The 57,671-nt window shown below is 38.7% G+C and carries 55 protein-coding genes and 1 pseudogene (2 of these 56 only partly in view); 29 read left to right on the forward strand and 27 right to left on the reverse strand.

The genetic code is table 11. The features are described 5' to 3' along the window. Both I5349_RS08830 and lnu(I) read left to right on the forward strand, forming a co-directional pair. Window positions 1-48, forward strand: partial view of a tyrosine-type recombinase/integrase gene (locus I5349_RS08830; RefSeq protein ID WP_226390396.1) — the 3' portion only. The gene continues 1,068 nt to the left of window position 1, outside the view; 48 of the gene's 1,116 nt are visible here — the last part of the coding sequence; its start codon lies off the left edge, out of view; the stop codon is at window positions 46-48. A gap of 191 nt (window positions 49-239) precedes the next feature. Next, on the forward strand, window positions 240-1,010 hold the full coding sequence (gene lnu(I), locus I5349_RS08835; RefSeq protein WP_008992950.1) for a lincosamide nucleotidyltransferase Lnu(I): 771 nt from the start codon (window positions 240-242) through the stop codon (window positions 1,008-1,010). 254 nt (window positions 1,011-1,264) lie between these two features. On the opposite strand, the gene mph is transcribed toward lnu(I), so the two are convergent. Both mph and I5349_RS08845 read right to left on the reverse strand, forming a co-directional pair. Next, window positions 1,265-2,152: an Mph(E)/Mph(G) family macrolide 2'-phosphotransferase gene (gene mph, locus I5349_RS08840; protein WP_226390397.1), complete on the reverse strand. Its 888-nt coding sequence runs from the start codon at window positions 2,150-2,152 to the stop codon at window positions 1,265-1,267. Between the two features lie 5 nt (window positions 2,153-2,157). After that, the gene (locus tag I5349_RS08845; protein WP_226390398.1) at window positions 2,158-3,381 is read right to left on the reverse strand and encodes an MFS transporter; all 1,224 of its coding nucleotides are present in this window, start codon (window positions 3,379-3,381) and stop codon (window positions 2,158-2,160) included. Between the two features lie 355 nt (window positions 3,382-3,736). Between I5349_RS08845 and I5349_RS08850 the strand changes: the two genes are divergently transcribed. Beyond that, on the forward strand, window positions 3,737-4,513 hold the full coding sequence (locus I5349_RS08850) for a hypothetical protein (RefSeq protein ID WP_226390399.1): 777 nt from the start codon (window positions 3,737-3,739) through the stop codon (window positions 4,511-4,513). Between the two features lie 157 nt (window positions 4,514-4,670). Here the strand turns inward: I5349_RS08850 and I5349_RS08855 are convergent, their stop codons facing one another. The 10 genes and pseudogenes from I5349_RS08855 to I5349_RS08900 form a co-directional block, all read right to left on the reverse strand. After that, the gene (locus I5349_RS08855) at window positions 4,671-5,534 is read right to left on the reverse strand and encodes a helix-turn-helix domain-containing protein (protein ID WP_226390400.1); all 864 of its coding nucleotides are present in this window, start codon (window positions 5,532-5,534) and stop codon (window positions 4,671-4,673) included. A gap of 76 nt (window positions 5,535-5,610) precedes the next feature. Beyond that, window positions 5,611-6,348 (reverse strand): putative quinol monooxygenase, encoded by a 738-nt coding sequence (locus I5349_RS08860; protein WP_226390401.1) that lies wholly within the window; start codon window positions 6,346-6,348, stop codon window positions 5,611-5,613. Window positions 6,349-6,747: 399 nt separating this feature from the next. After that, window positions 6,748-7,152 (reverse strand): annotated as a pseudogene (locus I5349_RS08865) (XRE family transcriptional regulator). An 816-nt stretch (window positions 7,153-7,968) separates the two neighbouring features. After that, on the reverse strand, window positions 7,969-8,883 hold the full coding sequence (locus tag I5349_RS08870) for a helix-turn-helix domain-containing protein (protein WP_226390402.1): 915 nt from the start codon (window positions 8,881-8,883) through the stop codon (window positions 7,969-7,971). Window positions 8,884-8,886: 3 nt separating this feature from the next. Continuing rightward, window positions 8,887-9,723: an SDR family NAD(P)-dependent oxidoreductase gene (locus I5349_RS08875; RefSeq protein WP_226390403.1), complete on the reverse strand. Its 837-nt coding sequence runs from the start codon at window positions 9,721-9,723 to the stop codon at window positions 8,887-8,889. A 133-nt stretch (window positions 9,724-9,856) separates the two neighbouring features. Further along, the gene (locus I5349_RS08880) at window positions 9,857-10,426 is read right to left on the reverse strand and encodes an NAD(P)H-dependent oxidoreductase (protein ID WP_226390404.1); all 570 of its coding nucleotides are present in this window, start codon (window positions 10,424-10,426) and stop codon (window positions 9,857-9,859) included. Window positions 10,427-10,600: 174 nt separating this feature from the next. Continuing rightward, complete coding sequence (locus tag I5349_RS08885) at window positions 10,601-11,002, reverse strand: hypothetical protein (protein WP_226390405.1); 402 nt, start codon at window positions 11,000-11,002, stop codon at window positions 10,601-10,603. Window positions 11,003-11,132: 130 nt separating this feature from the next. Continuing rightward, window positions 11,133-11,876: a LytR/AlgR family response regulator transcription factor gene (locus I5349_RS08890; protein ID WP_262895379.1), complete on the reverse strand. Its 744-nt coding sequence runs from the start codon at window positions 11,874-11,876 to the stop codon at window positions 11,133-11,135. A gap of 17 nt (window positions 11,877-11,893) precedes the next feature. After that, window positions 11,894-12,985 carry a sensor histidine kinase gene (locus tag I5349_RS08895; protein ID WP_226390407.1) on the reverse strand — a complete coding sequence of 364 codons (1,092 nt, stop codon included), beginning with the start codon at window positions 12,983-12,985 and terminating at the stop codon, window positions 11,894-11,896. A 44-nt stretch (window positions 12,986-13,029) separates the two neighbouring features. Continuing rightward, window positions 13,030-13,590, reverse strand: coding sequence for a porin family protein (locus I5349_RS08900; protein ID WP_226390408.1), 561 nt, complete (start codon window positions 13,588-13,590; stop codon window positions 13,030-13,032). Window positions 13,591-14,074: 484 nt separating this feature from the next. Here I5349_RS08900 and I5349_RS08905 point away from each other — a divergent pair, with 484 nt between their 5' ends. From I5349_RS08905 to I5349_RS08915, 3 genes are all read left to right on the forward strand, one after another. Beyond that, window positions 14,075-14,593, forward strand: a complete 519-nt coding sequence (locus I5349_RS08905) for a hypothetical protein (protein ID WP_226390409.1) — start codon at window positions 14,075-14,077, stop codon at window positions 14,591-14,593. A gap of 1,012 nt (window positions 14,594-15,605) precedes the next feature. Beyond that, complete coding sequence (locus I5349_RS08910; protein WP_226390410.1) at window positions 15,606-16,226, forward strand: hypothetical protein; 621 nt, start codon at window positions 15,606-15,608, stop codon at window positions 16,224-16,226. Between the two features lie 64 nt (window positions 16,227-16,290). Further along, a complete protein-coding gene (locus I5349_RS08915) occupies window positions 16,291-16,479 on the forward strand; it encodes a hypothetical protein (protein WP_226390411.1) in 189 nt (62 codons plus the stop codon). Between the two features lie 15 nt (window positions 16,480-16,494). Here the strand turns inward: I5349_RS08915 and I5349_RS08920 are convergent, their stop codons facing one another. Further along, window positions 16,495-17,577, reverse strand: a complete 1,083-nt coding sequence (locus tag I5349_RS08920; RefSeq protein ID WP_226390412.1) for a BamA/TamA family outer membrane protein — start codon at window positions 17,575-17,577, stop codon at window positions 16,495-16,497. Between the two features lie 101 nt (window positions 17,578-17,678). Then, window positions 17,679-19,556 carry a CocE/NonD family hydrolase gene (locus tag I5349_RS08925; protein ID WP_226390769.1) on the reverse strand — a complete coding sequence of 626 codons (1,878 nt, stop codon included), beginning with the start codon at window positions 19,554-19,556 and terminating at the stop codon, window positions 17,679-17,681. Window positions 19,557-19,839: 283 nt separating this feature from the next. Between I5349_RS08925 and I5349_RS08930 the strand changes: the two genes are divergently transcribed. After that, a complete protein-coding gene (locus tag I5349_RS08930) occupies window positions 19,840-20,988 on the forward strand; it encodes a BamA/TamA family outer membrane protein (protein WP_226390413.1) in 1,149 nt (382 codons plus the stop codon). Window positions 20,989-21,023: 35 nt separating this feature from the next. On the opposite strand, the gene I5349_RS08935 is transcribed toward I5349_RS08930, so the two are convergent. The 6 genes from I5349_RS08935 to I5349_RS08960 all read right to left on the reverse strand — a co-directional run bounded on the left by I5349_RS08935 (window position 21,024) and on the right by I5349_RS08960 (window position 26,843). Continuing rightward, window positions 21,024-21,719: a DUF2490 domain-containing protein gene (locus I5349_RS08935; protein ID WP_226390414.1), complete on the reverse strand. Its 696-nt coding sequence runs from the start codon at window positions 21,717-21,719 to the stop codon at window positions 21,024-21,026. A 49-nt stretch (window positions 21,720-21,768) separates the two neighbouring features. After that, window positions 21,769-22,542: a carbonic anhydrase gene (locus I5349_RS08940; RefSeq protein WP_226390415.1), complete on the reverse strand. Its 774-nt coding sequence runs from the start codon at window positions 22,540-22,542 to the stop codon at window positions 21,769-21,771. 90 nt (window positions 22,543-22,632) lie between these two features. Continuing rightward, window positions 22,633-22,923, reverse strand: a complete 291-nt coding sequence (locus tag I5349_RS08945; RefSeq protein ID WP_226390416.1) for a hypothetical protein — start codon at window positions 22,921-22,923, stop codon at window positions 22,633-22,635. Between the two features lie 93 nt (window positions 22,924-23,016). Continuing rightward, window positions 23,017-23,751 carry an MIP/aquaporin family protein gene (locus I5349_RS08950; protein WP_226390417.1) on the reverse strand — a complete coding sequence of 245 codons (735 nt, stop codon included), beginning with the start codon at window positions 23,749-23,751 and terminating at the stop codon, window positions 23,017-23,019. Between the two features lie 8 nt (window positions 23,752-23,759). Then, window positions 23,760-25,262 (reverse strand): glycerol kinase GlpK, encoded by a 1,503-nt coding sequence (gene glpK, locus I5349_RS08955; protein ID WP_226390418.1) that lies wholly within the window; start codon window positions 25,260-25,262, stop codon window positions 23,760-23,762. Between the two features lie 18 nt (window positions 25,263-25,280). Next, window positions 25,281-26,843, reverse strand: a complete 1,563-nt coding sequence (locus tag I5349_RS08960) for a glycerol-3-phosphate dehydrogenase/oxidase (protein WP_226390419.1) — start codon at window positions 26,841-26,843, stop codon at window positions 25,281-25,283. A 277-nt stretch (window positions 26,844-27,120) separates the two neighbouring features. On the opposite strand from I5349_RS08960, the gene rluF reads away from it, so the two are divergent. Continuing rightward, entirely contained in the window at window positions 27,121-27,855 is a 735-nt protein-coding gene (gene rluF, locus I5349_RS08965) for a 23S rRNA pseudouridine(2604) synthase RluF (RefSeq protein ID WP_226390420.1), read from the forward strand. Window positions 27,856-27,927: 72 nt separating this feature from the next. Then, window positions 27,928-28,392, forward strand: coding sequence for a cold-shock protein (locus I5349_RS08970; protein ID WP_226390421.1), 465 nt, complete (start codon window positions 27,928-27,930; stop codon window positions 28,390-28,392). 69 nt (window positions 28,393-28,461) lie between these two features. Here I5349_RS08970 and I5349_RS08975 read toward each other — a convergent pair whose 3' ends face one another. The 5 genes from I5349_RS08975 to I5349_RS08995 form a co-directional block, all read right to left on the reverse strand. Next, window positions 28,462-29,349, reverse strand: coding sequence for a CRISPR-associated endoribonuclease Cas6 (locus I5349_RS08975; RefSeq protein ID WP_226390422.1), 888 nt, complete (start codon window positions 29,347-29,349; stop codon window positions 28,462-28,464). 110 nt (window positions 29,350-29,459) lie between these two features. Next, on the reverse strand, window positions 29,460-30,557 hold the full coding sequence (gene ychF, locus I5349_RS08980; RefSeq protein ID WP_226390423.1) for a redox-regulated ATPase YchF: 1,098 nt from the start codon (window positions 30,555-30,557) through the stop codon (window positions 29,460-29,462). A gap of 7 nt (window positions 30,558-30,564) precedes the next feature. Next, window positions 30,565-31,647, reverse strand: a complete 1,083-nt coding sequence (locus I5349_RS08985; protein WP_226390424.1) for an AI-2E family transporter — start codon at window positions 31,645-31,647, stop codon at window positions 30,565-30,567. 69 nt (window positions 31,648-31,716) lie between these two features. Further along, complete coding sequence (locus I5349_RS08990; RefSeq protein WP_226390425.1) at window positions 31,717-32,049, reverse strand: DUF3276 family protein; 333 nt, start codon at window positions 32,047-32,049, stop codon at window positions 31,717-31,719. Between the two features lie 172 nt (window positions 32,050-32,221). Beyond that, window positions 32,222-32,569, reverse strand: coding sequence for a 4Fe-4S dicluster domain-containing protein (locus tag I5349_RS08995; RefSeq protein ID WP_226390426.1), 348 nt, complete (start codon window positions 32,567-32,569; stop codon window positions 32,222-32,224). Window positions 32,570-32,765: 196 nt separating this feature from the next. On the opposite strand from I5349_RS08995, the gene I5349_RS09000 reads away from it, so the two are divergent. From I5349_RS09000 to I5349_RS09025, 6 genes are all read left to right on the forward strand, one after another. After that, on the forward strand, window positions 32,766-33,776 hold the full coding sequence (locus tag I5349_RS09000) for an acyl-CoA reductase (protein WP_226390427.1): 1,011 nt from the start codon (window positions 32,766-32,768) through the stop codon (window positions 33,774-33,776). A gap of 1 nt (window position 33,777) precedes the next feature. Continuing rightward, window positions 33,778-35,094, forward strand: a complete 1,317-nt coding sequence (locus I5349_RS09005) for a short-chain fatty acid transporter (protein WP_226390428.1) — start codon at window positions 33,778-33,780, stop codon at window positions 35,092-35,094. Window positions 35,095-35,221: 127 nt separating this feature from the next. Next, on the forward strand, window positions 35,222-37,480 hold the full coding sequence (locus I5349_RS09010) for an aconitate hydratase (protein ID WP_226390429.1): 2,259 nt from the start codon (window positions 35,222-35,224) through the stop codon (window positions 37,478-37,480). Between the two features lie 107 nt (window positions 37,481-37,587). Then, window positions 37,588-38,187, forward strand: a complete 600-nt coding sequence (locus I5349_RS09015) for a hypothetical protein (protein ID WP_226390430.1) — start codon at window positions 37,588-37,590, stop codon at window positions 38,185-38,187. Window position 38,188: 1 nt separating this feature from the next. Then, window positions 38,189-38,869 (forward strand): DUF2490 domain-containing protein, encoded by a 681-nt coding sequence (locus I5349_RS09020; RefSeq protein ID WP_226390431.1) that lies wholly within the window; start codon window positions 38,189-38,191, stop codon window positions 38,867-38,869. Between the two features lie 161 nt (window positions 38,870-39,030). Then, a complete protein-coding gene (locus I5349_RS09025) occupies window positions 39,031-41,682 on the forward strand; it encodes a PAS domain-containing hybrid sensor histidine kinase/response regulator (RefSeq protein WP_226390432.1) in 2,652 nt (883 codons plus the stop codon). Here I5349_RS09025 and I5349_RS09030 read toward each other — a convergent pair whose 3' ends face one another. Next, window positions 41,683-42,702 (reverse strand): tetratricopeptide repeat protein, encoded by a 1,020-nt coding sequence (locus I5349_RS09030; RefSeq protein WP_226390433.1) that lies wholly within the window; start codon window positions 42,700-42,702, stop codon window positions 41,683-41,685. A 140-nt stretch (window positions 42,703-42,842) separates the two neighbouring features. On the opposite strand from I5349_RS09030, the gene I5349_RS09035 reads away from it, so the two are divergent. The 5 genes from I5349_RS09035 (at window position 42,843) to trpS (ending at window position 47,921) form a co-directional block, all read left to right on the forward strand. Continuing rightward, on the forward strand, window positions 42,843-43,736 hold the full coding sequence (locus I5349_RS09035) for a DUF6588 family protein (RefSeq protein ID WP_226390434.1): 894 nt from the start codon (window positions 42,843-42,845) through the stop codon (window positions 43,734-43,736). Between the two features lie 19 nt (window positions 43,737-43,755). Next, window positions 43,756-44,316 carry a hypothetical protein gene (locus tag I5349_RS09040; protein WP_226390435.1) on the forward strand — a complete coding sequence of 187 codons (561 nt, stop codon included), beginning with the start codon at window positions 43,756-43,758 and terminating at the stop codon, window positions 44,314-44,316. A gap of 344 nt (window positions 44,317-44,660) precedes the next feature. Then, window positions 44,661-46,496 (forward strand): tetratricopeptide repeat-containing sensor histidine kinase, encoded by a 1,836-nt coding sequence (locus I5349_RS09045; protein ID WP_226390436.1) that lies wholly within the window; start codon window positions 44,661-44,663, stop codon window positions 46,494-46,496. 19 nt (window positions 46,497-46,515) lie between these two features. Further along, a complete protein-coding gene (locus I5349_RS09050; RefSeq protein WP_226390437.1) occupies window positions 46,516-46,833 on the forward strand; it encodes a YbjQ family protein in 318 nt (105 codons plus the stop codon). Window positions 46,834-46,952: 119 nt separating this feature from the next. Continuing rightward, window positions 46,953-47,921, forward strand: a complete 969-nt coding sequence (trpS, locus tag I5349_RS09055; RefSeq protein WP_226390438.1) for a tryptophan--tRNA ligase — start codon at window positions 46,953-46,955, stop codon at window positions 47,919-47,921. Between the two features lie 73 nt (window positions 47,922-47,994). Here trpS and I5349_RS09060 read toward each other — a convergent pair whose 3' ends face one another. After that, complete coding sequence (locus I5349_RS09060) at window positions 47,995-48,417, reverse strand: hypothetical protein (protein ID WP_226390439.1); 423 nt, start codon at window positions 48,415-48,417, stop codon at window positions 47,995-47,997. 144 nt (window positions 48,418-48,561) lie between these two features. Between I5349_RS09060 and hppD the strand changes: the two genes are divergently transcribed. From hppD to I5349_RS09105, 9 genes are all read left to right on the forward strand, one after another. Continuing rightward, window positions 48,562-49,656, forward strand: a complete 1,095-nt coding sequence (gene hppD / locus I5349_RS09065; protein WP_226390440.1) for a 4-hydroxyphenylpyruvate dioxygenase — start codon at window positions 48,562-48,564, stop codon at window positions 49,654-49,656. A 139-nt stretch (window positions 49,657-49,795) separates the two neighbouring features. Next, on the forward strand, window positions 49,796-51,526 hold the full coding sequence (locus I5349_RS09070) for a phospho-sugar mutase (RefSeq protein ID WP_226390441.1): 1,731 nt from the start codon (window positions 49,796-49,798) through the stop codon (window positions 51,524-51,526). Between the two features lie 84 nt (window positions 51,527-51,610). Then, entirely contained in the window at window positions 51,611-52,936 is a 1,326-nt protein-coding gene (locus I5349_RS09075; protein WP_226390442.1) for a toxin-antitoxin system YwqK family antitoxin, read from the forward strand. 58 nt (window positions 52,937-52,994) lie between these two features. Continuing rightward, the gene (locus I5349_RS09080; RefSeq protein ID WP_226390443.1) at window positions 52,995-53,930 is read left to right on the forward strand and encodes a phosphoribosylaminoimidazolesuccinocarboxamide synthase; all 936 of its coding nucleotides are present in this window, start codon (window positions 52,995-52,997) and stop codon (window positions 53,928-53,930) included. A 51-nt stretch (window positions 53,931-53,981) separates the two neighbouring features. Beyond that, window positions 53,982-54,365, forward strand: a complete 384-nt coding sequence (locus I5349_RS09085) for an STAS domain-containing protein (RefSeq protein ID WP_226390444.1) — start codon at window positions 53,982-53,984, stop codon at window positions 54,363-54,365. 2 nt (window positions 54,366-54,367) lie between these two features. Next, window positions 54,368-55,282: a ribonuclease Z gene (locus tag I5349_RS09090; RefSeq protein ID WP_226390445.1), complete on the forward strand. Its 915-nt coding sequence runs from the start codon at window positions 54,368-54,370 to the stop codon at window positions 55,280-55,282. Between the two features lie 10 nt (window positions 55,283-55,292). Beyond that, window positions 55,293-56,090 (forward strand): queuosine precursor transporter, encoded by a 798-nt coding sequence (locus I5349_RS09095; RefSeq protein WP_226390446.1) that lies wholly within the window; start codon window positions 55,293-55,295, stop codon window positions 56,088-56,090. A gap of 202 nt (window positions 56,091-56,292) precedes the next feature. Further along, a complete protein-coding gene (locus I5349_RS09100) occupies window positions 56,293-57,270 on the forward strand; it encodes an acyl-ACP desaturase (protein WP_226390447.1) in 978 nt (325 codons plus the stop codon). Window positions 57,271-57,396: 126 nt separating this feature from the next. Continuing rightward, window positions 57,397-57,671, forward strand: the start of a protein-coding gene (locus tag I5349_RS09105; RefSeq protein WP_226390448.1) for a diacylglycerol/lipid kinase family protein. The gene runs 598 nt beyond the window's last position; the window shows 275 of its 873 coding nt (coding positions 1-275); it begins with the start codon at window positions 57,397-57,399; the stop codon falls past the right edge of the window.

The raw sequence follows: 57,671 nt of genomic DNA on the forward strand, positions 1-57,671 counted from the left end.
GTGGCCACTAATACTTTTAAAACAATTAAAAATCCGTTAGATTGCTAAAAATATAATGTAGCTAAATGCACCTTATGGTGTATTTAGCGAATTGTTGGCGGTAATTTGAAGAAACAATTAACAACGAAAAACATTCAAGAAAATGAAGCTATAAGTAACTGTAAGATAGAATAAGAATTGAAATATCCTTTAATACGCAAAGTATAAAGGGCGATTGTTAATATTAAAAAAATTAGAAAATGACACAGTTACAAATGATTGACAAAACAAAGTCAATAGCTCAAAATGATAAAAATATTTCTGCCGTATTTATGTACGGGTCATTTACCAAAAATGAAGGGGACAAATATTCAGATATTGAATTCTACATCTTCTTGAAGGATAAAGAAAATTTTTCCGCTGAAAATTGGGTAAGCCAAATTCATCCTTTGGCATTATATTTTACCAACGAGTATGGAAGTGAAGTTGCCATTTTTGAAAATATGATAAGGGGGGAGTTTCATTTTTTGACAAACGACCAAATGGAAGTTATCAAATCGTGGGACGGTTTGGTAGAGTTTAGCGACTTTGACAAGATGATTTTAGTAGATAAAGAAGATTTATTGACTAACACGCTCAAAGAAATAAAAACTAAAGTACCTGATCGAACAACAAATGAAAATATCCTGTGGTTGAGCCAATCATTGTTGAATGTTTTACTTACAACAAGCAACTTAATTAAACGACAGGAATTTGCTCACGCTTACCAAAGCTTATCAAATGTTCAAAAATATTTACTTTGGTTAATAAGAATTGAAACATACCAAACCAAACATTGGGAAAGTCCAACAAAAAGCTTGGAAAAAGACATAGACCCAGATTGGTATTCGTTATTTCAGGAGACAACATCAGAATTAGATCCGACAGATATTAAAACAGCTTTCAAGAAGACATTAACATTGACTGAAAAACTTTTTGATAATCTTGGAGTTGAAGCAAAATTAAAGGGGGTATTAAGGAGAATTGAATAAAAAAAACTACCGCCAACATTGTATAAGCGTAATGCGGGCGAAGTGGCTAAAATTTAGTATTTTGGCATCTATCAAAGTTCGTGCTAGCGGACAGTGTATTGCTCCGAAAACCCGCACTACGCTTATACTTGACCGTTGGCAACAAGGCTAATAGCTACACACATCAACCCCAGGAAAAAAGATTAAGTTTCGATTAATAAATGGACTGGTCAAAAAAATAAGACCAGCCCTAAATAATAAAAAGTTAATCACGATTAATACTGAACACCTAACTGGACTTTTGCACCGTTTATATGGACTTCATCCTGTGTTTCAACAGCAAAATAACCATAAGCCAAGGGTGCAGCCGCAGCTCGCTCAGCGGCCTGCTCAAAAATCTTATTCCATATTTTGCCACCTTGTTTTTCATACTCTGAAATTAAAGACTTGAGACTTTCTTCTCCGAAAACAGTGAGATGTCCCGAAAAATCTTGGGAAATATCACTGATTCGGGCTGTTGACCAGTCAATAATTCCACATACATTACCATCGGCATATGTTATAATATGTCCTGCATACAAATCACCATGAATGAATTTTGTGAAGTTCGGCCACAGTGTATCATTATCCAACCACTTTTTGTAACGATTTTCTAAATCATTACTTATGCCAAGTTCGGATTTTACCAAGCGTAATCGTTCGGAAATCTCGCTTCTCAGACTTTCAGGTGTAGTAACTTCCAATCCATTCAGAACAACTTCTTCTTTCGGAATAGCATGGAGTTGCACCAAAATTTTAGCCAATGACTGAATGTAGTTTGGACTATCTTTATCCATATTCCAAGAAACCTCATAAGTTTCAGCATCATAAGTCAATGCTGGTTTTCCATCCAATAAAGGATACGCTACCAGTTCTTCGTTCGCAATTTTCCAATCTGGAACTTGCACAGTGAGATGTTTGCAAACTAACTGTAGAATTAGTTTTTCCTTTGCAATCTGCTTACCCAAATCGGGTCTTCTGGGAATACGCAACAGCCATTGATTTTCATCTTTGTCTGTTGCAAAACCAACCTTGAAATCTATTCCCATTTCGTTGAATTTCATCTTGTCTGAAAGCATTAAACCATGTCTTTCTGCAAGTTTCTGAATGTCTGTATTTTTCATTTGTTTTATTTTTTTAAATTATTACCTAACTGCATAAGTTTCTCAGAGCCATACGAAAGCAACCCGATAACGATAGCCAAACATCCACTTATGATAAAAGTGATGTTTATACCTATATTTTCTGCAATCACGCCTGTGAACAATAAACCGATTATACTTGGCAATACCGCCAAACTGTAATAAAGAGAAAAGACTCGTCCCAGCATTTCAGGTTTTACTGTTATCTGGACAATAGCAGTAAAACATGCATAAAAAACAGATAAACCAATACCTCCAATTGCTGTTACCAGAACAAATCCAATGAACCATTCTTTTGGGAAAACTCCGCTAAGAAGGAATGTTAACCCCAATATGATATACATTGAATTAACCAATACAATCTTTGACATCGCAATTTTGAACAAGCCTAAAACAGCTCCACCAATCAGCATGCCTCCCCCCCAAACTATCTCAACAAGGCCCATTTCCCATTTTCCTCCTCCATAATGTCCTGTTGTCAGTAGTGGGAACATAATTGCAGCAGGCATGATGACAAAGGTGATAGCCATGGCATAAAGAAAAAGGTAAGTTAAACCTCTATTTTTAGATACGATATGTAACCCATCTATAAATTCGGTTGATATTGTATGAACAGAAAATTTAGAACCTTTTATTGTCTGTGGTATTCTTACCATCATAAGCGAAGAAATTGCCAGTAATGCTCCAATCAAATCAAGATACAAAACATTTGAAATAGGCAATATGGCAATTGCCACTGTACCAAGTGCAGGACCACCAATACTACAAATCGAATGTAACATTTGATTAATACCAGCAACTCTTAGCAATTCTTTTTTAGGCACAATTAGCGGAGCCAAAGCTTGTAGAGCCGGTGAATGAAAGGCATTGCCAACCGAACGTAAACCTAACATGATATAAATCCATACAAGATTTACCGTTTCCTTGTTAAGGATAAATATCAAAACAATAGCACATACAGCAATGAAAGTATCAGAAAGAATCATGATACGTTTTCGATTAGTACGGTCTATATATACCCCTGCTAACGGGCCAATAATAGCTTGTGGCAATATTCCAGCTATACCTGCATATGCTAAAACCTCGGCGGATTGATACTCTAGACTAAGCCATATGACAATAGCAAATTGGACTGCATAACTTGTCAACATTGAAACAAATTGCCCAGCCCATATAAATATATAGGTGTTAAACCATTTTTGGTTCTCCATGAAATAAACTTGATTAAATTATACAACAATAAATGGATAGCACTGAGAAGAGCTATCTAAAAAAAATGTGGGTATTTTGAGAATTACCCTATTATTTTATCCAAGGCTTTGCCATTTGTAGTATAATTTATTGGAAATAACCGCACAAAGGTAGGAAATATTTTTTTTAATTTGAAGAAATAAATAGTCTGAATTTGGATGTAAAAAAGCCCAGTTGCCAACAGCGTATATAATTAAGTGCGGTTTCGGTGCTGATAATTAGCATTATCTCCCGCATCAGCCTCGGTGCTTTTCGACAGGGAAGCAACCCGCAATCCGCACCTAATCATATACGCGGACCGTTAGTGCCAATGCTATGACGACAGACACGAAAGACATAGAACTTGAAGCAGCTTGTAGTTTGACAGAACGACAAGCAAGAGAGATTTTGGCTCGTGACAAATCTTGGTTCGACAAAATTATTGGTGGGAATAATGACATAAAATTCAGTTTCAATCAATTCGACCTACTTTCCTACCTTAGACAAAGACCCGAACTATGTGGCAAAATCTTGCAGTTTTCTTATGACAAGAGATGTTCACCAGCGACATTTATAGAAGAACACGAAAACACATATAGAGTTGGTTGGTTTGACAAAGACCGTGAGCAAATAAAGACTTTTGACAAATTGTATGAAGCGGCAACGGACTTTGTGCTGTTCTCGTGGAATTTAGGAAGACTTGAACGACAAGAATACAGACTTCCAAAACAAATAAGAGAAAGAGCCATAGAAAGCGGAAACGAATTTGGTTGGAAACAACAAGACTTCAAAAAAGTAGTTGAAGCAGCTCGACAAGTTCCAATGGCAATTGTAGGTGGACAGGTTCAGTATGTTTTTGATGACGGTATTTGTGAACTTTATTGGCTCTCTTACGACCCTGACGAAAGACAGGAAAATGAAGAATGGGTTACTTACTGCAACAGGACAGCAAACCAAGTTAATCAAAAGTTCGACAAACTAATTAACGAAACAGACTTTGATAAAGAAACACAGACTTTTGAGTTTCTGAAGGAAAAGAAAAACGAAGGCGTTGACATTGACGAACACAAGATTTTTATAATTTACTTCAATGACAATGAACCTGACCTTTGAACGAAATAAAAGAAGCACAGGCACTAACAGCACCTACCCAAAAGTGGCGGTTCAGTGGTTAAATCAAGCTTTTTGCTACTATCTAAGTTTGTGCTTGGTTGACAGTGAAGTGCTCCGGAATCGCCACCTTCGGGTAGCTGCCAACCGTTATGAGCAATTAATTTGACTCTAGTTTAGCAAAACCAACTGTCTTACGATAAATATCAGGCGATACTCCTACCTTCTTTTTAAAAAAACGACTAAAATAGAATTCATCGTCAAAACCTAAAAAAGCAGCAACTTGTTTCACTGGTTTAGAAGTTAGATAAAGTTCTCGTTTCGCCTCAATAATGATTCTATTTGAAATTAAGGATGAAGTCGTTTGATTGAGATATTTCTTGACGATACTGGCTAAAATTTTAGGACTTACACATAGTTCATCTGCGTATTCTTGGGGAGAATGGAATTTGCAATAATTACTCTCAATTGCATCGACTAAATTTTGTAAAATTTCTGTATTTGAATCTGATAATCTGGGAGTTAATTGTTGATCAAATTGTTTCTTATGTCTGACCGCTTCTATTAAAAACACTTTTAAATATGCCACAAGAACTTCATGCTGAGCGATTGAGTCTTTGTCCATCTCTTTCGAAATTTGATCAATCAAACTAAGAAATAGGCTTTGCTCGTTTACAGTAAAATAGGGTAAACCATGGAAATTATTAAAAAGGAATCCCTCGGTCTCTATTTCGTTTTGATGTCTATATGTACAAAAAAAATCGGGATGAAAATTCAATAAGTAACCCTGACACTTTTCTTCAGAACGTATCATAAAAGGTTGATACGGAGCCAAACAAATCATTTGATTTCCTTGCAATTCAAAATTCTGAAAATCAACGCTTAGTTCATAGCTAATTCCACATAACAAAACGATAGAATAATAATTTCTTCTTTGTAAATGATCAAACTGGCTTAGGTCGTTGAGCTCTTCTAATCTAAACGCAAGTTCTCCGTTTTGTTTGTCTATAATTATTTTTGCCATACTAAATTTATTTTTTAGCTCATTCAAATTTTAAAAAAAAGGAGTACCTAAAGCACTCCTTTCTTAAATCAAATATTTATTTTGAAGCTAGAATGTTAATTTTTTGAATTGCTGAAGCATCAAAGCCTTCCAAAATTACAGGCGCATTCTCCATCAACGCTGCTGCTACTTTCCCTGTCAAATGAGCATCTCTGCCAGCGTCATCTGCAAACGTATCGAAAATGGCATATGTTTCTTCATTGATTTTAAAAGCATACCATGATAAAGTTGCAGGCTCAGAACTTACCAATGACTTGCCCGCTTGTAAGAAATCCTCCACTGCAGATGTCTTTCCTTCTTTGGCTTTCATAATCACCAACAATCCCTTATTCTGATTACCCACTTTATGATTACTTGCTTGAACATCAACAGCCTTAATGTCTCTGCTAACATCAAAACCTTCTAAAAGATCTCCAGCATTGGCCAATAAGGCTTTTGCCACTTCTCCTTTTAAGTGTGCCTGTCTGCCTTCTTCAGCTTCAAATGTGTCATAAATTCCGAAAGTTTGTTCATCTATTTGAAATGCAAACCAAGATGCAGTTTTTGGTTCTGCATTTACCAATGATAAACCACCTAGAAGAAACTCTTTCACTTCTTGCTCCTTACCTTCTTTCGCTTTCATGATTACTAATAATCCGATTTTTTCATTTTTTGTATTGACCATAATATTACTTTTTTTAGATTGAGAAAATGTTTGAATTATTATCCCTAGAATTAGAACTAAGCTACTTAATTTGATTAAACTTTTAAATTTGATTAAACTTTTAAAGTTCATTTTAACTTATTTTTGTTACACTGCAAATGTGGAACTAAATAAGGGGCCTTGGAATGGAGATAAGAGACTTAAGCATGGACAATTTTCAGTGACAATGAAGAATGTAAAAAAGCTCATAACACTGTATATGAAATCATAGATCCATTCGGGCGCTACGCTTCATATACTAAACGTTAGCGGGCATTGTAAAAGACATTTTATTTAGGTCTGAGTAGAAGAAAGATTGGGTCGAAATAACTTTTGATGACTTAATTAAGAAGCTTAAAAAGGAAGAATGAAAAGAACGGCTGCTTATAACAGCACTTACCCAAAAGTGACCATTCATTGATTAAATAAAAGTTTTACTACGGCAAAACAAACTTTTCCTAAACCACATTCACCACTATCCTCAAATCACTTTCACCCCTTTATCAAGCTCTCCAATCTCGCCATCATCTCATCCTTTTCCTTAAGCATACGCTCATAAAGGGCAATTTTTTCTTCGTGTAGCTGTACTATCTTTTCAATTGGATTATAATTAAGATTTTCTACCCTGTTATTAAACACGGCATTATCAGAAAAATTACATGAAATTAAGTTCACTGCCTGTTCCTCATCAAAATTCTGAATAGCTTCTACAGGGATTTTGAGGATATCAGATACTTGACGGAGGATATCATCTTAGATGGTTTCTCTTTGTTCGAGGAGGGAAATTTTCTTTTGCGACCACTCTTCACCGAGTTCTAGCGTCAGGACTTCTTGCTTGATACCCAGCATCTCTCTGAAGCGTTTGACATTGCGACCTTGGTGTATTTTCTGTTGCATAGCGATCCGTAATTTTTGAGACAGATTAAAAATATAGACAATATAGCAAAATCATCCTAATTGACCAGCATATTTTATTCATCCAAAGGGGGCGTTTGTCAGGTATTGCTAAGCGAGGGTAAAGCGCGGATGATCTGCACGCATCGGTGGCTAGCAAATCACCAAAATTGTCTTTCAAAAGTAGAACTTCGAGTGTCAATTTGTGACAATCACATAAATCTATAATTTATAAATTTTTAATTTATAATATAATTATTTTTATATTTTGAGTCATTTTCAAAAGGAGTTATCCTCGACTCTTCCTCGACTTATCCTCGACTCTTCCCCGACTCTTCCTTTACTTCCCCTTATATCAGGCGAATAAAACGAATAATACGAACAGAACGAATAAAGCGAACAAAACGAATAATACGCATAATGCGTACAAAACGAACATTCGTTTGTGAATTCAAATTCCCCTCCCCATCTTGCTCACCATACGGCCAAGATCCGTTCTTTGACATGTTGAGTAAGCACATCGTCCTACGTTTGCAACGAGGACGGCCGAGATAGGCGTTTTTAACGCCTTTTGGACAGAAGCTCTTAGCATTCACTCACCCTAAAAACCACCCCTCTCCTGCAAAATTCATGTTCGCTATTCCTTTTCAATCATGATTTCTGTTGAAATTGATACTTCAATCGATAAGAGCCATTTAATACGGTTTGAGGTCTACACTGTAATCAACTCAAATCATCGACAGACTACACTATCTAAATTATCAAATCTAGCAGATTTACTATAGTTACTAGATTCATTATGAAACTAGGATAAATTTTTCAATTAAATGATGCCCTGAATTGCACAGGTGTCTGTTGTGTGTGCTTCTTAAATACTGTACTGAATGACTGAGAATATCCAAATCCCAAATCATAAGCGATTTCCTTTATGCTTAAATTAGTAGTAGAAAGTAGTTCTTTCGCTCTTTCGACTATCGCTTCTTGGATATGTATTTGCGCACTTCTGCCAGTAGCACTTTTCAATAAATCACTGAAATAATTTGGCGAGACATTAAATTTTTCGGCAAAATAGCTGACCGTTGGAACGCCTAAGTGTGCAGCATCAATTCTTAGGTACGCATCCATTAATTTTTCCATTTTTACTACTATGTCACTATTCACAGAACTTCGCGTCAGAAACTGTCTATTGTAAAAACGCTTTGCATAATTTAAAAGCAGGTCGATATGCGAAACGATTAAATCCTGACTGTAATGATCAATGTTATTTTTTAGTTCATCCTGCATTTGATGCATCAGAGACATGATGACATTATCTTCCTTTTCAGAAAGGTGAAGCGCTTCTGAGGTAGAATATGAGAAGAATCCATAATTACCTATCACCTTCCCTAATTCATGATGCCGTATAAGATCAGGTTTAAAAACCATCATATATCCTGATACGGGGTCATCTGGGATATTTGTGACAGAAAAGATTTGACCTGGCTTAGTAAAGCTCATTACCCCTTCATCAAAATCATAATAACCCTGCCCGTACCGAAACTTGCCTGAAGCACCTTTTTTAATCGCTACGCAATAGAAATCATAATAAAAACTGCTCCAAATTTGATTAGAATCAAATTTTAATTGCTCAAAATCAATCACACTTATCAAAGGATGAATTGGTTTTGACAAATTAAATAATCTATGAAGTTCAGATATTGACTCAATTTTATATGGAGCAGCTTTTTTCATCATATTTTATTCAAAATCTGTAGATAAAGATAAGCTTTTCCATTGTTCCATTTCCTGCTTCTCGTGTTTACGAACTTCCAAAATGGCATGGTAGCTATCTGAACCTAGTGGAAGATGCAAGGGAGGATTAGGCATGTCTGTAATCTGAAGTACGACCTCAGCCAATTTTTTAGGATCTCCTAGTTGCTTACCATCGAATCCTGTAAACTGCTCAATCTGATTATTTAATTCATAGACGTCAATTTGATGCTGTGCAACCGTGAGAGTTTCCTGATTCATAAAATTTGTCCGGAAGGTTCCTGGAGCCAAAATAGTCACCTTAATGCCAAAAGGAGCAACTTCTTGAGCCAGTGCTTCCGACAATCCTATGACTGCGTATTTCGAAGCACTATAGCTTCCATTGCCAGGATAGCTCATGTACCCCATCATAGATGCCGTATTGATGATATGTCCTGATCGTTGCTTGCGCAAATGCGGAAGAACATTTCTAATGATATGAGTCATAGCAAAAAAATTGACTTCCATTGTTTTTCTAAATTCTTCATCACTGATTTCTTCGATACTCCCTAATAGGTTGTAGCCCGCATTATTGACCACAATGTCTATCCGTCCAAACTTAGCTATACCATTTGAAATAGCACTTTGAACATCCTTTTCGTTGGTGATGTCTAGTTTTATTGGAAGCAAATGACCTCCATGCAGTTTAGATAGTTCTACAAGCTCATCTATATTTCGAGATGTTGCTATGACTTTATCGCCATTATTCAAACCTGCTTTTGTGATTTCAAGCCCCATTCCTTTGGAGGCTCCTGTGATAAACCAAACTTTCTGTATACTTTTCATATTTGTTTTTTTACAAATCTACAGGATACAAATAGTGCTAAAGTTTGTAAATCAAGGATAAACGTATTAGAATTCACGAATTTTGTTCAAAAAAAGAAAGCTAACAAAACAGCATTCAATCTTGATTAAAAAATCAATAAATATCACGGATCTGTCTTTCCCAATCTAAAAGCTCTTGAGAACTCACACTATCAGCCTTTTCGAAAAAAATATGTCTTTTGACACTTATACCACTGTAAGAATAAATGCCAATGTCAGAAGTAAGTAGAAGTGCTTTATGCATGCCACTTTGATGATATTCCGCATGTGATTTACCATGGGAATTAATGATTATAGCCTGCTTATCAGTTAACAAACTTTCATGAACTCCTTCGTTATATCGATAAGCAAAACCATAAGTGAAGACTCTATCAATATATCCCTTCATGATGGCTGGAAAACCAGTCCACCAGATGGGATAAATAAACGTAAGGCAATCCGCCCATTTTATAAACTCCTGCTCAACCCTCACATCACTTTTTACTTTCCCTTGTCGTTGACCGGCTATGTCTTCAGCTGATAATATCGGATTGAAATTTAATTTGTACAGATCACGAATTTCTAATTCATCACCTTTTCTCTTGACGCTATCTTCAACCACTTGTTTGAAGAATCCATTTAAACTATGTAGTGAGGGATGAGCATAAACAATTAAATGCCTCATAGATTACTAAAAATGAATAATTTTGTAATACATAATAAAAGGTAAAAGCAACTTGGTAAAAAATTTTACTAAACGTTATCAAAAAAAGAAGTTGTTACTATATTACGATAACTAAACAAATACCAAGTGTGCCTTTACCAGTACTTTTAAGAAATATGAATTGTTAAAAACTAATCAATCATATTTAATAAATGTGGCTAATATTTTCTTTTTGGTTAATTCAACAGTAGATGAACTACCTGTCGCAGTAGTCTTATTTTTCTTCTTAGTATTCACATTTGCACCACTAGAAGTAGACGATCCATAATTTTCTTCAACTACAGTGAAAATGATTCCATCAGCTCCTTTCTTCTTAGCTAAATCAACAATTTTTTGCTGACACTTTTCTAAAGATCTAAAGCCTTGATCCATTTCAGCCTTTCCCATGATTGAATGAGAGATCTTGACATCAGAGGCATCATAATACTCATCAACCTCTACTGTAGATTGAAAACTCTTTCCAAAATACTTTTGAGCATAGCCTGTATTCATAAAAGAATAGCTCAAGAGCAGAAACATTACCATTTTTTTCATCATATATATCATTTGTTTAACAATGATGTAAAGGTAGTAATGAGGATGCCCGGGAAAGGAAATAAATGATCGAAGTGATGATCTTAGGTGATGAAATGATGTGAAGCGCGATCGAAATCGATAGCCACTCAAACTATGAATCAAGCCATTCTTTAAAGAGCGTTGCTTTCAACCTACTGATAAACACGCCCTCTTTACATTGTTTGATATCAAGTTTAAGCTTAGAGTTAAAATAGTTATGAACTTGAGTTATTGATTTTACATTGACGATGTACTGTCTATTTGCTCTAAAAAATTCTTTTGGATCCAACTGTTCTTCAAGTGACTCCAAAGTATGAGATACGAGATGTTTCTCCCCATCAAAAGTAACGCTAAACGTAGACCCGTACTCTGACATAAAATAGGATATATTAGAAACACTTACTTGTTTGAACCCATCTTTATAGGTGACTAGAAACCTTACCCGGTATTCCTTTTGGAGCATCATGTCAAGAATTTCACGAGGAAAGTCAAATTTATTTGATATTTTTTGTTGCTGATTTTCGAATTTTTCCAAAGCAAATTTAAGCTCGTCTTCTTCTATAGGTTTTAAGAGATAGTCTATGCTGTTATGCTTAAATGCTCTTAATGCAAATTCATCATACGCTGTAGTAAAAATGACAGGGCACTTAATATCAATCAAATTAAAAATTTCAAAACTTACCCCATCAGATAATCTAATGTCCATAAACAATAAATCTGGATGCTCATTATTAGAAAGCCAATCAACAGATTTTTCGATACTTGAAAGAACCTCTAGTATCAGATAGTTACTTCTCAAGCCTGTGACCATCCTTTTCAGTCTATTGGCATTTGCTTCCTCATCTTCGATTATCAATACGCTTGTACTTAAAGTCATTTCAGTAAGGGGAGTTGTACGATAAATGAATTATTGTCTTGACTTATGATTGGGGTCTTATCTGAAATCAGGGAATATCTTTTTACTATATTCTCTAAACCTATACCTGAAGATATGGGGTTTTTCAATAAGGGCTTAAGTTCATTATATACTACTAAATAATCCGTACTTAGAGAGTATATCTTTACTTGCAAGGGAGAATCCTTGTCTACTTTATTATGCTTGACAGCATTTTCTATTAGGATTTGTAATGATATAGGAGGAAGTTTTAGACTCATCTGCTCTTCAGACACTGAAATTAAAAAATCGACTCCCTCCCCCATTCTATTCTTGAGTAAAAAAAGATAAGATTCAATAAACTTCATCTCTTCCTTTAATGTAATTAACTCCTTCTTGGAGTTAACTAACAGATAACGATAAAGCCTAGCAAAATTTTCACTGTATTGATACCCCAAACTTTGATCCTTTAGGATCAGTTCAGACAATACACTTAAATTATTAAACACAAAATGAGAGTCAAGTTGTAAACGTAAAGCAAGTAGCTCAGTTTGGGCAACCAACTGTTTACTCTCAGCAGCCTTGGTTTTATATTCTGCCGCTGTAATGATCTCTCTCCGCCAGTTAGAAGATAAGAAAACTACCGTATTGACCATACTCACTATCAACGACAAGAATATAACTGATAAAAAATAGTATGCATAAACCTTATCCTCCCTCTTAGGAGCTTGATCATCAACTTGAATATTAAAAAGTATCATTAAAAGATAGGTGACGAAACCATAGATAAAAAGTAAAAGTATAGTGGTAAATATTTGTATGATCGTTTGAATTATCCAACGCTGAATAGGTTGAAGATGCCATGGCATTACATTATTCATTCTACGATCTATCCATTGAAACAGCTCAATAATTAAGACACATAGGATTAAGGAAGTAATTATATCAAATACAGCATTAACAGGATATTGATCAAAATAATGCTTATTGTATACTTCTGGGAAGTTTAAAAAACCTATAAATAAAAGACCAAAAAAAGTAAGCAAAATCAAAAGAATCTTGCTTACTTTCTTCTTGATGAATTGAATCATTTTAAATGTCATATGACTATTCGCATACTAAGTACCTAATTACACTAAAATCTTAGACCTGCGGAAAGCTGAAAGACTCTATTGCTTACATCTGCATCAGACTTAATATCATTCAGACCATGATTATATCTCCCCTGTATAAATAAAGGCCCAAGTACTCGAAATGTTATCCCACCAGCTACAGAAATATCATAATTACTAGAATTGTCAAGAGTAGGCTCATTCTCTTCATCCCACAAATAAGATAACTGAGGGCCTAAATCTATTGATAACCTATTAGGAATCAGGTAGAATTTCGCCATTACTGGTACAGAAATATAACCTAATTTATTTTTAAAATTTCTTGTAGCATCTTCAAATGATATATTTGCTCCCGTTGTGGAATATAAAATCTCAGGTTGTATTGAAAACTTTTCAGTAAACCCAAGTTCTACAAAAAGTCCTGCATGATAGCTAGTAATACTTTCGGAGTCAAAAACAGCACTTGATCCATTAAATCCTGCAAAGTTTACTCCTCCTTTTATCCCAAAGTTGAGTCCTTGAGAACAACTTTGCAAAACTACAACCACTGTCAGTAACAATGTCAAATAAATTGATTTTCTCATTTTTTTTGATTTTTGATTGAGTTGCAAACCTATTCTCTCTTATAGGGTGTCTCAATGAAAAACCTATTGAAATGATAAAAATGATCACTGAAGTGCTAATTCCTTAAATCGGATATCTATCACTGATATACCAAGTTACCGCCTATAAAGACCATAATTTCAAGAGTCCTTCTATTGTACTTGTATTTGAACATCTATATTTTATCCATACTGAGTTAGCTAAACTTAGTACAAAGACTACTGTATATTGATCATAGGATACCTACAAGATTGACTACGTATAATCATTGACACATCGAGACATGGCCAATGTCAAGAGCAAATTCTAAATATCTATCTCCGGAGAAACCTAAAGCAGCTCACTGTGTCATTTAAGTCACTTCACTAACAATTTTCATCATATCAGTAAGATCTGAGCTTTCCTTGAAAACTTAGAAAGTTAGGTTTGTAAACTTTAAATACTCAATAAGAAAACCTATCAATAATGAAATCCTACATCAAACCTATTTTGAAAATCAATATTTTGATTCTCTTATTTTTGGCATTGAGCGTTCACTCATATGCTCAGTCAAGTAAAAAAAACTCACCTATAACAGTTGACTATGGCTTATTCAAAACCAAATACTTATATGAGAACCATGTATTTGAAAGTCCATATGCATTGCAGATCCCATTATTGGAAATTAAGGATGAAAACATTACAAGAAATTTCAACAGATTTAAAAAGAATGCAAGAACTACTAAAATATTAAAGTTTGTAGCCTCCGCGATCTCACTTTACGGAATTTCAAATCAAGACAATCTTCCAAGCGAAGTCTATTGGTCAGCCCTTGGTGCATCAACTGTCGCTTCAATATTTTTTGACATTAGGGCTTCGAGATTTTTAGACAAAGCCATAAGGCGATACAACAATCAAATAGTAGCGCCAGAAATCGGCTTTCAATTTGAAAACTTTCCGAATGGCAATGGAATGTTGAAATTTGGAATCACTCAAAGATTTTAAAGATTAGATATCAGAAGCTATTTCACTATTCTACCTCATAATTACCCAAAACATTATTTGGAATTTCTCTCATAACTAATTCCTTCTTACAAAAGACCCCTCCGAAATTCGCTGTTTTTCAAACATTCTGATTTGTCTATTTCTCATATTTCATGGTACTTTTCACCATGATTCTGGGTAGATACTTGGGGGATGGTTGGGGGGATACTTGGGAGATACTTGGGGGATACTTGGTACATAGTTGGGCATTAAGGCTTTGACCAGGCGCATAAAGCGCATAAAACGCATAAAGTGCAGAAAAGCGCAAAATACGCATAAAGCGCAAAAAGTGTCGAAATGCGCATAAAACGAATAAAGCGCACAGAACGCATAATCCGCATAAAACGCAAAAAGTGTATAAATGTGCAAAAAGCGCATAAAACGCACGTTCAGTTGGAGGATTGGGTGTCATTCCCCATCTTGCTCACCATACGGCCAAGATCCGTTCTTTGACATGTTGAGTAAGCACATCGTCCTTCGTTTGCAACGAGGACGGCCGAGACAGGCGTTTGTAAGGCCTTTTGAACAGGAGCAGGATAGGGTGCGTCATCCTCTCGTTTGTTTAGAAACATCTAGCGACCAGCTAGCGCTATCCGTTCAGAAGCGAGCTACTCCGAGATCCCTCGTTCCTCGGGATGACAATGCAAGCATGCTACATTTCAATACAGATACTTCATACTGTTAACAATTATTGAAATGCTGGTTTGATGTAAAATGCCCTTTTTGTCACCCTCCCTACAGGAGGCAGGCCATCCCTGCGGGAGGTAAATGCGATTAGCTGATTATAAAAGAGACGCCATGAATGGACGTCTCTACGATTATTCCTGCATTCCTGGCATTCCTGTTTCGCGCCTGCCAACAGGCATTCAACGCTTTTCTCACACAAACGTACTACTCTGAAATTCCCAACAGAACACTTCCTCTCCCATTACGTAAACACAGAAAGCTTCAGTCGGCTACCTAAAATCAGCTTATGAAACCATACATCTTAGCAATACTCCTCTTGAATGGCATCCTTTTTTCAACGAAAGCCATCGCCCAGTCCAACTATGCCCCTGGCTATGTCGTTACTCACCAAGGAGATACCCTAAGAGGGGAAGTGCGAGACCGCAAATCTCAAGTCTTCAATACCACCCCCTACCAAAAAATAAGGCTAAAAGGCCATGGCCTCTTTCCAAAGAAATTCTCAGCCAAAGACATCAAAGCCTACAAGCGAGGAGATGACCTGTACCATAGCATCTGGATCAAACTGAGAACCGAACGCCTGAAAGCTAACTATGATAGCCGCCCAGGTCTAGGTAAGCCCCAGTTTATGAAAGTTATCCTATCCGACTACCTAAGCCTCTACGAATGGGAACAGCCCAGTGGGGATAATTCAGATCCAATCTATGTTCCATTTTTCAAGCGGGAAGGTGAAGACTACCTCGTGAGAGCCACTCAAGGATTATTCGGTTTGAAGCGACAAAACTTGGAAGCTTATTTCCAAGACTGTCCCCCACTCCAAGCCCAGATAAAAGCCAAAGAAATCAATACAGCTTTTGACGTAGCGGTTTATTATAATGAGTATATCAAAGACCGTAGGGCTAAAAATTAAGAAGCATTTTGGCTAACATTCCTATTTTTCTTTGAGTTATGAGGGAAGTTAAACCGATCCCATCATGCCTAAAAGAACTTCTGTCAATGATGTCAAGCAACTAGAAGACTTGGACAACCTCCACGAGATTGTGAAGGACAAGCGAAATGATAAACGCGCCTCTGCCAAAAAAGAACGTAGAAATAGGCACTATGTCAAGCTGCTCATCAAGCAACAAATCAAAGGATTGGAAGACGAGGATTATGATAGCTGATAGCAGCCTCAATAGTTAAAAAGCTTCCCCAAAAGTCAAGTAAAATCTAAAATCTTCCCCAGGCGAGTGCGCCAAATCCAATCGGATATTCAGTAAAGAAGTCTTGCTCAATTGGTACCTAAAGCCTAGCCCATATGTTAGCTTAGTCACTGAATCAGACATATCCCCCAGCGATTCTGTGACCGTTCCCACCCCTGTAAAGAGCACATAGCCCCAGCGCTCCCAAACTTTTTGGCGATAGTCCACTTGTCCTGCATAGACTTGGTTATCTCGGTATTTACCCTCAAACAAGCCTCGCAGGAGGCGATTACCTCCCAGCTGTGGCAAGGCATAAAAGGGTACATCTCCACGACTGCCTTCTGCATAAAACTGCCCCACAAGCGTTCGAGATTTTCCCAAGCCATATACGCGCCTGGCATCTAACATCCAGCGATCATACGTATAATCACTCCCTAAAAAATCAGTATAAAATTGCCAGCTTGCAGCCAAATAGCTGCCCTTGGTAGGATAAAGTTGGCTATCCCGATCATCATAGGTGATCAATGGCCCTAGTCCACTAATGACACCTCCTGTCACACCTAAGACGCCCTGTACCAACTGACCTGAAGGATCTGGCCTTAGATCTTGAAAATCATCCATCCAATAGCGAAGCCCACCGTACCAGTTGCCTATCAACTTATGCAAATAATCTAAGCGCAGCCTCGGATAAGTGACTTCATAGACTTCTCGTTCCTCCTCCGGCACGACTTGGTTTCCTTGTCCATAATAGTAGTAGACGTAGCGATACCAACCCAGTTCACCTGCGAGCACATGCTTATTTTCATTGGTAAATATCCGCCAACTGGCATAAGTCAAGAACTGATCTTCCAAGGTATAGGCACCTCCTACAGTTGCTTGACTCTCATAAGTACTCGTGTCCGCCCCTAGTCTAGCGCTAGCTACTGCCCCAATACCAAATGCCCAACTCGTCTCTGGCGTGCTATAAACGATAGGCAGCACAGCCCAAGAAAATGGCTTCGCTTGACGCGTAGTATCTTGTTGAGCAAATAATGAGAAACTATAGCCTAAGAGATATAGTATGAGGTAAATTTTCCGCATAGCGAAATATACGTAGGAATGCAGAGATATAGTCCGCATCCACAAAAAAGCCTCCAAAACAATTGCTTTGGAGGCCTCCTGATCAGATCACATAATGACCATTATTTTTTTATAATCATCGGCAGGCTGATGCTGCTAGGATGCTTTGCAGAATGGTGAATCGTATTGGTCGCCACCACACCCGTAGTCTCATCATAGGTATTGCCACCCGTATTCATATTACGATCAAATCTTGGGAAGTTTGAGCTAGAAACTTCTATACGGATACGGTGCCCCTTTTCGAAATAATTGGAAGTAGACATAGGCGTCATATTGACTTCATAGACTTTGCCTTTTTCCATCCATACTTCTTTCTCATAGCCTTCTCTATAGCGAACACGCTGTATGGTTTCATCTAGATTATAAGCTGTGCCATCAGGATACACATCGATGATCTTGATCGTCAAGTCTGTGTCCTTCACATCCGAGGAAAGAAAGAGTTTAGCCTCGATAAATCCACTCACCTCCACACCTGCTTCCAGTGGCGCTGAAGTATAGACAAGGATATCGTCTCTGAGTTCCATTTCCTGCTGATCAAAGGCACCCCCTTGGATCGCATTGCCTGTACAGCAGACATTGCCTCCATTAGAAGTTACTGGATCCATTGGGTCGTATTGAAAAGTATCAGGATTGTCTTTAGATGGTCGCTTCGTGCTAAGTGTACCATCACCCAACCTGCTATTGGCTTTACCTTTACTATCTAGGTAGTAAGTCACCATCTGCGTTTCCGCAGGAGGCCATGTATCGGCACTCTGCCACTTATTAGCTCCCATGGTATAGTAGCGCACTTTAGGCATTTCATTTTTGGTCGCATTTTCTTCTCCTTTGAGCCAAAAGTCAAACCATGCATAAGTCAGCTCCTCATAGTTAAGCCGAGCATCTCCTACTGAGCGCTCTCCTACGATCGTATTTTCAGTAGCTCGAGTATAAGCACAATGCAGCGTAGGAGCGATCACCAAATACTGATTGTCTCTTACTTTAGGATCTTTCGCATTGGCTCTGATATGATTGTACATGGCGAGGTTTGGGCTAGTCGATACATCATACCATGACACAAACCAAAAGCTTGGTTTCTCAAACTCCATATCATCATGGAAAAGACCACCCTCATACCACTTAGGATCATTAGGCTTTCTAGTGATCATTTCCTCATAGATTCCTTGAGGACCATTGACATTTTTGATGATATCTTGAATAGGCAAATGACTCAAACCTTCTTTCCAGTCTACCCTAGGGTATCTAGGAGCCATGTCATAAAACCTTTGAAGTCTTTGTAGATCTTCTTGCGCGATACCTTCTGGCAAACGGGGCGCCATTGGATCATGCTGCGTACTGTATAACCAAGTGGTAAAGAGCATCTGGCCAGCACCTCCACGGTACCAGTTGCCTTGCTCATAGTAATTACCTATACGACCTACTCCTGCGCCAAATGCCTGTGGAATCAAGGCAGCATGTGCTGGATGATCCATCGCTGCGACAGCCATCTGCCACTCTGCGGTCGAGCTACAACCGATAGTACCGATCTTGCCATTGCTCCAAGGCTGCTCTGCCATCCAAGTGAAGGCATCATAACCATCCGTCAGTGGCGTACCGAGGATATCCCACTCTCCCTCAGAAAAGAAGCGTCCTCTTTCATTTTGCACCACATAGGCATAGCCTCTCTTCACTGCCTCCAGGGCGGTCTGCATGGTACGCGTGACCAGCTCTCCATCACGGTAGCTGTTGAAATTATAGGGAGTACGGGAGAAAATGATCGGAACTGGCTTGTCACCCTTAGGTCTGTAGATATCTGTAGCCAACCTGACACCATCTCTCATCGGCATCATCACCTTTTGATCGACTATCGCGATCTCTTCGAGCTGCGCTAAGATACTTTTCTCTTGAGCACTCACTGTCACCCAACAAACAGCGAGCAACAGCAGTAAAGTTACTTTTTTCATCATAAGCTTAGTTTTGGAATTTCCTTTCACAAAATATCATATTAATCTGAATAAACTAAGGCAAATTTTATGAACGATACTTATAAGCTTTCAAATCTTGATAATGATGCATAAACCTTGTCCGTTAGTGCTATGCTAAGATGTTTAATGGAGTGATAAAGTGAAAATCTTATTCAAAGCCATGATTTAATGTGTAGCCATTAAAAATATTTGAAATAATATGCCCCACGATCGCAACTATCTCCTATCAAAAAGCATTAATATAGCTGAAATTTATACCTAGATGTCTACACTTCGTCAATGTGCCTTACTTTTTGCAGTATTGATCCTCAGCAGTTTGCACCATCATGCCTCTGCACAAAGCTTTGCCAAGCGCTATATCAATAGCATCATCAATGACACCAGTGATATCTCTAAACCTCAATTTCTGATTTATCCTACCCTAGCTTATGCTCCAGAAACTAGCTGGGAGATTGGTCTTTCCTCGCTTTATGTCTACTATCAAAATAGAGACACGACCAATCGACTTTCTGAGATCAGTGGTTTTAGCTTTTTTACGCTAGAAAATCAATATGGCTTTTGGTTTGAGCATGCGCTCTACAGTGACCAAGACAAGTGGTTTTTCTTAGGGGATATCAAGATTCAGAGCTTTCCTATCTACTATCATGGCATAGGCTATGATACACCATCCGACTACCTAGCTTTGGTAGATGCCAATCAGATTTTGATCAAAGAGCGTGTGCTGAGAAAGATCAAAAAAGACTTCTTCATCGGCTTAGAACTAGACTACCAAAGGATGCGTCAGGTGAACTTTGAAAACAGTGCGTCTGCCCCCTCAGATTTCCCCCTTCCACTAGGTGCTCAGGGTTCTACTAATTTCGGTGTAGGCTTAGGCATAGTCTATGACAACAGACACAATGTACTCAATGTCAGAGATGGCTTTTTTGCGGAGTTAGGCTTTTTGAGATATAGCGATGCACTGGGCAGTACATTCAACTTTAGCAATGTATTCTTCGATACGAGATACTTCAAACCCGTCAGCAAACGGAATGTCTTTGCTGCGCAGATGATCGGTCAGTTCAACTCCTCTGGCACGCCTTTCAACCAACTTGCGCTCTTGGGCGGAGAAAGTATGATGCGTGGCTACTACCTCGGCAGGTACAGAGATTTCAATCAAATAGCTGCTCAAGCGGAGTTTAGAATGCTTCCTCTTCCCCTAGGCTTTACCAATAGAATTGGAGCAGCGGTATTTGCTAGTACGGGCAATGTATTTCCTTCTTTTGACCAAGCCTCGTTCAATAAGATGCTTTATTCAGGTGGAGCAGGCTTGCGCTTTTTACTATTTCCAAAAAAGGACATCTGGACGCGATTGGACTATGCACTCACCTCAGAAGGTTCTGGCTTTTACCTCTTCATAGGCGAATCATTCTAAAAAAGACCGCCCGATACGCTCAGGCGGTCTTTTGATTAAAACGTATGATGTAAACTAACTTGTGCTTGACCTTTACTGATGTCATCAGTAGTTTGATTCATCCAGCCCAGTTGCATGCGTAGATTATTCTTTAACCCATAACCTAGTCCTCCATAGGCTCGGTTTCTATCAAATATTTCTACAGATCTACCATCTCCTATGCCTCTCTGACCATTGATAAAGAGCTCATTGTATAAAGCGATATAGACTGTCTTCTTTTTCAGATCAGTAGCATTCAGAGGGATATTTAGGAAGAGATTGTATCGATACCTTGTCCTGAAATCTTGCCCATCTACCCAGCGCTGCTCATATCTAAACCTATGTGTAAGTAAAAACCGACTTCCGATACGCTGTGGTATTAAGGCTTCTTGGTAAATACGATTTTCGATGACATTTTCAGTACTTTCCCCAAACGCTCCAGAGGATATAAATCCATAGCCTAGGGTAAAAAGAATATCTGCCTTTTTCGGCTTATAGGTAATTCCAGTTCTCAATAAAATCTGTTCCTTATCAGACCCAAAATCCCAATATCGAAACTGATAATCTCCCTGAATCCCAAACCTACTTTTCTCAAATTTCTTGGTAAAGAAATACATGTACCAAGCACCCGGTTGCTCTTCATCTATGGCTGTCTGTGCTTGACTAGTAAACACCAACGAGCCTAAAATCAATAGTAGCACTAACTTCTTCATAAATCATAAAGGGAGAAAGCCATTTGATGACTTTCTCTCATTTAGTGAATTACCTCTTACTTTGAAATTTAGCCAAGCTAGTGATCGTCTCTTCGATGAAGTTGACATAACCAGTCTCGATATCATACACAGCACCTACGATGAGTACTTCACCACTTTCTGACCTTCTGCTGAGCACAGGCTCTAAACCTCTCAAGAGATTGACTTGCTCTATCACATTTTCTTTGATCGCATAATCAAGCGCATCAGTCCCTACCAGATTTGTTTGCTTAGCTCTGAGAGAAGCTGGTTTAATAGCATTGATCAAAGTGACCACATGGCCTGGAGGATTGGCAGGTAGCTTCATAGCAGCATCTACCGCGCCACATGATTTATGGCCCAAAACCACGATGAGTTTTGTATTAAGTACTTCTGTAGCATACTCTATCGTACCATAGGATGCCTCCGCCATCACTTGCCCTGCAGTCCTAGTGATAAATAAATCACCTACTCCTTGGTCAAATATGATTTCATTAGGAACGCGACTATCCGCACAGCCTATAATGGTTGCAAATGGTGTTTGACCCTGCCCAGCATTCTTGAGATCATTGTCTGTTTGACGCGGACGTACACTCTTGTCTTCTGCAAATCGTAAATTACCAATGATCAGCTTTTTCAATCCATAATAAGGATCTAAATAAGCACTATCTCTGTTTGCATCATATTGCTTATCCTTTACATTTAAAAGGTTCTTGATAGTAGAAGAATTTTGTGCTGTCGATTGTCCTACAGCTATTATTAAGAGCATAGCTACGCTAGCTAGAAATTTAGATATGAATTTCATGATTGGTTTATTTTAAATATAGAATTCCAATCTCATCCCTTAGAGACGAGTTTTTTTAATCAAATAAATAAAAGGAAGTACTCCTAAAGATTAAACTTCGGGCGGGATATCTATGAGTGAAGGCAATAGCTCAGGCTTAAGAATTAAGTGAAATGCCTCAAGTGATTTATCACTATTGAAAAAGTAAGAAGTATCTGCTTTTCTAGGATAGATTTTAAGTGGATCATCTACCTTATCCTTTTTCTCTTCGTCTTGCTCAGCTTCTAAGATTTCGAAAAGTGTTATTCCTATTTTTTCACTAATACCATCTATGTCCACACTTTGAAGGGTAAGTGTGAAACACATAGAAGCGAAAAGCACGAATGATATAAAACGATACATTGGGAGAAGAACATCCCCAAATGAAAAAGGTTTTATAAACTTTATTGAAAAAATCTATTAGTAAAATTCCGACAAACCTTCAAGTAAAAAGCATCACTTACCAATCAATAAAAAAGCCAAACCAGCCAATAATCCTCCTATCAAAGGTCCTAAAACAGGCACCCAAGCATACCCCCAGTCATTAGAGCCTTTCCCTTTAATAGGTAGTAAAGCGTGCGCTATCCTTGGGCCTAAGTCTCTGGCAGGATTGATGGCATAGCCTGTAGTCCCTCCTAGAGAAAGGCCGATCACCCACACCAAAAACGCCACTGGAATAGCCCCAAGGGAGCCTAGTCCGACAGGAGTTTGCACTGCGTCTTCCAGAGCCGCTGGAGCAAAGTAGAGCACTACAAATACTAAAACAAAAGTTCCTATTACTTCACTAAGTAAATTGCTTTTATAGTTTCTAATGGCAGGTGTGTTTGAAAAAACCCCAAGCTTGATTCCCTGATCCTCTGTGATATCAAAATGATCCTTGTACATCAGCCAAGTAAGAGAAGCTCCGACTATAGCCCCCAGCATTTGCATCAATGAATACGGCAAAACTTCTGACCATTCAAATTGTCCAGCCATAGCTAGGCCAACACTGACCGCAGGATTGAGATGTGCTCCACTGTAGGGAGCGGATATAGAGACCCCTACAAAAACTGCCAATGCCCAAGCAGTAGTGATCACCATCCAGCCACTATTATTCCCTTTGGTGTCCTTTAAGATCACATTGGCGACTACGCCTACTCCCAAAAGGATCAAAAATCCAGTTCCAATGAACTCTGCTAAATATGGATGCATATCTTTTATTAATTTTCTAACCAGCCTTTGGTTCTTTCGATGGCTTTGTGCCAAAAGTGTAAGTTATGTTTTACTTTTTCTTTATCCATTTTAGGTGTAAAGATTTTATCTTCTTTCCAAAGATTTTTAAGCTCCTCTTGATCTTTCCAGTATCCCACTGCAAGACCTGCCAAATATGCCGCTCCTAGAGCTGTAGTCTCTAGAATCTCTGGTCGCTGCACTTTACAATCTAAAATATCAGTCTGAAACTGCATCAAAAACTCATTAGCACTCGCTCCTCCATCTACTTTGAGTATTTTAGTAGGCAGCTTACTATCTTTTTCCATGGCCTTGAGTACATCATATACTTGATAAGCGATAGCCTCTAGTGCTGCTCTGGCAAAGTGCGCCTCTGTAGTCCCTCTTGTGATTCCAAAAAAAGTACCTCTTGCTTCTTGATCCCAATAGGGCGCTCCCAATCCCGTCAAAGCCGGCACGAAATAAACTCCATCATTGTCTGCTAGGCCTTTGGCTAAAGCCTCCGTCTTATTAGCTTTATTGATGATCTTGATCCCGTCTCTGAGCCATTGGATAGCTGCACCACCGATAAAAACACTACCTTCTAAGGCATAAGTCACTTCACCTCCTATTTGCCATGCAATAGTCGTCAGCAGTTTATTATCTGATTTTACGGGCTTAGTTCCTGTATTCATCACTAAAAAACAGCCCGTTCCATAGGTCGTTTTGACCATCCCTTTTTGAGTACAAAGCTGACCAAATAGTGCTGCTTGCTGATCTCCTGCAATACCCGCTATAGGGATTTTGGCTGAAAAGATCTTACCTGATGTGGTACAAACTACTTCACTACTAGCTTTGACCTCTGGCAGTATAGCTCTGGGTATATCAAACAAATCCAAGAGATCTTCATCCCACTGATGCTCATGGATATTATAGAGCATCGTACGGCTAGCATTGGTGATGTCTGTGAAATGTTTAGCGCCATTGGATAGCTTCCATATGAGCCAGCTATCGACAGTACCAAAGCAGATCTCTCCTGCTTCTGCACGCTTTCTAGCCCCTGGTACTTCGTCTAGTATCCATTTGATCTTAGTAGCGGAAAAGTACGCGTCTAAAATAAGCCCAGTCTTCTTATTAATCAAATCCGCTTTTCCCGAAGCTTTGAGTTCATTACAGTAAGCAGCTGTGCGTCTATCCTGCCATACGATGGCTTTGTAGATCGGCTTACCTGTTTTTCGATCCCAGAGAATAGTGGTTTCTCGCTGATTTGTAATGCCTATACCTGCTATCTGATCAGCTGAGATATTTGCTCGCGTGATGGCTTCTGTGGCTACTGCGGCTTGACTAGTCCATATCTCTAACGGATCATGTTCCACCCAACCTGCCTTAGGAAAAAACTGCTCAAAGTCTTTTTGTGCGACAGCTTCAATTTCACCTTTATGATTAAAAATGATAGCTCTAGAACTCGTAGTCCCTTGATCTAAAGCCATGATAAATTGTTCGTTAGTACTCATCTCTTAAAAATTTCATCCTTAAGGTATTAAATATTTGGCAGCTAACTGCTGAAAAGCTTCCAGCTCTTTTGCCTTCCATGTATCACTTTGATCAAGCGCCTCCTGCATCAATTCCGCTACTCGCATGGACATCTCTGTAGCAGCTTTAGCATCGATAAATAATATCCGCAGACGCCTAGCCAATACATCTTCTATATGACAAGCCATCTCTTCGCGAACCATCCAGATGACTTCAGCAGCAGTATAAGGATAATCTGGATGCAGTTTCTCAGCTAAAGCTGGTTTTTCTTTGATAAGCGCTTGAATCTCCAAAGCATCTTGACCATAGTTGGCTAAGTGATTATCCAAAATCTGTTGCTCGGGGAAACCATGAATCTTGATAGTGGCTGAAGTACTTGGCTTGGAAGATATTTTTTTAAGCTTGATCAATGCTCCTACAGTATCTTCCCCCATTTTTCTAAAGGTAGTCCACTTTCCTCCAATGATAGATACCAAGCCACTTTTGGAGATCACTACTTTATGACTTCTTGAAATTTCCTTCGTCTTTGAGCTTCCTTCCTTTGGTGCAGCTAAGGGTCTCAGTCCCGCATACACAGCCAAAACATCTCCTCTTTCAGGCTTTTGAGTTAGGTATTCACGAGCAGTATTTAAGATAAAATCTATTTCCTTTTCTAATGCTTTTGGCTCTAGCTTAGGCACTTTCCTGACGGTATCTGTTGTTCCTAGCACTAATTTTCCTTGCCAAGGAATGCCAAAAAGCACTCGCCCATCAGAAGTCTTAGGGATCATCAGTGCATGCTCTCCTCCCAGAAATCGGAGATCTAATACGAGATGAATACCCTGACTAGGCATAATAGATGTCGCAGCCTTTGGGTTATCCATTTGCAAAATTTTATCAGCAAAAACTCCCGTTGCATTGACTACTGATTGGCCTTTGACTTTGTAAGTGAGTTTAGTCAGCTGATCTTTCAGCTTTACGCCTATTACTTGTCCTTGATCATCTTTGAGCAGGGCAGTTACTTTCATATAGTTTAGCATGGTTCCCCCTAAGGACTCGCAAGTCTGCGCTAGATTGATAGCCAGTCGTGCATCATCAAACTGACCATCATAGTAAATCACTCCGCCCCTTAGACCTTCTGAGTTGATAGTAGGCAAATGCGCTAAAGTCTGTGTTTTAGATAGCCAAGTAGACTTACCAATGCGAAGACTGCCTGCCATCAGGTCATATAGCTTGAGGCCGATCAAATATTTGATTTGATCAAAAAAAGTATAGATGGGAATCACGAAGGATTGTCGATGAGAAACGTGTGGCGCATTTTTCATAATGATTCCTCGTTCCTTAAGTGCTTCCAAAACAAGAGCTACGTTTCCTTGAGCCAAGTATCTGACACCTCCATGCAGAAGTTTGGTACTTCGGCTGGATGTTCCCTTAGCAAAGTCCGTTTTGTCCACTAGCAACACCTTCAATCCTCTACTACAAGCATCTAAGGCTACTCCTAACCCAGAAGCTCCTCCACCAATGACGATGACGTCCCATGTTTGATTTTTTCGAAGGTGATGAATATTCTGCTCTCTATTCATGTGCTATGGCTTATTCTTTTCTAATATAGGTAAATTCACCCAAGGAGTTTAATCGCTATTGAAAATTCAGCGCTATGAATCCCATGCAGCCTATCAAGTATATGCAGGATCTAATGATAATCTCGTTTGCATTAGCTACATTTGTGCTACAGTATGACGATGACCTATTGATTTAGAATTCCATTTTCTTCTAGTTCAATATCCTCCTTTTCATCTCTACGGATCCTATGCTAGCAATTTAGCAAGGTATCTGAATCGTAAATCTTAAACATACTCGATGAGCCAAGATCAATCAACTAGAATCAATAAATACTTAAGTGAAGTAGGTTATTGCTCTCGCAGAGCAGCAGATAAGTTGATAGAAGAAGGGCGCGTCACCATCAATGGAAAAGTCCCAGAAATGGGCACAAAGATCACAGCAGGCGATGAAGTAAGGGTCAATGGTACTCTCATCTCTCCTCCCAAAGAGAAATTTGTATATATCGCTTTTAACAAGCCTGTAGGCATCGTCTGCACCACAGACACCAAAGCCGAAAAGCACAATATCATAGACTATATCAATCACGAAAAACGTATTTTCCCTATCGGTCGCTTAGACAAACCTAGTGAGGGACTCATACTCCTGACTAGTGATGGAGATATCGTGAATAAGATCCTACGGGCTAAAAACAATCACGAAAAAGAGTACATCGTGTCTGTGAATAAACCTATCACCACTGATTTCGTAGAAAAAATGAGTAGTGGTATTCCTATTTTAGATACGGTCACACAGCCTTGCTATGTGGAAAAAATCAGTGCTTTTAAGTTTAAGATCATCCTCACGCAAGGTCTCAATCGACAAATCCGCAGAATGTGCCAGTACTTGGACTATGAAGTTACAAAGCTGAAGCGTGTGCGTATCATGAATATACATTTGGATATTCCAGTAGGTCAGTGGAGAGATCTCAGTGAAAGCGAAATCCAAGAAATCAATACCTTAGTCGCTCACTCTTCCAAGACCTTTGACGACTAAAAATAATTTAATCAAAGCTGATGTTTTCGAGAGATCCTGTTGGCTTTTAAACCAAAAACACAAATTGACACAATGAGTAAATCGCAAGAAACATTTAGCAAAAAAGAAAAAGAGAAGAAAAAGCTCAAGAAAAGACAAGATAAAGAGCAAAAGAAAGAAGAGCGTAAAGCTAATTCGGACAAAGGCAAAGGTATAGATGAGATGCTAGCCTATGTGGATGCTGATGGTAACATTACAGATACACCGCCAGATCCTACCAAAAAGAAGCCTGTCATCAAGACAGAAGATATCCAGATCGGAGTTGCCAAGCAAGAACCTATTGATCCAGCAGATTTGATCAGAAAAGGTACAGTAACCTTCTTCAATGACTCTAAAGGATACGGCTTCATCAAAGATCATGAATCTCAAGAAAGCATCTTCGTACACATCAATGCACTAGAGAGTCCAATCAAAGAAAATGACAAGGTAACTTTCGAAACAGAGAAAGGTCCTAAAGGACTCAATGCAGTCAATGTAAAGTTGATTACTAAAGAGTAAAAGACCGTTTTGGCTATAAAGACATAAAAAAACCGCAGCTTTCACTGCGGTTTCTGTATTTATAAAGGTTTATTCTTCTGTAGCAGGTGTGTCTGGCACAAACTTTTCTCTCTCAGGACGCTCTTGCTCTGGACGTTCTACTTTCTCTCTTTCCACTCGCTGACGCTTAAATTTATAAGGAGTCGTTCTATTTGTTGGGTTAGAGTTGGCAATGTCTAGCATACCAAAGCCTTTATGTGCAAAAGTCCCCAGACCACATCTAAAGACGAAGTCTTGCACTTCTTTAGCCGCATATAAAGTGAATGGGAAAGTATATCCACGCACTTCATACTTCACATCCATATCAAACACAGAGTAGATTCTAGCAAATTTCTTTTGCTGCTCTTTCAGTCTATTGATATAGACCATATCAGGCACCAATTGGAATTTAAAGAAAGAAGTCAGCTGCTCTGGTGTGTACCATCCCGACTTCTCCATACGGCTAAGCGTAGACTCGTATAGAAGGTCTGAAAACTCATCTGAATCAGGGCTTATAAATCGTTTACCAGACTCATCATTGAACGATGGCTGTATGATCACCAAAGGAGAAATACAAAGATATTTAGGTGCCTCGTCTAATTCAGGCTCTTCTTCTAGCTCTGTAAACTCAGGTACAATGATCAAATTACCCAATTCGATTTTAGGTAGCTCAAAGACTTGTTTGAGTAGATAATCAATAAATTCTTCCTCTGGACATGATAATACTAAAGTCACGTAGCTGGAGTAATAATGAAGTCCACTTCTACTGACTTTTGTTTGTCCTTTGAGACCAGAAAAACTATAATAATTATAATTATAGAACTTCTCTTCGCCACCTTTTACGATCAAGCCCTTGATAAACTGGGCCAGAATATACTGGTGATGGAAGGGTAAAAATGACCCTTTGTTTTTTAATGAAAATATTATTCTAACTCTCACGTCTTTAAAAAAAATTAATACAAAATCACTTTTTTAAGCCTTAATCGAAAAACGAGTATATACATGAAATTGTTTAAAGTTACTCATAATCAGACTAAGTAGTCAAGAAATTAGACATTAAACCTAAAGTGCATAATGTCTCCGTCCTTTACGATATATTCTTTGCCTTCAATGGCTATTTTTCCCGCTTCTCTACAAGCAGCTTCTGTTTTATACTTTTCATAATCTGGCAGTTTGATCACCTCTGCTTTGATAAAACCTCTTTCAAAGTCAGTATGGATCACGCCTGCCGCTTGAGGTGCTTTCCACCCCTTGCGTATAGTCCAAGCTCTCACTTCTTGTACTCCAGCAGTGAAGTAAGTGATCAAGTTAAGTAAAGAATAAGAGGCTCTGATCAGCTTATTGAGACCTGACTCTGTCAGCCCATATTCACCTAAGAACATCTCCTTCTCCTCTGCGTCTTCAAACTCCGCTATCTGCGCTTCGATCGCAGCACATAACATGACTACCTCTGCATGCTCATTTTTCACTTCTTCTTTGAGCGCGTCTACAAACTTATTGCCTGTCTGCAGAGACTTTTCATCTACATTGGCTACATAGATCACTGGTTTGATCGTCAGCAAGTGTATATCGGCCAATACTTCTAGATCCTCAGGCGCTACCTCTACAGAGCGAGCATTTTTACCTGCGACCAAAGCGTTTTTAAATAGCATCAAGATTTCCAAGTCTTTTCTTGCCTTGGCATCACCTGACTTAGCGATCTTTTCGATCTTCGCTATTTTCTTATCTACAGATTCCAGATCCTTCAGTTGGAGTTCTGTATCTATGACTTCTTTATCAAATATCGGGTCTACAGAACCAGCCACATGTACAATGTTTTCATCTTCAAAGCATCTGATCACATGTACGATAGCATCTACTTCACGGATGTTTGCTAGAAATTTATTTCCAAGACCCTCTCCTTTACTAGCTCCTTTGACCAATCCTGCAATATCTACAAACTCAATCACCGTAGGTACTACACGATTTGGATTGACAAGTGACTCTAACACTTTCAGTCTTTCGTCTGGTACTGTGACAACGCCCACATTTGGTTCTATTGTACAAAAAGGAAAATTAGCTGCTTCAGCTTTGGCACTTGATAATGCATTAAAAAGGGTCGATTTACCAACATTTGGCAAGCCAACAATCCCACACTGTAAACCCATTTTTATTTTAACTTTTAAATATTCTATAAGAGCGATAGCCTTGGAAAAGTTCAATTATTGAAACTCTGAAAATAGTATAAACTGGAATCGCTAATATCATTCCTAGAACACCTGCTATCTTTGCTCCCACAAATATAATCACAAATATTTCTAACGGATGTGCTTTCACTGATTTTGAGAAAATTAATGGTTGTAGCAACACATTATCCAGTAATTGTACAAAAGAGAAGACCGATACAATTTTGATCATCAACCAATAATACTCAGGTGTAGTCTCAAAACTAGCTGTAGATATCCCTACCAAGATACCAAACGTAGCCCCCAAAAGAGGTCCTGCATACGGGATCAAATTAGCCACAGCAGCAAAAACAGCGATCGTCAATGCATACTCTACATTGAAGATCGTCAGCCCTAGACTAGCTACTGTAAAGATGGAGGACATCTGTATCAATAGTCCTACTAGGTAGTTGCTCAAAAGACGCTCTACCTTGTGAAAGGTAGCCACGGACAACTCAAAATACGCATTAGGGACTAGGTTAATGATATTTCTGCGTAAAAGACCGTTTTCATATAAAAGAAAAAAAGTAATGAACAATATCGCCATCAGCGCAATCAAAAAGCTACTCGTAGTGTCTATGAGACTATTGATGAAGCCTTGAACACTCACCGTGCTTAGATTATTCACGAGCGTTTGTTTGAGACTATTGATCAAAAATCCTTTAGAATTATCCGTAAGCTGATTGTATATAAGGAAATCTTCTAAGCGCTCTACAGGCCCCATGATCACCCCGTAGACATAGTCAGGATTGATCTCAGAGATCGTCTGTATCTGACTTCTAATCAGCGGGATGAAGAGCAACACTAAGAGAGATATCACACCAGAAATGAGAAGAAAAGCGCATAAAATGGCAAGACCTCTAGGGATGTTCAATCCAAAAATCTGGAAATCATGGATCTTATTAGCTACAGGTCTTAGTATCGCTGCTAATACCAAAGAAAAAATGAAATAGAGCAGGATATTAGAAAAGTACCAGCTTAAGAAAATAAATACTGCTAAAAAGAGTAGCGTGTACAAAACAGCTTTTTTCATACCTAAAAGTATGAAAATAACCGCGCGAAAAAAAAGCTTTTGATCAGATCAAAAGCTTTGGTCATTTCTCTATTCCCACTTCAAGTCATCTCCAAATGCTGAAGAGTCTTCATCTATTCTATCAAATTGTGAAAAATCTACATCCGCCATCAAGTCATTTTTGACATGATCTATAGCCCCTTGTAGTGCTTCCAAAAACTTGTTAAAATCTTCCTTATATAAGAATATTTTATGCTTTTCGTACACAAAACTATCATCTCTCATCTTTCTCTTACTCTCAGTGATGGTGAGATAATAGTCATTTGATCTTGTAGATTTCACATCAAAAAAATACGTTCTCTTCCCCGCTTTAATTCTTTGTGAATAAATTTCTAGTTTGTCTTGGTCTTTGTTGTCTTCCACCGCCCTAATACTTGTTGATTGAAAATTCGTTTGGTTTAAATTATGAAACAAGTTAAACTATTTCTTAAAAAGAAAACAAGTAGACTAAGGCAAATTTTATGAAAAAAGGATCATCAAGGACTTCCTAAGTATAAACTACAAAAAAAGCCTAGTGAAAACCAGGCTTGATATTTTATTCAGCGTGCATCCAGTCCTTTTTGGCTAGTAGCTCTTCTTCCGTCTCTCTAGCATCAGGGTCATCCACACAGCAGTCTACAGGGCAGACAGCCGCACACTGTGGCTCTTCGTGAAATCCCATACACTCAGTACACTTACCCGTTACGATGTAGTAAAACTCATCAGAATATGGCTCCTGAGGCTCATTGCCAGATACTACAGTACCATCTTCCATTTCCACTTCTTTCAAGTCTGTACCACCAGCCCAAGTCCATTCTATGCCACCTTCATAGATAGCGGTATTGGGACATTCTGGTTCGCATGCACCACAGTTGATGCATTCATCAGTAATCATTATAGCCATGATCGTATCGTTTCTAGTTATTAATTCAAAAGTAGCAATGAGATAACATAAAACCAATGATAATGTTGTTATACTAACTATTTTAGAATCAGTCTAAAGTTTTTAAAGCATGTAAACTCCAGCAATAATCAACTTAGCACATAGTCGAGATTTAGATTTATCGGCAGGCTATCTTATCTTTGTCAAAAAACAAATCATGACGCTTCAAGATCGCATCGCTGCCTTTGCTTCATTAGGAAAAAGACTTTCTCACATGGATGAGGAATCATTCGAAGAACTAGCTTGGCGTGTGCAAAACAATAATAATTGGTTTAGAAAAAGTGAATTGAAAGAGGCTATCAATGGCTTAATCTTCATGCTACAAGAAGATAAGCTTCAAAAATGGGTCTCAAACTATACATTAGCTATAAAATCACCCAAAGTAGTAGGTCTCATGATGGCTGGCAACATCCCTGCTGTAGGCTTCCATGATATGCTCTCTATACTCATCGCTGGCCATCGACTCAAAGCCAAATTAAGCTCCACTGACACCATTCTTCCAGTTTACTTAATGGATGAATTGGTGAAAATAGAACCTCGATTTGCTGCTCAATACCAATTTGCCGATATGCTCAAAGAGGTAGATGCTATCATTGCAACTGGAAGCGATAATTCTGCGAGGTACTTCGAATACTATTTCAATAAATACCCTCACATCATCAGAAAAAACAGAAGTTCTGTAGCCATATTGACTGGCGCAGAAAGTACTGAGGAGCTAACAGCTTTAGGCAAAGATATCTTTTTGTATTATGGACTTGGCTGTCGCAACGTATCAAAACTTTATCTAGCGAAGGATTTTCCTTTGCCTAGACTTTTAGATGCGCTAGCCTCTTATGAACACATAGCTAATAACCATAAGTATAATAATAACTACGACTACAATAAATCCATCTATCTAGTCAATGGAGTCCCTCATCTGGACAACGGCTTCCTTTTACTCAAAGAAGATGAACATCTCGTCTCTCCTATTTCGGTAGTTTTCTACGAGTACTATGATGATCAAAATGACCTAGCTAATAAACTAGCCCTTCAAAAAGAAAAAATCCAATGTATCGTGGCTCAAAAGCCTAGTCCATTTACACAAACAGGCTTTGGTGAAGCACAAACACCCGAACTTTGGGATTATGCTGATGGTGTAGACACTTTGGTTTTTCTAGAAAATCTGTAAAATGATGTCACTAAAGAAAATAAAACTAAGCTTCCCTGATCCATTTCAGATTGCGATAAGCCTTTCTTTAGTCACTTTTTTGCTCACCATTCTAATTACACGCCCAGTTGAAGTATCAACTATTGATTATAGCTATCAAGTCTTAAAATACTGGCAAAAAGGCTTCTGGGAATTGCTAGAGTTTACCATGCAGATGGTACTAATCCTGGTATTGGGACACGCGCTTGCGCTTTCACCAGTGATAGATCGTACACTTACCATCATCGCCAAAAGAATCCACTCCAATACCTCTGCTATACTCATTGTCGGCCTCTCAGCCTTGATTGCTGGCCTGCTCAATTGGGGTTTGGGATTAATCTTCGGTGCGATTTTCACTAGAAAGATTGGTGAACAAGCAGTACGAAATAACTTCAAACTCAACTATCCCTTATTAGGTGCAGTAGCCTATACTTGCATGCTCGTCTGGCATGGCGGATTTTCGGGATCTGCTCCACTCACAGTAGCTGCGCCAGATCACTTCTTAGCGTCAGAGATTGGAGTTATCAGTATAGACAAAACTTTGCTCAGTCCACTGAACATTACAGCTACTTTACTAATCCTAAGTATCTTACCAATAAGTATGTGGATATTGTCGAAAAGAAAGATCTCTTATGAAGATGAACCCACACATTATCTAGGTTCTGTCAATATCAAAGAGGAGACAAGTCCTTCAAAAGCCTTTGGCGGAGTTATCTTGGGTACTATCATGCTGAGTTTAGCACTTTCAGATTTATTTGTCCAAGGTGGTGGACTCGCCACGATCAATCTAAACTACGTTAACTTCATCCTGTTTGCAGTAGGTTTGATACTCCATCGGTCATTCAAAGACTATATCCAAGCTGTACAAGAGGCCATCAGTGGTGCTACTGGAATTATTATCCAGTTCCCAATTTATGCAGGGATTATGGGGATCATGAAGTATTCTGGTTTACTAGCCATGATTGCAGGCTTTTTCATTGCTCACTCTACTGCGGAGAGTTTTCCGATACTAACTTTCTTTAGCGCTGCCTTGATCAATGTCTTTGTACCTTCTGGTGGTGGACAATGGGCTATTCAAGGACCTATAGTGATCGATGCTGCTAAGCAACTTGGTGTCAACTATGAGCGTGTGATCATGGCATTATCCTATGGTGATCAAGTGACTAATATGCTCCAACCCTTTTGGGCGCTACCATTACTAGCACTGACAAAAATCCCCGCAAAGAAACTTTTAACCTATACGATCCCGTTGATGATAGTGGGGATTTTAATATTTGTTTTAGTCCTTTGGCTGGCTTAAAATCAGCTAATTAAATTCATTATAAATAAAGTTTTAAGACGCATCAAAACTTCCCTTGTTAAGCCTAAAAGACTATATTTGCGGCAGTTTCAATGTAGGTACACACAAACTAAAATTTTTCAATAAAATGGCATTTGACATAGAAATGATAAAAGCTGTTTATGCGCGCTTCCCAGAGCGTATCGAAGCAGCTAGAAAAGCAGTTGGTCGTCCTTTGACCCTGACAGAAAAAATCCTTTATGCACACTTAGATGGCGGAGCCGCTACAAAAGCGCACGAAAGAGGCAAGTCCTATGTGGATTTCAGACCTGATAGAGTTGCCATGCAAGATGCTACCGCTCAGATGGCACTACTTCAGTTTATGCAAGCTGGTAGAAGCCAAGTAGCCGTACCTTCTACAGTTCACTGTGATCACTTGATCCAAGCTGAAGTAGGCGCCAGTGCAGATTTGACTAAAGCTAAAGATAAGAACAAAGAAGTATATGACTTCCTCTCTTCTGTTTCAAATAAATATGGAATAGGCTTCTGGAAACCAGGAGCGGGTATCATCCACCAAGTAGTGCTTGAAAATTATGCATTCCCAGGCGGTATGATGATCGGTACAGACTCACACACTCCAAACGCTGGTGGTCTAGGAATGATCGCAATCGGTGTTGGTGGTGCTGACGCTTGTGACGTGATGGCAGGCCTTCCATGGGAGCTAAAATTCCCTAAACTAATCGGTGTAAAACTTACAGGTAAGCTATCTGGATGGACATCTGCCAAAGACGTGATCCTAAAAGTAGCTGGTATTCTCACTGTAAAAGGTGGTACTGGAGCTATCGTAGAGTACTTCGGTGAGGGCGCTCAGTCACTATCTGCTACTGGCAAAGGCACTATCTGTAACATGGGTGCTGAAATCGGAGCTACTACCTCTATCTTTGGATATGATGAAAAATCTGCTGCTTACCTCAGAGGTACTGACAGATCAGACATCGCAGATCTAGCTAATACTATTAAAGAACATTTGACTGGAGATGCTGAAGTCTATGCGCAGCCTGAGAAGTATTTTGATCAAGTGATCGAGATCAACTTGTCAGAGCTTGAGCCACACATCAATGGTCCATTTACGCCAGACTTGGCTTGGCCTCTATCTAAATTTGCAGCTGCTGTCAAAGAGAATAACTGGCCTGCAAAACTTGATGTGGGATTGATCGGATCATGCACTAACTCTTCTTATGAAGACATCTCTAGAGCAGCTTCACTAGCACAGCAAGCTGTAGACAAAAATCTAGTAGCTAAGTCTGAATATACTATTACTCCTGGATCTGAGCAAGTACGCTTCACCGTGGACAGAGATGGCTACTTAGATACATTCGGTCAGATGGGTGGTGTGGTTCTGGCCAATGCTTGTGGACCATGTATCGGCCAGTGGGCAAGACACGGTGCTGATAAGCAGGAGAAAAACTCTATCATCACTTCTTTCAACAGAAACTTTGCTAAAAGAGCAGATGGTAATCCAAATACACATGCTTTCGTAGCATCTCCTGAGATTGTGACTGCATTGGCTATCGCTGGTGACTTGACGTTCAATCCGATCACTGATACCCTTACCAATGAAAAAGGTGAGCAAGTAAAACTAGATGAGCCAGCTGGACTAGAGCTTCCTACCAAAGGTTTTGCGGTGGAGGATGCTGGCTATCAAGCTCCAGCAGAAGATGGTTCTAAAGTTAACGTTATCGTAAGTCCAACTTCAGACAGATTGCAATTATTAGATCCATTTAAGCCATGGGAAGGCACAGATCTGAAAGGTTTGAAACTCCTCATCAAAGCTAAGGGAAAATGTACGACTGACCATATTTCTATGGCTGGTCCATGGTTGAGATTTAGAGGTCACCTAGACAATATCTCTAATAACATGCTTATCGGTGCAGTCAATGCATTCAATGACGAGACTAATAAAGTGAAAAACCAGTTGACTGGTACCTACGGTGAAGTACCAGCTACTCAGCGTGATTACAAGAAAAATGGTATTGGATCTATCGTAGTAGGAGATGAAAACTACGGTGAGGGATCTTCTAGAGAACATGCTGCCATGGAGCCTAGATTCCTTGGCGTGAGAGCTATCTTGGTGAAATCTTTTGCACGTATCCATGAGACCAACTTGAAGAAGCAAGGTATGCTAGCTTTGACTTTTGCTAATCCGGCTGACTATGATAAAATCCAAGAGGACGACAACATCGACATCTTAGGGTTGACTTCATTTGCTCCAGGTGTACCACTTACAGTGGTATTAAATCACAAGGATGGCTCTAAGGATGAGATCAAAGTGAATCATACTTACAATGAAGGTCAGATAGGCTGGTTCAAAGCAGGTTCTGCATTGAATCTGATCAATCAAGCTTAATCAAAAGTAACTTATATCAAGCCCTTCGTACATCCGAAGGGCTTTTTTTTATAGCCATTTCTAAAAAATCAAATAACAATCTTTGAGTTTCAGCCGTTCTAAACCTTATGAAACAATTCGTTTTTCTGTCAATATTTGTGATAGTAGCACTCACCTCAATACAGGTTAGTCTAGCCCAAGACGCACTTTCTCCCAAAGTAGAGAGAGAGGTGAGTATCAAACAAAGAGATGTGCCTCAGCCTGCTAAGGATTGGCTTGTAGATACTTTTGAGGATATCAAAAGACCAAATTGGTATAAAGAATTTAATGAAATCGGCTACTCGTATGAAGCTAAGTTCAAGTTAAAAAACCACTTCTATAGTGTGAAATTTGACTCGCTGGGTATCATACTAGATGTAGAAATCGAACTTAAACTGTCTGAACTCAGTGAGGAGCTCCAGTTAGCTTTAAAAGATTACTTCACTGCTAACTATGAAACTTATCAAATCAATAAAATTCAAATCCAATACACTGGATTGCCTGATGACCTTGAAGACTTTTTCGATGAAGATGAAAAAGAGGGCATAACCACTCGCTATGAAATAGAGTACCGAGGAAAAGTTGATAGTAATAAGGATGAAATATGGGAAGCTTTATTTACTGAGAAAGGAAAATTTATCCAAAAAAGAGTCATCAAGGTTTCTTCAACTGACAATCTGATTTTTTAGCATGCTAAAGTACTTTACGCTATTTCTACTTTTTCTGTGGGTAAGTCATGTACATGGTCAAAGCAGTAATCGCTTCTTTACAGGACCATTCGCAGAAGCAGCTATCACTAAGAAGCTGAAAAATGACAATAAGCTCAACTTTAAAATAGAAAATCAGCATGTCATGTTTGACAATAGAGAGCCAGATATCCTTCAGTTTGATCACTATCGAACTGACTTGATGGTTTTCTACGACTGGAGATTGACACCAACTTCGAGTGCAGCCATTGGTATTTTTAGACGGTTCCAAGACGGGGCTGATGGCAATAGAATCATCCAACAGTTTGCATTCCTCAACAGACTCCGTACGATCAGACTAGCCCATAGACTCAGAACTGATCAAACTTATACAGATGGACAAGATATCGAGTGGCGACTTAGATATCGAGTAGCTACTGAAGTACCTCTAGATGGAGCTACACTCGATCCAGGAGAACTCTATTTAGTTATCTCGAATGAACCTATTTTCAGTTTGCAAAGCGGTGAGTTCAACATTGAAAATAGACTAATCTTTACCTTAGGTAAGTTATATCCTAATAATCATAAGCTTGAGTACTCGATAGACTATCGCACTGATGGCTTCTTTAATGACCAGTTTAGAACTCGGCTTTGGCCTAAAGTTGGATATTTTTATAGTTTTTAAGGTTTTAGCGAAAGTCATAAAAACAATCTTTGTTATTATTTGGCGGCTTTGAAATTCATTTAGATTTCTGCTTTATTTTTTTCTTCAATTAACTAATAATCAAATATTTCATACTATTTTGTGTGTGCTAAGGGAAGGACAAAAGACATGTCCAATGATGAATGGCTGAAAGCAATAACAACACACAAGCAATTCTAGCTGAGCTTTTGAGCTTGGTAGATAACGTAGAGAATCTCACTTGGTCGGTAGAATCAAAACCGCCCTATCACTTTTTATTTGCCAATAAATCTTTTAGAAAGGCATTTGATATCAAAAATCCTAATGAGCTGTCATTAGCAGATATATGCTCAATAGATCTATCGAGACTTTCTACCATACCTCAACTTCAAGCATTTAAAATAAAAGAAAAAAGCATCATTTGTGAGGTTAGATTAAATGAAGGTGGATTACTAGATAGAATAGATTTTGTCAATGGCCGCATTCTTCCAAGCCCCGAAACCGTAGAAAATAGTCAAAACCACCTCAGTGAAGTTAATTTCTTACGCTCACTTTTAGAAACACAATCAAACTATGTAATCAGAACAGATATTACTGGCAACTATACCTTTGCTAATGAGTCTTTTTTGAAAAAATTTGATTTCACACTTGATGAGATTTTGGGGAAACCATCGATGAGTACCGTTTGCGAAATAGATCATAATATCTGTATGAAAATGGTCTATCAGTGCTTAAGTAGTCCTGGGACAGTCAGACCACTTAAACTACGCAAGCCGAATCCTCATGACCCTAATAATCCCTATCTCACCGAGTGGGAATTCATTGCTACCATAGATGAACATGGTAACCCAACGGGTGTACAAGGTGTGGGACATGACTTATCAGAGGCACGTTTTTTTGAGCATCAAACAGAACTACTAATCAACCTAATTAATCGTTCTTCAGAGGCTATTCAAATCACCGATGAGGCTGGAAACTTCATTTTTCTCAATAAAGAAGCTGAAAAAAGACTAGGGTTTAAACTATCCGATAAACCTCAGATCAATATAAAAGAGGTAGAGATTGTCTTCAAAGGTCAAGGAGCTTGGGAAAGACATGTATCTCTCCTGAAAAAAGATGGCAACATGCTACTCTACGGCATCAATGTCAATCAAAATACTGGAGAGGAATTCCCAGTTGAGGTCACAGCTAACTATCTAGAAATCTCTGGAAAAGGGTACATCATGGCATTTTCTAGAGATATCACTGATCGTAAAAAGACTGAAAATCAAATACGGGAAAAAGACCTCCTGCTTCAGCGATTATCTGATCAGGTCCCAGGCATGTTATTTACTTTTAAAATATCAGCTGAGGGGCATGTCACCTATCCATTTGTAAGTAGTGGGGCCAAAGATATTTTTGGAAGAGAGACAAAAGATCTTGATAAGGATGCTAGTTACGTGTTTCAATTTGTACATCCTGAGGATCTTCAAGAACTTCAACAGAGCATCAGTGAATCCGCAGAAAAGCTGACGCCATGGTATAAAGAGTTTAGAATCGTCCTACCAGATGGTCGCACATCATGGCGCATGGGAAGCTCTATACCAGAAAGAACTCCTACGGGAGATACGATTTGGTATGGCTTGCTTACTAATATAGACAAACAAAAAGAGACAGAGTATAATCTCATCCAGTCAAAAGAAGCTGCAGACGCTGCTAATCACGCTAAGTCTGAGTTCCTCTCTATGATCAGTCACGAAATAAGAACGCCCCTCAATGCAATCATGGGTACAAGCTATCTACTTCTCAATGAAGAACAGCGAGAACTCATCAAAGAAGGCGTCCGTACTATTCAGTTTAGTTCAAGAAATCTCCTAGCGATCATCAATGATATCCTAGACTACAGCAAAATAGAAGCTAATAAAATCGAGCTTGAGAAAAATACCTTTAGCTTAAATAAACTAATCAATAACCTCATTCAAGGCCAAACATATAAAGCCATAGAAAATGGCAATAAAATCATCGCCACATTAGATGAAAAACTACCAGAGTATCTCATAGGAGATCAAGTGAGGCTAGGTCAAATCCTCAATAACCTGTTGAGCAATGCCGTCAAATTTACTAGAAATGGTGAAGTGGAACTGGTCGTAAGAGAACTCAATCATGATGATAAAAAAATCAAACTCTACTTTGCTGTACGTGATACGGGAGTAGGTATCCCTAAAGACAAACAAGAGCGTATTTTTGAGCGGTTTCAGCAGGCCAATGTATCCAATACTAGAGAGTTTGGAGGTACAGGACTAGGGCTTTCTATCACTAAAAGACTGCTTAACTTGATGGATTCTGAGATTCATTTAGAGAGTGATGAAAATGAAGGAGCGACTTTTTACTTCGAGGCGACTTTTGAGATCAATACCTCACAGGATAATTCAGCAGTACAAGCAGAAGCAGCTGATGACACCAATAAAAATCTCAGCGCTGCTAAAATCCTCATGGCTGAAGATAATCAAGTCAACGCCATACTTGCTAAAAAATTTATCCTCAAATGGAATGGGCAAGTAGATGTTGCTGAAAATGGCGTAAAGGCATTAGAAAAGGCTTTCCAAGACAGCTATGACTTGATCTTGATGGATATCCAAATGCCTGAAATGAACGGGTTAGAAGCTACAGCTGAGCTAAGAAGTAGAGGTGTGAAAATCCCAATCCTTGCCATCAGCGCAGCTGCTATGTCCGAGATGAAAGAACAAGCACTCCAAGCTGGGATGAACGATTTCATCGCCAAACCTTTTGAACCAAATCATTTATATTTGAAGCTCAAGCAGTATTTGAATCAATAATTAGCAATTCTCCTTCAACCAATCTGCCAATCCTTTGGATACCTCTTTCGCACTTTTCGCTACTTGACAAGCCTTCTCTAGATCCCCTAGTTCACTGTAAGCCTGCGCTAAGTACCAATGCGCATCTTCAAGTTGATCGTCCATAGTAAGTGCTTGATTGAGCATGATGACAGCTTGATTTGGATCATTTGTTAGCAAAAAATACAAACCCCTATTGCGATAAGCCCAAGGATTTTTTGAGTTCATCCTGATCGACTGATTGATCAAATCACCTGCATCCTCATATTGACCCAATTGTAAAAGAATAAAACCCTTATTGTTTAAGTAATAAGCTTCCCCCGGATTAATTTCTATAGCCTTTTCAACTTGCACTAAAGCCTCTTGCCAGTCCATCTCTTTGATGGCTATCTGCGAGTATAGATTATAAATATTTGCTTCATTTGGATTAAGCGTCAAGCCTACAGATAAGTCTTCTTTAGCTTGATCAAAAGCACCTTTATAGAAATAAATAGTGGCGCGATTCACGAAGGTTTCTGCATTGTATTCATCCAGTGCAATAGATTTGGTAAAAGCTTCAATAGCTTCATCATATCTCTTTTGCTCAGTCAAAACCAAGCCTTTCGTAAATGGCACATAGGGAGCGTCTGGAATAAGCTTTTCTAACCTGTCTAAATCAGCAAGGCTGTTGTAGTATTCACTGACATTTTGATAAGCCACTGCTCGATTAAAGAGTGCCTGTTGATGATCTGGAGCAAGTTCGATAGCCTTATTATAGTCATAGATGGCTTCTCTATCTTTACCTGACTTGGCATAAGCAAGTCCTCGATTATTGAGCGCATCTACATAGTTTGGATCTATCGCTAGCGCTTCTGTGAAATAGTTAATCGCCTCTTTATAAGATGATTCATTGATCTTATCTATTCCTTTAAGTAAAAACCGTCCCTTTTTATCCTCATCTGAATCACACGCAAATACGATGACAGCCAAAACAAGTAAAATCCCTAATCTCTTTATTATCATGCTATTAAATCTTATTCGCTACACATTTTTTTATTGGAGAATCCAAAAGAAGTCTTTAACTTCGAACAAATTTAGAAAAGTATTTTTATAATTTTTTCTAGAAGGGAAATCAAAGCAACTATTTAAACCACCATTTGCCAATGAAAAACAACTACCTCAAATTGATCATGAGCAGCCTGATCTTAATCTGCGTGATCCCATTTTCATCAGTACAAGCACAAACACTAGACGACTATATCACTAGATATACTGGAGAGAATGGACCTGGATATATCAAACCAGCTGTAGAGTCTATCAGTTCAAATATGAATAGTGGATGGTATCGCAGTGCTAAAATCAAAAAACTCAGACCTCAATTCTATCTAGGTGTGGTCGTCATGGGAGCTTTTATCCCAGAAGACAACAAGACTTTCAGAGCAACTACTGAGGGTGATTTTAGTCCTAGACAAACAGTAGATGCACCGACTATCGTAGGTTCAGGAGAAAGCGTCACCATATCAGGTGATGGTGGCACGACTTACACATTTCCAGGCGGTGCAGACATCAATTTCATCCCTTTGGCAGCTCCTCAGCTGACTTTAGGCTCTGTCTTTGGCACTGACGTAAGTGTCCGATATGTCACAGCACCTATTGGTGGTGAGATAGGCGATGTCACGTTATCCGGCTTCGGCATCAGACATAGTGTGAGTCAGTATTTGCCCGACCTGTTTCCTGTAGATATCGCTATCAATTATAATAATAGCACTGCTGAAGTAGGTGATATCATGAAAGTAAAATCTTGGATAGCAGGTGTGCAAGGCTCCTATTCTATCAAGATTTTAAATGTTTATGGAGGTTTTGCTTACGAAAAAGGAAATGCTGATATCAACTATACTTCAAGTGAAGGAACAAACATTGATTTCAACATAGATACTAATGCAAACATGCGTGCGACACTAGGTCTGTGTCTCAATATGGGGCCAGTTAAATTGAATACCGACTATAGTATAGGTGCTCAAAATGTATTAACAGTAGGATTTGGAATAGGAATTTAAAAAAACAAATAATAAAAAAATGAAAAAGACAATTTTAGGTTTTTTAGTCGCTAGCTCATTGATGATGACTAGCTGTTTGGAAGATATCGCTACTGATTTAGTTGGTACTTATCCATTCAATGAATTGTATGAAATCGATCAAACTGGTGCGTTTGAAGAATCAAGAACGCTCTCTGTAGCTGATGTAACAGACGAGATCGACTTTGATGGAGAAGTGAAATCTGTCGGGGTAAACTCTGTGAAAATCTTGGTGACAGTAAATAGTGGCAATACTGCTGAGTCAGTAGATTTGTTTGCAAATATCACTTCTGGAGGCATCTCATATGACCTATTTACTAAAACGGTAGATCTTACAAGTTTCACAGTAGGTCAAGAGCAGGAATTTATCTTAAACCCAGAGCTTAATCCAGCGGCTGTGACACTTTTCACACTGAAGGTTAAAGAAATCATCAATGGTACATTTGATGTCAATGAACAATTTACAATCTCGGTGGGTGGTGATACTAATCCTGGCAATAGCACGATAAAAGCAACTGTAAGATTGATGATAGACTCAGAGTGTGTATACACTACTAATTGATAAAAAACATATTAGTTTAGATTCCTTAAAGCCTGATGTAAATGCATCAGGCTTTACTTTTTATTTTAGATAAATAGTATTTTTTATCTTAAAAAGACATTCTTTAAAGATCAAATACATTAATGTTAATATAAGTTGATATTAAGCTAAAAACCTCTTATAAATCAGGCTACTAGATTCTTTTCACTCAATATTTTTTTCTAAAATTTGGAAATAAAATCTCTAAATTAGCAGCGATAATCCCAAGATTAATTTTTGCTCAGTAAATGAAATACCTCTTTTGCATTTTATTATTTTTTTTATCAGTAGGAAATTCTTCCGCCAATGAGCTAGAAATAGATTCATTGACAAAAACATTACCTAAACTATCTCCTTCAGAAAAAGTAGATGCACTCATCAGATTAAGTTGGTTAAATAGAAATATAAACCCTGACAAAATGGTGTCTTATGGCAATGAGGCACTTTCAATCCAGCAAAAAATTGATTCGCTGAGTCCTAAGATGGCTACCATAGTCAATTATATAGGTGTAGGATATAGGAATCTTGGTAACTACCCCAAAGCGTTGGACATGTACTTTGCGACTATAGATATCGCACAAAAAACAAAAAACGAACAGCAACTTGGATTTGCCTATCAAGGGATTGGTGATATTTTTGAGCGACTAGGTGAGTTTGATAAGGCCATTGAGTATTGTGAAAAAAGCATCACGCAATTCACTAAACTAGATGATGATTTTGGTTTAGGATATGCTTATCACTCTTTAGGCAGAATCTATGAAAGCAGCAGTGATCTCAAAAAATCTCGTGAAAGCTATGTAAAGGTCTACCAAATAAGAAAAAGTCTAGGCGATACTGTAGGCATGTCAAGTGCGATCAACAGGCTGGGCAATATCTACAGAGAAGAAGGCAAATACCAAGAAGCTATAGAACATGCGACTGAATCGATCACACTATCTAGAAAAGTCTCTGACCAGATCGGTATCTACTATGCTTCTGTGAGTCTATCTCATACTTACCTGCTACTTAAACAGCCGACCAAAGCAATTTATCATATCAAAGAAGCTGAAAAAATAGCCCAGATACTCCGAAATAAAGAATACCTAAAAACAGTATCGGATCTTTATAGCCAATACTACGATATGGTGGGTAACTATCAAATGGCTCTATCTGAGTATAAAAAATATCAAGCATATCAGGACAGCTTATACAATGAACAAAACCTTAAATCAATAGCCCAACTTGAACTTGCTAGAAAAGAAGCTGAAAACAACGCTCTTCTAAAAGAGAGGCGTCTGAATGATGCTATTTTGCAAAAGCAAAAAGCCACGCTTCGCTATCAAAATATGATTTTTATAGTTGTTGCGGTGTTTTTAGTCAGTATGGGTGTAGTCATTGCTATCCAATACAGGCAAAAGAAAAGGGAGAAAGCCATCAATGAAGAGCTAAAAAATAAATCGCTAGAAATAGAGAAGCAAAGTTTAAAGCTAAAGGAAATCAATAGACTTAAAGATAAGTTGTTTTCCATTCTCGCTCATGACTTACGAAGTCCTCTTACAGGCTTGAAAGGCACATTAGATCTAATTCAAGATGATGCATTGAGTAAAGAAGAGCTTCAGTCAATCATTAAAAACTTAAAAGACAATTTTCAATATGTCAATTCTACCCTAGAAAATCTCCTAAGATGGTCTGTACTTCAGTTCAAAGGTGATCAGATCATCAGACTCGAAGCCATTGATCTGAAGTGCATTTTAGAAGAATCAGTAGGCCTTATGAAGCAGTACGCTTTCACTAAGGAAATCAAAATCAATATGTCTATCCAGCCTGAAAACCTCCAAATCATGGGTGATAGTGATCAGTTAAGAGTAGTCTTTAGAAATTTACTTAACAATGCTATCAAATTTTCAAACAAGGGGCAGACAGTCAATATCCAAGCCACAGTAGAGGGGCATGAAGCTGTCATAGAAGTGACTGACTACGGTGTGGGTGTCCCAATTGAGAAAATCGACACCCTCTTTGAAGTGAATGACTATACTTCTACCCCTGGAACACTTGGAGAAAAAGGAACTGGACTAGGTTTGATCCTTTGTAAGGAATTTATAGAAAACAATAAAGGATCCATAGCAGTAAAAACTGAGCTTAACAAAGGAACAACATTTAGCGTTAGATTAATCAAAGTTTAATTTTTAACATATTTTTATCATGATTTGTACAACAACAAACAGTATCGAAGGGAAGAAAATCACAAAATACCTAGGAGTCGTGACAGGCGAAACGATCATAGGTGCCAATATCTTCAAAGACTTTTTTGCTAGCATCACAGACATCGTAGGTGGTCGCTCATCTGCTTATGAGAAAGTACTGAAAGAAGCTAAGGATTTAGCAATGAGTGAACTTCAAATGCGTGCTATGCAGCTTGGGGGTAATGCTATAGTAGGTATTGACTTAGACTATGAGACTATCAGAGAAGGGATGCTGATGGTGACTGCAAGTGGTACTGCTGTAGTCATAGAAGGGTAATCAAATAAGCCACATTTTAAAGCAAGTAGCTCAAATCGACTACTTGCTTTTTTGGTTTAATCCATACTCAAAACCCTCCTGTTAAGAAATATTCCTTATTTTTGGCAAAATTTTAACTTATGGCAAGAGTACTTACAGGGATACAGAGTTCAGGAAAACCACATCTCGGCAATCTCCTCGGGGCGATCATTCCAGCAGTATCCCTGACCAAATCATCTCAAAACGAGTCCTTTATATTCATAGCCGATCTACACTCTTTGACTACGATCAAGGATGCTGATCAGAGGAAAGCAAATGTACAAGCTGTAGCAGCAGCATGGCTAGCATTTGGGCTAGATCCTGAAAAAACTGTTTTTTATCGTCAGTCTAAAGTGGCAAAGGTCACCGAGCTCGCTTGGTATCTTAACTGCTTCACGCCATTTCCGATGCTTGCCAATGCACACTCATTTAAAGATAAATCTGACAGACTAGCTGATGTCAATGCTGGGTTATTTACCTATCCCGTACTCATGGCCGCTGATATCTTGCTTTATGATGCGGACATAGTGCCTGTCGGAAAAGATCAAATCCAACACCTCGAGATCACGAGAGATATAGCCAGTGCATTTAATAATCGATATGGTGAGGTGTTCATACTGCCAAAAGCCCAAACTAATGAAGCTATGATGACCATCCCTGGCACCGATGGACAGAAGATGAGCAAGTCTTATGGTAACATCATCGACATCTTTTTACCAGAAAAAGAGCTGAAGAAAAACATTAATACTATTATAACTGACAGTACTCCACTAGAAGAACCTAAGGATCCAGATACCTGTGTAGTATATAAGATCTATAGCTTGCTAGCTGAAACAAGCCAAACTAATGAGCTGAGATCAAAATATCTGGGAGGAAATTTTGGCTATGGACATGCTAAAAAGGAACTTCTAGAACTGATCTTGAATAAGTTTACTGAGGAAAGAAAAAGATTTGACTACTTCATGACGCATACCTCAGAGCTAGAAAATCAACTCCAAATAGGAGAACAAAAAGCGAACGAAATCGCAGAAAGAACACTTCAAAAAGTGCGAGAAGCACTTGGTTTTTAAACAATTAAAAAGCCTATAAACAAAAAATGAGATGCATCACTGCATTTCATTTTTTGTTATATCAATTCACAACTTATTTTGCTCTCCAAGCTTCATGAACCATATTGCCTTCAAGCTGCACCATAATTCGTGTCGGATATGGCAAGAGCAATAACCTGACATCTTTACCACCAAAATCATCCGCCTCTACTGGTACTCCAGCTACACCTTTAACCTCATATCCTACCCTCCCTTTAGCATCGGGCTGTAGTGCTATATACTGATCTGCGATATAAGCTGTAGGTAGCAAGACATCATTATCTGGACAGAGATCATCATAAATTCTTTGAAAAGCATCTTCTAGATACTCTCCATAAGTCTCATTGAAAGCATCCTCTAAGTCATGTAGCTCATCTTCTATGGTATCATAGTCGGTATCACTATAAGTAAGTTGACTTAAAGCGTATTTTTTTTCTACTATTTCCCCTAGTGATTTCTCCAGAGCTGATAATTCCATGTGTTCTTCTTTTGGTTAAAATCTATACAAAACTCTAGAGTATCCCTTAAACTTGCAAGGAAAACAGGCATTTATCTTAAGTGAATTCTTTTAACTTTGCGGCTGTTATAGAATCAAAATCATCTAAATAAACCCAATATTAAAATGGAACAAGACTTTTTGCCAATCAATGGTACAGATCACGTTGAGTTTTATGTCGGTAATGCCAAGCAATCAGCGCTATTTTATCAGTACGCTATGGGATTTGAACTCATCGCCTATGCAGGTCCTGAGACAGGCGTGAAAGATAGAGCTTCGTATGTGCTGAAGCAAGACAAAATCAGAATCGTACTCACCACTGCGCTTCAAGAAAATCACCCAGTGGCAGACCATGTACGCAAGCATGGAGATGGTGTCAAAGTCCTCGCACTATGGGTAGATGATGCTGAAAAGTCTTGGAAAGAAACTACAAGCCGAGGTGCTGTCTCTGCTTCAAAGCCTCAGATCATCAAAGACGCGCATGGCGAAGTAAAAGTAGCTTCTATCAAAACTTATGGGGAAACAATACATACTTTCGTAGAGCGCAAAAACTACAGTGGAGTCTTCCTACCAGGCTATCAAGAAAGAAAATCAACTTATAAGAGTACATCTATTGGTCTAAAATATATAGATCATTGCGTAGGCAATGTCGGTTGGGGAGAAATGAATAAATGGGTAGACTTCTACGAAAACGTGATGGGATTCAAACTTCTCATCACATTTGATGACAAAGACATCTCTACCGAATACTCTGCGCTGATGTCTAAGGTGGTGTCAAATGGTAATGGATTCATCAAATTCCCTATCAATGAGCCTGCTGAAGGCAAGAAAAAATCACAAATCGAGGAGTATCTAGACTTCTACAATGGCCCAGGCGTACAGCATCTTGCTATCGCTACTGATGACATCGTACACTCAGTATCAGAGCTACGCGCTAGAGGAGTTGAGTTTCTCAATGTCCCTAGCACTTACTATGATGATTTATTAGACAGAGTAGGTCATATCGATGAAGATCTAGAGCCTCTCAAAAAATTAAACATCCTTGTAGATAGAGATCCGGAGGGATATTTATTACAAATATTCACTAAGCCAATTCAAGATAGGCCTACTGTTTTCTTTGAAATCATCCAAAGAAAAGGTGCTACCTCTTTTGGTAAAGGAAACTTCAAAGCACTATTTGAAGCAATTGAAAGAGAACAAGAATTAAGAGGCAATCTATAAGTCTCACAAAAATCAAGTAAAAGCATGGATCAAAATGGTTCATGCTTTTTTTATTTCTAAGAAAACAAGCGGATATTAGTGGTCAAAATGTATTCAAAACATATTTTTTACTATTTTCAAACCTATAATATGACCCTTTATGGCAGATCAACATATCATCTCAAAAGCCACTGCTTGGCTAAACAGTAATATAGACGAGGATTCTAAATCAGCTATTCGTAAAATGCTAGATAATCCTGACTCAAAAGAGTTAGAAGATGCCTTTTATCGTGATCTAGAGTTTGGAACAGGAGGTCTGAGAGGTATCATGGGAATTGGCTCCAATCGGATGAATAAATATACCGTGGCCATGGCAACTCAAGGACTTGCTAACTACCTTTTAGCAACTTATCCTGGAGAAGAAATTCGCGTAGCCATCACGCACGACTGCCGCATCAATAATACCCTTTTTGCTGACACTACAGCACATGTTTTTGCTGCCAATGGGATCAAGGTGTTTTACTTCAAAGAGCTCCGCCCTACTCCCATGTTGTCATTTGCCATCAGACAGCTAAAGTGCCACAGCGGTGTGATGGTGACTGCCTCTCATAATCCTAAAGAGTACAATGGCTATAAGGCTTACTGGAATGATGGTGGTCAGATAGTAGCACCTCACGACAAAAATATCATCGCTGAAGTACAAAAAATCACAGACATCTCTATGGTCAAAATGTCTGGGAATGAATCGGCTATCAGCTACATAGGAGAAGAAATGGATGCTCTTTATCTGAAAATGGTCAAATCACTCAGTTTATCTCCAAGTGCAGTTACTAAACACAAAGATTTAAAAATCGTCTTTTCCCCTATTCACGGAGCTACTGGCAAAATGGTGCCCGCTGCACTTAGGGCTTTTGGTTTTGAGAATATCCACTTGGTCAAAGAGCAAGAACAACCTGATGGCAACTTTCCTACGGTCATCTATCCTAATCCTGAAGAAGCAGAAGCACTGACATTGGCCATCAAGCTCGCAGAAAAAGTAGATGCTGATATCGTCATGGCCTGCGACCCTGATGGAGACAGATTAGCCATCGTAGCCAAGAATAAAAAGGGTGCATTCGAAATCCTTAATGGTAATCAAACTGCGGCTATCCTTACCTATTATTTAATCCAAAAATGGAAGGAAAATGGGAAGCTAAAAGGGAAGGAATTTACCGTAAGTACAATCGTCACTTCAGAGATCTTAGAAAAAATCTCAGCTGGATTTGGTGTGCCATGCTATGTAACACTGACTGGCTTTAAAAATATAGCAGCAGTCATTCGCGAAAAAGAAGCTAAAGAAACATACATAGGAGGAGGGGAAGAAAGCTATGGATATATGATCGGTGATCAGGTACGAGATAAAGATGGTGTATCTGCCTGCGCCATGATGTCGGAAATCACTGCATGGGCAAAGACCCAAGGTAAAGACTTATTTGACATCTTGGCCGATATTTACACACAGTTTGGTTTCTATAAAGAGTCTCTGATCTCGCTTACTAAAAAAGGAAAAGATGGAGCAGAAGAAATCCAACGAATGATGCAAAACTTTAGGGAAAATATGCCCGAAGAGATCGCTGGACAGAAAGTCATCCGTATCATTGATGTCAAAAAAGGAACTGATAAAGATATCCTATCAGGAAAAGTAACTCCATTGACACTAGAATCTTCAAATGTACTTCAATTTTACCTAGCAGACGGAAGTAAAATCTCTGCAAGACCATCAGGCACAGAGCCAAAAATCAAATTCTACATCAGCGTCAATGCACCACTTCAAAATGCCAATGACTATGATAAAGTAGCCAATCAACTCGATGAGCGAATCGAGCGATTGAAAGTCTTTTTAGATCAATAGATAAATCCTTTTACCTAATTATAGATGATGTTTTCACCTCTAAATACGCACCAAAACTCGCTAAGTATCAGAAAAGTTTTATATGTGTCTATAGTATCATTTCTTGCCTGTTTCATACTATTAAGTGCTCATCAAAAGTCTTGGGCACAAGAGGAAGTGATCTTCTATTATGATGAGGCGAAGACAAAGAAAAAAGAAGTCTACACACGTGTCAGAGGAAGAATGGACGGTCCTTACATCAAATACTATGAAAATGGCAACCCTCAGATTGAAGGTAGATTTGATGCAGGTCTGATGCATGGATTGTTTAAAGAGTACTTTGAAGATACTTTTGCAGTAGCTAGAACCACCGAGTACGAAGCCAATAAAAAGCAAGGAAACTCCATTGCTTACTTTAGAGATGGTACTATCAAAGAAAAAGCAATCTATCACCAAGACTCATTAGCTGGCCCACTCACCTCTTACTATGCCAACGGTAAACCTAAGTCAAAAATTAATTTCATGGGCAATTTTCCAGAGGGAATAGCCACTGAGTACTACGAAAATGGGAAAGTCCATAAGGAACTCACTTATCTCAAAGGAAGAGTGCATGGATTAGTCAAAATTTATGATGAAGCAGGTAATCTCAGAGCAGAAGAAAACTACATGACAGGTCTGAAACATGGTCAATTTACAGAATACTATGTCGATGGCCAGATAGCCTCACAATTTGTCTATGAGATGGGCTATAAAACTGGTCCTTTCAAAACTTATTTTGAAGACGGAACGCTACGCGCAGAAGGAAGCTATCTAGGAGGATATCCTGATGGGGAAAATAAGGAGTACTATGAAGATGGTACGTTGAGTGTCATCTCTAGATACAAGAAAAGACAACCTGTGGGTAAGTTTATCAGCTATTTTGAAGACGGAAAAGTCAACGAACTCAAAGAATATGCTGGTAAAGGTCAACTCAAACACTATGAGCGCTACTATGAAAACGGTCAAAAAGTAGAAGAAGGTAAATTCAAAAATGGAATAGAAAATGGCCTATGGATATACTACTATGCTAATGGCAACCCTGAGCGAAAAGAGACTTATAAAAAAGGTAAAATCCAAGGAGAAAGACTCTACTACTATGAGTCAGGGCAGCTAGCGACTTCACGTATATATGCTAATGGTCAAGCTAATGGCATTGAGAAAAATTACGACCAATCGGGAAGATTGATTAGTACTTACTACAATACCAATAATAAGAAAAATGGCACCTTTACTGAGTTTCATACAAATGGAAAACCAGCTGTGACAGGCGCTTACTACAACGATGAACGACATGGAAACTGGCTGATCTACAATGAATCAGGCCAAGCTATAGAAAAAATCAACTATTTCCGTGGAGAGGAAAGAAGCAGAGAGAAAGTTGAGGTCAAATAATCCCTCTCACCTTCCATATTAAAGGAATCTTACTATTTTTGTTTAAACAAACAAACTCATGAAGTCAGCGATCAAAGAAACTAATTTTTCTTTCCCTCAACAGACAGGATTTTATAAAGGTAAAGTAAGAGATGTCTACTTTTTTGGGGATAAAATAGCGATGATCGCCACAGATCGCATTTCTGCATTTGATGTAGTACTCCCATTACCCATCCCATACAAAGGTCAAGTGCTAAATCAGATCGCTGCTAAGTTTTTGGATTTGACAAAGGATATCGTGCCTAACTGGGTGATCTCTACTCCAGATCCAAATGTAACGATCGGAAAAAAATGTGAAGCTTATCCTGTAGAAATGGTAGTCAGGGGCTATTTGGCAGGGCATGCTTGGAGAGAATATAACCTTGGCAAGAGAATACTCTGTGGAGTACCACTTCCAGACGGACTTAAAGAAAATGACAAACTGCCCTACCCGATCATCACTCCTACTACTAAGGCTCATGAAGGGCATGATCAAGATATCAGTAAGGCAGAAATCATCGCACATGGCCTCGTAGCCAAAGACGAATATGAGCATTTGGAGAAATACACGCTAGCTTTATTCGAGAGAGGAAGTGCCTTCGCTAAAGACAAAGGATTGATTCTAGTTGACACCAAGTACGAATTTGGCAAGTACAAAGGAGAAATCACACTCATCGATGAGATCCACACACCCGACTCTTCTCGTTACTTCTATCTAGAAGGATATGAAGACAGACAGCAAAAAGGTGACGTTCAAAGACAGCTTTCAAAGGAGTTTGTAAGACAGTGGCTAATAGGCAATGGATTTCAAGGAAAAGAAGGGCAAGAAATCCCTAGAATGACTAATCAGATCATCGACAGTATCACGGAAAGATACATAGAACTATATGAGCATATCACAGGTGAGAAGTTCATCAAATCAGATAATGCTGATATGATGGATCGCATCAAAAATGCTATCCTTTCAAATATTTAATAAGACCTCAAACTGAATGGTCGCAATCATAGTTTTTAAAGAAAAATAGAGATGAAATACACAATCGATAAAAAAGAACAGTACTGCAACTTCACACTAAATGAAGAGAAAATAGATACAGCACTAGCACCTGCTCTCAAGTCAGAATTGATTACCATGGCAGCCGAAGGTCATAGAAATATGATTCTTGATATCTCAGGCGTAAAGTATGTAGACTCTTCAGGACTTAGTGCGCTTCTAGTAGGAAATCGCGCTTTTACAGAAGTAGGAGGTATATTCGTGATAGTAGGATCTCAAGAACATGTGCTGAAGCTAGTGAAGATTTCTCAACTAGAAAAAGTACTCTATCTCGTACCTACACTCGAAGAAGCAGTAGATGCGATATTCATGCACGAAATCGAAAGTGAGTTAGGAGACGAAGAATCTGAAGACTAAACTTGGATTTTGAAGTCACCATATTGGGCGCCAACTCTGCTGCACCTGCTCATGATAGAAATCAAACTGCACAGTTTCTAACCTATCATAATCAGGCCTATTTGATCGACTGTGGAGAGGGTGCTCAAATGCAACTCAGAAAGTACAAAATCAAATTTTCTAAAATCAATAAGATCTTCATTAGTCACCTACATGGAGATCATTATTTGGGCTTAGTTGGATTGCTATCCACATTTCACCTGTTGGGGCGTACTACTAAACTTGAATTGTACGGGCCTCCAGGGTTGATTGAGATCATCACTACTCAGCTACAGCACTCCAATACCCACCTAAACTATTACATAGACTTCAAGCCCACAGACCCTTCGACAGGACTGACCAAAGTAACTGAGGACAAATATTTGGAGGTTTATAGTTTCCCATTAAATCACAGAGTGCCTTGTACAGGCTTCTTATTTAAGGAAAAACCAAAACTAAGAAGTTTAATCAAAGAAAAACTCCCTACTGGGATAAGCATAGCTGAAATCAATCGACTTCGCAATGGAGAAGACATCTATCATACAGATGGCACCATTAAGTACCTAAATAAAGACTATACCAAACCAGCCAAAGCTCCAAGGGTGTACTCCTACTGTAGTGATACTGCCTATGATCCTAGTATAGTAACCTATATCAAAGGATCAGATCTACTCTACCATGAAGCTACCTTTATGCAAGAGATGGTTGATAGAGCACATGAAACTCTACACTCTACCACTCTAGAGGCAGCCCAGATCGCTCAGGCAGCCGAGGTCAAACGACTGATCATTGGCCATTACTCAATTAGATACAAAGATCTAAATCCTTTGATCAACGAATGTCGAACTATATTTGAAAATTCTGACTTAGCACTAGAAGGACACACTTACGCGCTTTAATCGCATCTTTATGAGTTTCGACCAGACATTTCATCATAAAAAGACTAATCTATTCATCATATTGAGTGGTATATTTTTGACCAATGCGATCCTTGCAGAAATCATTGGAGTCAAGATATTTTCTGGTGAAGCCACTTTAGGTTTAGCACCTGCCCAGATTAGTTTCTTCGGTCAGTATATTCTTGATTTCAATTTGACAGCAGGGGTAGTCATTTGGCCAGTCGTCTTTATCACTACAGATATTATCAATGAGTATTTTGGCAAAAAGGGAGTCAAGAAGATCAGCTTCATCACTGCTGGATTGATTCTATTCTGCTTTTTTATCATCTGGATCGTCACTATACTTCCTCCTGCAAAGTTTTGGTTAGAAGTCAATAATGTGGACAATGATGGAAATACTTTTAATATTGATTTCGCATTTAGTACTATCTTCCGACAGGGTCTTGGGATCATCATAGGCTCATTGACAGCCTTTTTACTTGGTCAGTTAGTGGACGTCTTTGTCTTTCAAAAGCTCAGACTGATCACAGGCCCTAAAATGATTTGGCTCAGAGCTACCGGTTCTACACTTGTCTCTCAATTCATAGACAGCTTTGTAGTCCTCGGGATAGCCTTTTATGTTTTCGGCAACTGGAGTTTCTCGCAAATGATCGCTGTAGGCATTATCAATTACATCTACAAGTTCAGTGTAGCAGTCCTCCTAACCCCAATCCTATACATCGCACATAGCTGGATTGATAGCTATCTTGGTAAAGATATCGCTGAAAAAATGACAGCAGAAGCTTCATCAGACACTTCATTTTTGTAAATATTTACCGCTTATAATTTATCCCAATAGTTTATAGGAGCCTTTTTTGAAATGAAGCCTTTGTCAACTACCTTTAATTTATCAAATCTATCCTCTATTTACTATTCCACAAATCCATGGCACGAAGCTTAACGATCAAGCGTTAAACTTTAAGACAAACAATCTATTTACATAGCACTACCTTATTTCAATTATATAGTTTATGAAATTACCCAATATCAGATTAGAAGTAATGAATACCTTGGAGAAGTCGATGAATGAACTCTCTGCCAAATACCTCAAGCCAATTGAGGAAAACTGGCAACCATCTGACTTCCTTCCAGACTCAAGAGATCCCAATTTCTTTGAGAAAATAAAAGAACTGCAAGAACTCGCCAAAGAGATGAGCTATGACTTGTGGGCAGTGCTGATAGGTGATACAATCACAGAGGAGGCATTGCCGACTTATGAAGCATGGTTGATGAATATCGAAGGTGTAGATCAAGAAAATGAAAATGGCTGGTCAAAATGGATCAGAGCATGGTCTGCTGAAGAAAATAGACACGGAGACTTACTCAATAAGTACCTCTATCTCTCTGGAAGAGTAAATATGAGAGAAATGGAAGTTTCTACACAATACCTCATTGCGGACGGTTTTGATATTGGCACGTCACATGATCCTTACAAAAATTTCGTCTATACCAGCTTTCAAGAACTAGCAACCAACATCTCACATAGAAGAGTCGCTACACTAGCCAAAAAAGCTGGTAACAACCAATTAGCCAAAATGTGTGGAGTGATCGCGTCAGATGAAGCCAGACATGCCTCCGCTTATATAGAGTTTGTCAAAAGAATATTTGATCTAGACCCTAATGAAATCATGTTGGCATTTGATGACATGATGAAAAAGAAAATCGTCATGCCTGCCCTCCTACTGAGACAATCAGGCGGTGCTATAGGAAGTTTGTTTAGCCATTTCTCTGATGCTGCTCAGCGTATCAAAGTTTATACGACTTATGACTACATCGATATATTAGAATCTCTCCTCAAGGAGTGGAATATCGAAAAAATCGGAGGACTCAATGAGTCAGCTGAAAAAGCAAGAGACTATCTCATGGCACTTCCTAATCGACTGAGAAGAATCTCTGATCGCATAGTAGTCCCTGAAAAACAGTATGAATTTAAGTGGATTGGAATCTAATCAATGAAACTATAAAAGGCGCTAATGGCGCCTTTTATTCTTATAAATGCAAACTCTTGTGGATTTAGGTTTTATTTATAAATCCTAAGTGATTTTTATCCCTATTTTTGTGTCAAAATCATCCTAGTGAAGCACAAACTACTCTTTATCATCAATCCTATAGCTGGTACAAGAAGGAAAAATCACGTTCCTGCTCTCATTGATCAATATCTTGATGCCGAAAAGTTTGATTACAAGATCAGCTTCACTACCTATGCTGGACAGGCTAAGGCACTAGCACATGCTGCCTTAGAAGAAGGATATGATGCAGTAGTAGCTGTAGGTGGAGATGGTACAATCAACGAAATAGGAAACGCCCTCCTTCATAGTCAGTGCAAACTTGGTATCATTCCCTTTGGCTC

Origin of the sequence: Penaeicola halotolerans, assembly GCF_016464625.1 — a bacterium.
Lineage (GTDB): Bacteria > Bacteroidota > Bacteroidia > Cytophagales > Cyclobacteriaceae > Penaeicola > Penaeicola halotolerans.

What these genes read in the sequence shown, in the direction of transcription:
- mph (WP_226390397.1), bottom strand. Translation starts at nt 2,152, where the DNA reads ATGAAAAATACAGACATTCAGAAACTTGCAGAAAGACATGGTTTAATG.
- I5349_RS08845 (WP_226390398.1), bottom strand. Translation starts at nt 3,381, where the DNA reads ATGGAGAACCAAAAATGGTTTAACACCTATATATTTATATGGGCTGGG.
- I5349_RS08850 (WP_226390399.1), top strand. Translation starts at nt 3,737, where the DNA reads ATGACGACAGACACGAAAGACATAGAACTTGAAGCAGCTTGTAGTTTG.
- I5349_RS08855 (WP_226390400.1), bottom strand. Translation starts at nt 5,534, where the DNA reads ATGGCAAAAATAATTATAGACAAACAAAACGGAGAACTTGCGTTTAGA.
- I5349_RS08860 (WP_226390401.1), bottom strand. Translation starts at nt 6,348, where the DNA reads ATGAACTTTAAAAGTTTAATCAAATTTAAAAGTTTAATCAAATTAAGT.
- I5349_RS08870 (WP_226390402.1), bottom strand. Translation starts at nt 8,883, where the DNA reads ATGATGAAAAAAGCTGCTCCATATAAAATTGAGTCAATATCTGAACTT.
- I5349_RS08875 (WP_226390403.1), bottom strand. Translation starts at nt 9,723, where the DNA reads ATGAAAAGTATACAGAAAGTTTGGTTTATCACAGGAGCCTCCAAAGGA.
- I5349_RS08880 (WP_226390404.1), bottom strand. Translation starts at nt 10,426, where the DNA reads ATGAGGCATTTAATTGTTTATGCTCATCCCTCACTACATAGTTTAAAT.
- I5349_RS08885 (WP_226390405.1), bottom strand. Translation starts at nt 11,002, where the DNA reads ATGATGAAAAAAATGGTAATGTTTCTGCTCTTGAGCTATTCTTTTATG.
- I5349_RS08895 (WP_226390407.1), bottom strand. Translation starts at nt 12,985, where the DNA reads ATGATTCAATTCATCAAGAAGAAAGTAAGCAAGATTCTTTTGATTTTG.
- I5349_RS08900 (WP_226390408.1), bottom strand. Translation starts at nt 13,590, where the DNA reads ATGAGAAAATCAATTTATTTGACATTGTTACTGACAGTGGTTGTAGTT.
- I5349_RS08905 (WP_226390409.1), top strand. Translation starts at nt 14,075, where the DNA reads ATGAAATCCTACATCAAACCTATTTTGAAAATCAATATTTTGATTCTC.
- I5349_RS08910 (WP_226390410.1), top strand. Translation starts at nt 15,606, where the DNA reads ATGAAACCATACATCTTAGCAATACTCCTCTTGAATGGCATCCTTTTT.
- I5349_RS08915 (WP_226390411.1), top strand. Translation starts at nt 16,291, where the DNA reads ATGCCTAAAAGAACTTCTGTCAATGATGTCAAGCAACTAGAAGACTTG.
- I5349_RS08920 (WP_226390412.1), bottom strand. Translation starts at nt 17,577, where the DNA reads ATGCGGAAAATTTACCTCATACTATATCTCTTAGGCTATAGTTTCTCA.
- I5349_RS08925 (WP_226390769.1), bottom strand. Translation starts at nt 19,556, where the DNA reads ATGAAAAAAGTAACTTTACTGCTGTTGCTCGCTGTTTGTTGGGTGACA.
- I5349_RS08930 (WP_226390413.1), top strand. Translation starts at nt 19,840, where the DNA reads ATGTCTACACTTCGTCAATGTGCCTTACTTTTTGCAGTATTGATCCTC.
- I5349_RS08935 (WP_226390414.1), bottom strand. Translation starts at nt 21,719, where the DNA reads ATGAAGAAGTTAGTGCTACTATTGATTTTAGGCTCGTTGGTGTTTACT.
- I5349_RS08940 (WP_226390415.1), bottom strand. Translation starts at nt 22,542, where the DNA reads ATGAAATTCATATCTAAATTTCTAGCTAGCGTAGCTATGCTCTTAATA.
- I5349_RS08945 (WP_226390416.1), bottom strand. Translation starts at nt 22,923, where the DNA reads ATGTATCGTTTTATATCATTCGTGCTTTTCGCTTCTATGTGTTTCACA.
- I5349_RS08950 (WP_226390417.1), bottom strand. Translation starts at nt 23,751, where the DNA reads ATGCATCCATATTTAGCAGAGTTCATTGGAACTGGATTTTTGATCCTT.
- glpK (WP_226390418.1), bottom strand. Translation starts at nt 25,262, where the DNA reads ATGAGTACTAACGAACAATTTATCATGGCTTTAGATCAAGGGACTACG.
- I5349_RS08960 (WP_226390419.1), bottom strand. Translation starts at nt 26,843, where the DNA reads ATGAATAGAGAGCAGAATATTCATCACCTTCGAAAAAATCAAACATGG.
- rluF (WP_226390420.1), top strand. Translation starts at nt 27,121, where the DNA reads ATGAGCCAAGATCAATCAACTAGAATCAATAAATACTTAAGTGAAGTA.
- I5349_RS08970 (WP_226390421.1), top strand. Translation starts at nt 27,928, where the DNA reads ATGAGTAAATCGCAAGAAACATTTAGCAAAAAAGAAAAAGAGAAGAAA.
- ychF (WP_226390423.1), bottom strand. Translation starts at nt 30,557, where the DNA reads ATGGGTTTACAGTGTGGGATTGTTGGCTTGCCAAATGTTGGTAAATCG.
- I5349_RS08985 (WP_226390424.1), bottom strand. Translation starts at nt 31,647, where the DNA reads ATGAAAAAAGCTGTTTTGTACACGCTACTCTTTTTAGCAGTATTTATT.
- I5349_RS08995 (WP_226390426.1), bottom strand. Translation starts at nt 32,569, where the DNA reads ATGGCTATAATGATTACTGATGAATGCATCAACTGTGGTGCATGCGAA.
- I5349_RS09000 (WP_226390427.1), top strand. Translation starts at nt 32,766, where the DNA reads ATGACGCTTCAAGATCGCATCGCTGCCTTTGCTTCATTAGGAAAAAGA.
- I5349_RS09005 (WP_226390428.1), top strand. Translation starts at nt 33,778, where the DNA reads ATGATGTCACTAAAGAAAATAAAACTAAGCTTCCCTGATCCATTTCAG.
- I5349_RS09010 (WP_226390429.1), top strand. Translation starts at nt 35,222, where the DNA reads ATGGCATTTGACATAGAAATGATAAAAGCTGTTTATGCGCGCTTCCCA.
- I5349_RS09015 (WP_226390430.1), top strand. Translation starts at nt 37,588, where the DNA reads ATGAAACAATTCGTTTTTCTGTCAATATTTGTGATAGTAGCACTCACC.
- I5349_RS09020 (WP_226390431.1), top strand. Translation starts at nt 38,189, where the DNA reads ATGCTAAAGTACTTTACGCTATTTCTACTTTTTCTGTGGGTAAGTCAT.
- I5349_RS09025 (WP_226390432.1), top strand. Translation starts at nt 39,031, where the DNA reads ATGGCTGAAAGCAATAACAACACACAAGCAATTCTAGCTGAGCTTTTG.
- I5349_RS09030 (WP_226390433.1), bottom strand. Translation starts at nt 42,702, where the DNA reads ATGATAATAAAGAGATTAGGGATTTTACTTGTTTTGGCTGTCATCGTA.
- I5349_RS09035 (WP_226390434.1), top strand. Translation starts at nt 42,843, where the DNA reads ATGAAAAACAACTACCTCAAATTGATCATGAGCAGCCTGATCTTAATC.
- I5349_RS09040 (WP_226390435.1), top strand. Translation starts at nt 43,756, where the DNA reads ATGAAAAAGACAATTTTAGGTTTTTTAGTCGCTAGCTCATTGATGATG.
- I5349_RS09050 (WP_226390437.1), top strand. Translation starts at nt 46,516, where the DNA reads ATGATTTGTACAACAACAAACAGTATCGAAGGGAAGAAAATCACAAAA.
- trpS (WP_226390438.1), top strand. Translation starts at nt 46,953, where the DNA reads ATGGCAAGAGTACTTACAGGGATACAGAGTTCAGGAAAACCACATCTC.
- I5349_RS09060 (WP_226390439.1), bottom strand. Translation starts at nt 48,417, where the DNA reads ATGGAATTATCAGCTCTGGAGAAATCACTAGGGGAAATAGTAGAAAAA.
- hppD (WP_226390440.1), top strand. Translation starts at nt 48,562, where the DNA reads ATGGAACAAGACTTTTTGCCAATCAATGGTACAGATCACGTTGAGTTT.
- I5349_RS09070 (WP_226390441.1), top strand. Translation starts at nt 49,796, where the DNA reads ATGGCAGATCAACATATCATCTCAAAAGCCACTGCTTGGCTAAACAGT.
- I5349_RS09080 (WP_226390443.1), top strand. Translation starts at nt 52,995, where the DNA reads ATGAAGTCAGCGATCAAAGAAACTAATTTTTCTTTCCCTCAACAGACA.
- I5349_RS09085 (WP_226390444.1), top strand. Translation starts at nt 53,982, where the DNA reads ATGAAATACACAATCGATAAAAAAGAACAGTACTGCAACTTCACACTA.
- I5349_RS09095 (WP_226390446.1), top strand. Translation starts at nt 55,293, where the DNA reads ATGAGTTTCGACCAGACATTTCATCATAAAAAGACTAATCTATTCATC.
- I5349_RS09100 (WP_226390447.1), top strand. Translation starts at nt 56,293, where the DNA reads ATGAAATTACCCAATATCAGATTAGAAGTAATGAATACCTTGGAGAAG.